This window comes from Staphylococcus sp. LKG3-1, assembly GCF_048568385.1.
In the GTDB taxonomy this organism is placed as follows: domain Bacteria; phylum Bacillota; class Bacilli; order Staphylococcales; family Staphylococcaceae; genus Staphylococcus; species Staphylococcus saprophyticus.
On record NZ_CP183796.1, the window covers coordinates 1,326,444 to 1,384,114 of the forward strand.

A 57,671-nucleotide genomic window follows, 5' to 3' on the forward strand; every position below is an offset into this window, starting at 1 on the left:
ATTATCGTAAACAACCAGAAGCTAAAAAAGTTAAACAGTATGCGCTTTTATTTGATCGTTATAAAGCCTTGCATGATTTGCTTGGTAAAGAATATCCACAATTATCTTACATTAATTAAATTATCGTCTTTTTTAGTAGCGTTCTCATCACTAGTGTTAACTTCTTCACTGAAAGCATTCTCTTCACTATTCACGTGTTTCACATTTGTGTCTTCGTGTATAGGTGCGTCTTGATTTGCATATGTGTTAGTAGATGATTGAATATGATTGCCATATTTATGACTAGCACCATATTTATTCGTTTTTCTTTCACTATCAAGACAACAAATCACTAGCATGTAGATGCCAAGTGCTATATAGACAAGGAAAATAATAGCAAAAAATATGATATATACTGGATTATTATATTCAGGATCTTGAATATTCACTACAAATAGCACCGGATAACTTATAACAATAACACCTAGATATATTAATGGCATGAGCATGGTCCTTCCCATATCATGAAATCTTCTGATTAAAAGTGCCCATCCTGGAATTAATGTTGCCAAACTGTATATTAATGCGTAACAAATCGATAAGAATAATAATATAACTCCTATAGCAACCAATTCTTCAGAACTTGATGCTGCGCCTGATACAGTCATTATTAAACCGATGATATACAAAATCAATGCTGGCATCATAAAGATGATGTTCCATAATGCCATGAACCAGTACTCGCTACGACGTGAACGGCCTTTGAAATTAACATAGTTTTTCCAAAATAATTTGAGTGCCTGACCAAATCCAATGCTTCGTTCCATACTTTCCCCTCATTTCATATTCACTTTGTTTTCAATAAGTTTTGTCATATACTAGACTTTAACCAAAAGCATATGCTAATTCCTATTAATCTTATAATAATTAGTGTAACAAATAATCATGTACATAGTAACACAATTTTAAAAATATTTTAAAAACATCTAAAAAAATTTAATTTCATATAATTAAAAGTGGAGGGCATCTAATGGATTTTTTACAACGCGATACCGTAACAATTGCTAAAGACTTACTCGGCGTAAGAATCATCTACCACGATGAACTACAAACCTTTACAGGTTATATTGTAGAAACAGAGGCATATATAGGAACAAAAGATCGTGCTGCCCATGGTTATAACGGAAAGAGAACACCTAAAGTTGAATCATTGTATAAACAAGGCGGCACTATTTATGCCCATGTCATGCATACACATCTACTCATTAATTTCGTTACCCAATTGGAAGGCCAACCTGAAGGGGTATTAATTAGGGCAATAGAACCCGAAGAAGGTATAGAGTTAATGGCTATTAATCGAGGAAAGAACGGTTTCGAACTGACTAATGGCCCAGGTAAATGGACTAAGGCGTTTAACATACCTAGACATTTAGACGGATCCAAATTGAATGAAGGTCGGCTAAAAATTGATACAAAAAATCGTAAGTATCCTAAAGAAATTGAAGCAAGTGGCCGTATTGGCATACCTAACAAAGGGGAATGGACACACAAGCCATTAAGATTCACTGTAAAAGGAAACCCATATATTTCACGAATGAAGAAATCAGACATGCGACAACCAGAATATACTTGGCGCATATAAAAAAATAAAGGACATTCAGAATACGTTTTTAAAACGCATATTGAATGTCCTTTACTTATATAGTTCTTTTCCAAAACATAAAGTAAGTGTCTAATGAGAGACAGATATATTTATGCTATTTTTGCTTTTTATCTCGATCCAATAGTCCAAATTGAATTGTAATGATTGTACAAATTACAAAAATCACAGGATAAAATGAATATTTTAAAACTTCTAAGTAAGATACATCACCGTATTGTTCTACCATTAACATCCCTGAGTCATGTGGTAATACCATTAATGCACAACACGCGAAAATATCTAGTAAACTTGCCATACGTTTTGGTGGTACTTTATACTCGTCACCGATTTCTTTTGCAATTGGCGCAGAAATAATAATAGCCAATGTATTGTGTGATAAAGCTGCTGAAAGCACCCCAGACATTAAACTGATAACATACTCAGCACTCTTGCGCCCTTTTGCTTTTGCCTTCATAGCTGTAATAATCCAATCTATACCACCATAGTAACGAATTAATGCCACAAGACCTGATACTAAGAAAGCAACGAGGAAAATAGTGAACATACTTTCCATACCATCACCTATTGCTTTTGTAAATTGAAATACGCCCATTTGACCTTGCACCATGCCAAGTACGCCAGCCATAACGATACCAATAATTAATACAAGTATTACATCAAGACCAGCAATTGCTGCTATCAAGACGAAAATATAAGGCAAAATATTGATAAAATTAAAACTTAAATCTCCTTCTACTTTACCTGTTCCTCCTACAACAGCATAAAAAATAGCTGTAATAATAGCTGCCGGTAAAGCAATTAAGACATTCATCTTAAATTTATCTTTCATTTTCGCACCGACACCATTTGTTGCTGCGATCGTCGTATCAGATATAATAGATAAATTATCTCCAAAATATGCACCTGCGATCACCGCTGCACCCGCCGCTGCAACACTTAAATCTGCAGCTTGTGCGACTGCAACACCAACAGGAATGAATGCTGCCTGTGCACCAGTTGAAGTCCCTAATGTTAAGGCCGCAAAACCACTCATGATAAATATGCCGGGGATGAGTAAACTTGGTGGAATAACAGACAGACCCATATTAACCATCGCAGCCTTGCCACCCATTTCTGAAGTCACAGTAGAAAATGCACCAGCGAGTAGTAAGATTAATCCTAAATTTACTATGCCTGAATTGCCAGCATGTTCAGTAAAAATTTGTACTTTTTTTGTGAATGCTGTTTTCCTATCATAGCAAGTCCACGCAATCACAATACCTATCATGATTGCCACATGTCTCGGTAACTGATCGAACGCATCCTCTTTACCCATTATCGTGAAAGTAATCCCTACGCCAATATATAAAATTAAGAATATCAGCAACGGCAATAAGGCTAACGCCCCATATTGTTTTTCACTTCGTAACGACTGTTCCATATATATACTCCTTATAACCTAGTATTTTCATACGATATATAGTAAATCAAAAAAGGAACAATGTCATTGAATTGACATTATCCCTTTAAAATAAGCATATTATTTATTTAATTAACGCATCACCCGTATCTGTCTTAATCATGATCACATGATGGCCGTTACCGACTTTTTTATTTTCAAATTGTTTGTCTTCAATATTTAAATTACCAGTATCACTACTATACTCAATTTGACTGTTTTTAGGTTTATCCTTACCATATATTAACTCTACATTACCAGTATCTGTTTTAATTTGCATAGGTTTATCCGCTGGTGTATCTTTCATTAAAATATCACCGGTATCCGTTTTGAAATCACCGTGTTGAAATTGCGTTTTGTTCAGTTTAATGTCTGATGTATCACCAGACGCAACCAATTGATTGAACTTACTATCATTGATGGTCAAATCCATTACATCTGTATTCAACTGTGCTTTATCCGCATTGATATCATTTAAAGTTGTACTACCATCATCTGAATGTACCTTTAAATTTTCTAAATCTTGAGGAACATATATAGTCATATCATTATATCGCATGTCTAAAAACGAAATATCCACATTTGATTGTCCTTTGTGGTCACTTACCGTTAAGTTGCCATTTTTAACTTTTGCATGAATCTTGATTTTTTCATTAGAACCTTTTGATAATACCTTAAACGTTTTACCTTCTTTTATTTTCACATTACTATGTTTTAAATCTAAATCTAATCCTTTAATACTTTTATTATTATAAGTTTCATTAAAATTCGTTGTAATTTGATTTGCTTTTTTATGTTCAATTTTAAATTGTTGAACTGCCCCTACTGCACAAATCACTGTTATGACTAAACCAATAACAAATATCCATATCAATGATTTTTTCATCTCGTAGCACTTCCTTTCACTACATGGATATTCCATTTTAGATATTTAACACAAAGTACATAAAATCCTTTTGTAATAAGATAAGTAATGACGAATAGTATGAGTCCTAAACCAAACATCGTGCCTGTCACAAAAACATCTAATAAGACAACTGCTTCAAACCCTTCTATAGCACCTTTAATTATAATACCTATCGGTGAGAGTATGAGAGATATCGTCGTAATGATTAATGAAATAACCACACTTAATAATATGATAAAAGGAATCGTTATGACGAAAAAGTTTAATATACTTAAACCCATAACAGCTAATGTAGCATGACCCACATCCCCTAATTCATTACTTTTTTCAGCCTTGACTATCGCAGCATTTGCATTTAATTCTTTCGCTAATTGTCTCGGATTGCCTAATTCATCAGCGATTTATTCTTCGGTTTTTCCTTCTTGTAATCCACTATAAAAATGCGTGTCATATTCATTAATAATATCCTGTCGTTCTGTATCATCTAAATTTTTCAAATGTTTATTTAACTGTTTAAGGTATGCTACTCTATTCATTTGATTCGCTCTCCCTTATAAATTGATTAACAGCACCTGAAAAAGCTTGCCATTCATCTAACAGCAGATTTAATCGTTGTTCACCTTGGTTAGTGATTTGATAGTATTTTCTTGCTGGACCTTCCGTCGATGGTTGATAATAAGTTGCTAGTTCTCCACTTTTCACTAATCTTCTGAGCAATGGATACACGGTGCCCTCAGCTATCGTCATATATCTTGAAATATTTTGTACAAGCGAATAACCGTACTGATCATCTCGTTTAATGATTAATAAGACAATTAGTTCGAGCGCACCTTTTTTGAATTGACTGTTCATTGAAGCCCTCCTCATCGGAAAACCAGTACTATGTATAGTACAGTAGTTTACGCTAAAAATATAACATACACTACTGTACATTGCAAGGTAGTGATCAATGTTTTTTCTCCTTTACTATATAGGTTGTTTAAATTGGCAACTATTGTTTTATTATAGGTCAAACTATCATTATAGTTTTAAAGAATGTATAATGATGCTTGTATATTTTTGTAAACGTTTACTTAATATGAACTCATATTTAAATAATTACATAAAGTTAATGAAATAAAGGGGGTCTATTAATGCTAGAGTTAGATGCAATTACCACTTTAGCACTTGCAAGTATTTTATACTTACTTGGTGTATACATCGTCAATCACGTAAATATTTTGAAAAGATTATGTATACCAGCGCCGGTAATCGGAGGACTATTATTTGCAATTGTTGTCGCAATTTTGAAGTCAGCAAGTTTGTTAACAATCAAATTAGATTCAGAATTTATACAGAATTTCTTTATGCTCGCATTTTTCACAACGATTGGCTTAGGCGCTTCGCTTAAACTACTAAAATTGGGTGGTAAAATACTTATATTTTACTTTATCTTCTGTGGCATATTAGCAATTTGTCAGAATTTAATAAGTGTTTCGTTAGCAAAAGTACTCAATATTTCGCCATTACTTGGCTTAACTGCGGGTTCTATGTCAATGGAAGGCGGTCATGGCAATGCAGCTGCATATGGACAAACGTTACAAGGCATAGGTGTCGATTCAGCATTAACGGCAGCATTAGCCGCAGCAACACTGGGTCTTGTCGCAGGTGGGTTAATTGGTGGCCCTGTAGTGAAATTTTTAATTAATAAATATAACTTAAAGCCTGAACAAGCAGAAGAAACTACGCAAGATTATTCTGAAAGTGATAGAAACGAATACTTACACAATCGAATGGCGCCTACTACCGTATTTTTACTACAATTTACAATTGTAGCTATTTGTATGGCCATTGGATCCTATTTAGGAAACACATTTACCGATTTAACAGGTATCAATATCCCTATTTATGTTGGTGCAATGTTTGTCGCTGTCATAATCAGAAATATCTCAGAATACAATAATCTAAAAATAATTGATATGAAAATCGTTGATCGTATCAGTGATGTATCACTTAGTCTATTCTTATCCATTGCTTTAATGAGTATTCAACTTACTGAAATATATCAATTAGCAATACCGTTAATCATCATCGTACTAGTTCAAGTTTTATTTATTATTCTGTTCTCAGTCATCGTATTATTCCGTGGCTTAGGCAAGAATTACGATGCTGCAGTTATGGTAGGCGGTTTTATTGGTCATGGTTTAGGTGCAACTCCAAATGCTATGGCAAACTTAGATGTTATCACTAAAAAATATGGCGCATCTCCTAAAGCATATCTCGTAGTACCAATTGTCGGTGCATTCTTAATTGACCTACTTGGTGTACCAATAGTGACTATATTTATCAATGCCTTTAAATAGATAACTTACAAATAAATTTTAGTAGCACTTATTAAGCTTTTTTGAAATATTTTTAGAAATGACAATTATTTTGTATTGAGCGCTTTTATTATTTGCTTTATTTAATACAATAAATACCAATCATGTTTATTTTATATACTATTACATTGATAGTGATTTATGCCGAAATTGTGAGTATAGTACTTGTTGAAGATTATATGCTAAGACAGTATCCGTGAAAATTATGGGTAAAAAAACTGCCAACAAAATCAAAGATTTTGTCGACAGTTTGTATCAAGTAATTTAAGTGTTTGTATAAGTACTTGTCATTTATACACCAATCCCTTATCACACATTTAAGCAAGCCGAGCATTTTTGCCGTGGCTTGCTTAATTTCGTTTTATTCTATTATTTTGAACTTTTCAAATTATCTGATGTCTAAACCTCTTTGTTCAATCCATGACTGTAATTTAGGACTAAATACCATTTGCGTTTGTTTTAAATCTTTTATTGTTTTGACATCAAGCATGGTCATAATCTTCTTCATATGATCTGTAAATTGTTCAGTATAATTAAGTGTTTCAGTAATACCATAGTTTTCAACTTGATTTAAAAATGGGCGTGACATCCCGACTGCGCTTGCACCCAATGCCAAACATTTAACTGCATCTAAAGGTGTTCTTACACCACCACTGGCTAAAATATCCATATCTTGTTGATATGAAGCACTTTCCAACAGTGATTCAACTGTTGTTTGTCCCCATAATCCTAAATAATCCATATCTTTGTATGTGCGTCTTTCATTCTCAATATCCACGAAATTTGTGCCACCTCTACCGCTAACATCGACGTAACGTACACCGATTTCATTGAGGCTCTTAATAGTTTCCTTACTCATACCAAATCCTACTTCTTTTACAATCACTGGCACGTCTACGCGTGAAACGATTTGTGCTAAGTTTTCCATCCAAGTAGAAAACGTTCTATTACCTTCTGGCATTACAAGTTCTTGTGGAGCGTTCACATGAACCTGCAGTGCTTGAGCATCGAGTAATTTTACAGATTCAACCGCTTTATCTACAGGGACATCTGCACCAACATTACTGAAAATAATACCATCCGGATTCGTATCTCTGACAATACTGAAAGATGATGCCATTTTACTATTTCTTAATGCAGCATGTGTAGAACCAACTGCCATAGCGATACCAGTTTCACGTGCTATTACAGCCAATTTTTCATTGATTTGCTTCGTCCATTCACTACCACCAGTCATAGCATTGATATATAAAGGTTGATCTAGTGTGAAGTCTTTTAACTGACTTGTTAAATCAATATCATCGACATCGACACTAGGAATTGAATGATGTACAAATCGTATTTCGTCAAAATCAGAAATCGTGGCATCTCCTTGTGCCATCGCAATTTCTACATGTTCATTTTTTCTTTGTTCTCTTTTATTATCGCTCATCTTTTGCTCCTACTTTCAATCATTTTATAATGCTTTGATATATTAAATAATGTCTTAAATTACATACTAAAACCATTTTTCTTTTTTAAAATAATAAATACATCCTGCACTAATCGCCAACATAATACCTAATACAATATAGTAACCATAATGCCACTTTAACTCAGGCATATTGATAAAGTTCATGCCATATATACCTGCAATTAACGTTAATGGTAAGAATATCACAGATACTAGGGTCAGTATTTGCATCACACTATTCATTTTAAATGAGGTATAGGACGAATAATTATCTCTTATTTCAGTTGTCACTTCTTGTGCAGTTTTTAAAATACTTTGTTGTTTAATAATATGATCCTCTATATGTTGAATATACATATGATTTTTACTATCTACAAGTAATAGCTTACTTTCTTTAATATTATCTATTAATTCGTTCATAGGGTATATAATGCGTTTCAATTTAATAATGTCACCACGAATTTTAAATACATCTTCCATGATACCTTTAATGGATTGACTGTTTAAATTTTGGTCTTCGAATTCAAACACTCTATCTTCGATGTCATAAATGTGTTTAAAATAATCATCTACCAATTTATCTAAAATATACAGTGCCACATCAGACGTATCTAAATCTTTATTAAATTGATGTTTAATCATTTGTTCTACATCTTCTAATATTGAAAATGGTTTGTGATGGTATGTAATCAAAATATTATCTTTGATAAACAAATTTAACGCTTTATCCCTATTAAAAGGGGTATCCATACTATGAAAGACGAGATATTGATATGTTTCATAGGCCTTATATTTTGCTCTCGGTGTCCCTTTTATCGTATCTTCAATTTCAAGTTTATTAAATTTAAATTGTGATTGTAATACTTCGTTTTCAGTTTCCGTTGGGTCATTAAAATCATACCAAATCAGCGTAGCTTCTTTTGGTATTTCATTATAGTGAGCTACCTGAACGAAAGGTTGTTCAGAAGTTTGATATTTAATCGTTATACTCATTATTCCCCTCCCGAAATCGTTTCCTTTATTTTACCATGAAATAGTATGTGTGTATGTTTTAGATTTATTTCGTTAAGCATACTTTAAAACATGTTAAACTTTAATTATATATTTTCAAACTTTGAGGAGTTGTATTCATGAAAAATCCTTTCACAGTGATTCAGCAAGTGAACGAAGATATGATTGATCACAATGGTCACATGCATGATGCTCATTATAATATGGTCTTTAGCGATGCCATTAACCAATTCAATTATCAACACGGATTATCCCTGGAAGAGCGTGAAGCCTTAAACTATACACTATTTACAGTTGAAGAACACACGGCCTACCTTTCTGAATTAAAGAAAAACGAACGCTATCACATTACCATCTATTTATATGATTATAATGAAAAAAGCGTCCATTTCTTTTCCATAATGACAAATGAACATGGTTCAAAAGTTGCTACGAATGAAGCACTCATGTTAGGTATTGATCGTGCAACTATTAAAACTGCACCTTTCCCAGAACAATTTGCACAAGCAATTATCAATTATTATGATAATCAACAATTAATTGAATGGCCAAAACAATTAGGCCATCGTATTCGGATTTCAAGAAAAGGAGTTTAGATATTACTATGACAAATCATATACATTCAGCAGTAGCATCACAATTGTATGATTTATTCGATGATACTAAATATGAATTAAGCGAATTAAATCAAAGTAAGCAACTTGTATTAAACGGACCAGACAATAAATTAATTAAACGTGGTTTAGATATCAGTTATTTACAAGGTCAGAAGAAAGCGATTGATGCCATAGATTCAATATTAAAAAATGATTCTGACGATGCAGCTTTCAAGCTTAATTTTACGGAATTTAGCACTCAAGTCATCAAATCATTCGAATCATCTGCAGCTAAGTTTAAAAGCCTTGCGCTACCCACCGAAGACTATGATGTAGTACTTGCACATCATTATTCATTAATGGGTCAAAAATTAATTATCGACACAGTTCACACAACGATATTAAACCAAACATTTTAATGACATGTGCAACAAACCTAATGTAGCGTAAAGCTATAAAACTATAATCACAACCTAATCACAGGTCGTTGTATGACAACCATATATGCATTTTGATTCGCTATTTCTAGCCATATAGCATTTTATTAATGATTATAAAAAAACAAGCTTTGACATCCATGTTTCAGCTTGTTTTAAAATATTTAGTTATCTGTTCATTCATCTTTTAACGTTTCTACGATTTGCTTAACCACTTTATGAGACTCTCTTATAGGTAATAAGGGGAAAGCATGAATCATTCTTTTATATTCATAAAAATGTATTTCTTGTGATTTATCTGCTAAAATATGTGCAAATCTTTGCATGTCTGGGAGGTAAATTTCGTATGCACCGCCAAACATATATATCGGTGGCAAATCTGTCAGTTCTCCATAAATTGGTGACACACGTGCATCGTCTAATGGCAGATTATGAGACCATATGTTTAAAATGCGTTGTACGCCATCTTTATTAACGATGACATCTTTTTTATCTAGTGATTCCGTGATACCTTCATTATCCAATTGGGCATCTAGTAACGGTGAAAACAAATATAATTTACTTGGTAAAGGGTGTTTTTTTTTCTTCAGTTGTTGCACAAAACTTAGTGCTAAAGCAGCACCAGTGCCATCTCCCATAATGACAATAGCATCACTATCCACTTCAGTTAGCAATTTATTGTACATCTCAAATATAGCATTATAAGTATCTTCTATATGAAACTCAGGTGTCTTTGGATAGATTGGCATGACAACTTCACTTAATGTACTTAATGAAAGCTTATCCATAAATCTCCAATGAAAAGCAGATGGCTGCAATGTATTATAACCACCGTGTATATAGAGTATTTTTCTTTCGTGGCTATGTCTAAAACGAAATCTAAAGACTTGCATATCCCCTAGCATTTGTTTATCTAAATCAGATTTAACATTCAATGTTTCAGGTTGTTTATGTTTTTTTTCATTAATTTTCTCGCGATTATTTAAAAATTGCTCAAAAGCTTCATCTGAACTAAAAATAATAGATCTATGAGGTAAGAGGTACTTATTCACAAATTTAGTTGTCAGTCTTGATTTCATTTATAATCCATCCAATCTAAGTTTATTCTCCAAGTATTTAGAATATTTCATTTTACTTACTAATCAAAATTCATAGTATGGTAAAATTAATACAATGACATAAAAATACAGTTATAATATAATTTGAGTTCCCTAATAATCGAATCTATCAATAACTAGTTATCACAGTTATTGCATATTATAACAAAATAGAAACAAAAGTCATAAAATATTTAGATGTAGCATTCTACAGTAATGAAAGGAGTATCCTATGGCAGAACAGAACCATCAATTTAAAGATTTTGAACATACCCTAACAAGTGAACCCATGCAACGTGGGATGCGTTTTGAAAAAAAGAAAAAGTCTTGGGTAAGTATGCTTATCCAGATTATTGTCCTTATTTTAATGGCCATAACGGGTTATAGCATGTTTAAGGAACCTATTTTTAATTTAGTCTTCGCGCAAGAGACAATCAATTTTCATAAACTCACTAATTTCCAAACTACTATAAATGATATTTCTAACTTAAATATTAATGTCGCCTCAATCGATAATTTACAAACGAGTATCGATCGATTAATCCTAGTATTTTACGTGTTCTTTATCGCCTGTATTTTAAGTTTAGTCTTAACTTTCTTTACTTTACTATTTAACAGAACCGTATTAAAAGTAGTAAATATGTTTGTCATCGCGATTATGTTAGTCATTACATTTGGTTTTTCTTATCTAATTAAAAATATTGCTTCTAGAATTTCAGACTCAATGAATCAATATTATATTTCAGTTAAACCTACCCAAATCTTAACTGAAGCTGATGCAATTCATAATGCTTTTACATTGTTAGGATGTAGTATCGCGCTCGTATTAATTAGCATGTTTTTCAGAAATCGTATAGTGCGTAAATAAGCTTATCGTCATCTATTTAAAAACATACTGTAAAAGAAAAAGCCGCTTCCAACATTTAAGTTGGAGGCGGCTTTTATGTTAATCAAAAAATATGATTTAATTTTCTTTAGACATATAGTGATCTTTACCTTTTAAGAATAAACTTAAAATAAATGCAAGTGCACTTAGCGCTGTTGCAATTAAGAATGCACTATTGACACCATTGATAGAAGCTAGTTTTTGAACAAATTCTAGCACTTGTGAAGTTGCCATTTGTTCGCCGCCTAACGCTTGCGCCATTTCTTGTAAACGATCTTTAATAAATGGGTTCGTTTTATCTAAATCTTGTGCGTAACCTGCAGCATATTGCGTTGTTTGTGTAGACATCACTGTCACTAATAACGCCGTACCAATTGAACCTGCAAGTTGTCTTAATGTATTTGATAAGGCATTACCATGTGCAATTAATCTCTGTGGTAATGCATTCATACCAGCTGTCATAATTGGCATCATAATAAAACTCATACCAAAAGAACGAATAATATAAATAAGCATTAAATGACCATAAGTCGTATTCATATTTAATTTCGTTAATTCCCAAGTAGCATAAGTCATGATTGCAGTACCTACTAATGCCAATGGTTTGATACCAATTGTGTCTAATAATTTACCAGCAATTGGACCCATAACACCCATAATCAAGGCACCAGGTAGTAATAACAGACCTGATTGAATTGGGGTAAAGCCTCTTAAGTTTTGCAAGTAAAGTGGTAAAAGAATCATACCACCAAATAAACTCATTGTAACGATCATATTGATGACTGTTGTTAACGTAAATCCTGAGTATTTTAATACTTCCATACTTAACATAGGCACACGCATTGTAAGTTCTCTGATGACAAATGCAATAATAAAGATAACACCTAATATTAAGGAAATGACTACGATAGGTGAACTCCAACTATTGTTACCTGCTTCACTGAATCCGTAAAGTAACGCACCGAAACCAATCGTACTAAAGATAATTCCTGGTACATCGGCTTTTGGATTTGTTGTTACTTGATATACTCTAAACCAAATATAAGCAATGGCTAAAGATACCAAACCAATGATGAACATACCATAGAACATAACATTCCAATGATAATTTTCAACAATATAACCAGATAATGTTGGACCAATCGCTGGTGCTAAAATCATAGCGATACCAAGCGTACCCATCGCTGCCCCACGTCTTTCAGGTGGGAAAATTGTCATAAATACATTTGTACCTAACGGCATTAATATACCGGCACCAATAGCTTGTAATACACGACCTACCATCATGATTGTAAATGATTCAGACAGTCCACAGACTAAAGAACCAATCGTAAATAATGTCATCGCAACTAAGAATAGCTTACGATACGAATATTTATTAAATAAGTAGGCGCTGACTGGAATTAAGATACCATTTACTAGCATAAATCCTGTCATTAGCCATTGACCCGTATTAGCTGAAATATTGAAATCTGTGTTTATCTTCGGTAACGCTACATTAAGTAAAGTTTGGTTTAATATAGCTATAAACATACCAAAGATCATCGCAATTAATACTTTACCTTGGGTCGTACCTTTACCAAACATAAATGTACTATGCTTTTCTTTTAATTTTTCATTTACTTTAGCTTCTTCTGAATTAGGATTGATCGCTTCATGATCTGAATCATCTTGTTGTTCTACTTCTGTATCATTGATATCAGTAGAAAATGTGTTTAATTCATCATTCTCATCATTATTTTCACGATCATCTTCGTTCGTTGCTTTTGACTCCTTGGATGATTCCTGAGAATCTTCCGTATCGTTCACTTTAAATTTAGATTGATAATTTTCATTAGAAACATGACTTTCATGCTTTGTTTGTTCCACTTGTTGATTTACTTTATTATGTTTTCTTTTAGTTAGAAAAACATTAAGTAACCCAACTAAAATGAGCGCTATGACTACGTAAATTATAATGAAGGTCATTGTCATTTAAAGACCCCCTTAATTTTTATGAATTTTAACTTCAGCGTTCATTCCTGGAACAACATTTTTAGATGGTTTTGAATCGAGTGAAATTTTCACAGGTACAACTTGAGATACTTTTGTATAATTACCATCAGTGTTTGATGAAGGCATCATTGAGAAACTTGAAGCTGTAGCTTTACCAACTTCTTCTACTTTACCTTTAAGTTCAGCGTCTTCGCCGTCAAGTTTTACATTTACATCTTTGCCTTCTTCAACATCTGCAATATCTTTTTCATCAACATTTGCAGTAATGTAAGAATCATCTAAATTATAAGCATAAGCAATTGGAGTCCCTGCTTGCGCCATTGAACCTTCCATACCATCTGTTTTTACGATTGTACCATCTTGTGGCATTTTAACGTCCATGTTTTGTGATTGGCCATCTTCACCTTTAGCTGCAATTTCTGCAACTTTATCACCTTTATTTAATTTTTCATTGTTTTTTACATCGAATGATTTGATTTCACCTGATGCTGGTGCAGATATTTTAATTTGTTCTCCATCTACTTTCGCATTATCAGTACTTACAAATCCTGTAGCTTGATTATAAAAATGGAAACCGACTACTCCTATAATCACAAGAACTACAATGGTAACGATGTTGATTAATACCATTTTTTTCATTACTCTTTCCTCCTATTTGCTTTTAAAATTCACTTTATATATTATAGATACATAACATTTAAAAAAACACCGACACTTCTATAAAATGTGTCGGGTAAGTTATTGTATGCAATTTTTGAAGGAGATAAAATGAAACAGAAAGCTAAAGAAAAAATTATTCGAAATATGATTACTTTGCTAGAAGAACATCCTTTTGAAGACATTACTATTAAAATGATCTGTGCTTATAGTGGCATTAATCGAACGACCTTCTACGATTACTTTGTAGATAAGTATGATCTTTTATCTACGATTCAAACATATCATCTTCAAAAATATAAAAAATTATTAAATGCACTATACTTCAGTTTCGATAAAAATGAAATTAATCATTTTAAACTCTATCAATTTTTCAAAGTCATATTAACTTATATTAAACGTCACTATGGATTTTTCCATGCCATATTTGTCTCACACCCTAATCGAGATTTGTTTACGGATTATGTAAAAATCACTAAAGAGACGTATACGAATATGCTTGTCGATTACACGACAATATTGAAGAAAAAACAATTTGTCACATATGCTATTGGCGGACAAATTGGTATTATATACTTTTGGATACGTGAAGAGTGTATCGAAACACCTAATGAACTGGCACAAATTTTACTAGCAAACGCTATAAAACTTAGACGCTAATATCATATGAGTTATTGCGCATAAGCATAACATTTTAAAATAATTAAAGCGGTCGAGACATGATACGTGTCTCGACCGCTTTAATTATTCAATACTATTTTTAGATGGTATATACTTAAACACAAAATAATTGATACATTGCAAAATAATGAGCAAAATACCAGCTATCATAATAATGGTAATATATGGTATATAACTGTCTTCACCCATCATGCCGACTAAAGGCGAAACAAGTCCACCTAATAAGGATTGAACTAATCCTAATAAACTAGATGCACTGCCGTTACCACCAGTGCGTTCATCCATTGCAATTGAAAAGCCTAATGTCGCCACACCAGTAACTGGTGCTACGAGAATAACAAAACCAATAAATAACAACCACATTGATAAATGCATGACTAGCGTCATCGATACGACTGCTACACCAATAATTTGTATTATGGTTAAAATTCTTAACAAAGTTAGTCGATCTATATAATCAACCATTTTACCAGTCAATTGGCTAGAAATAATCAAACTGATACCTATGACTGCAAACATAATACTAAATTGTTGCGCCGACATTTGATAAATACTTTGCGTAATAAATGGCGAAGCAGATATGTAACTAAACAACATAATAAATGTTACACCTTGAATCAACATTGGTAATACAAATCTGGGCGTAATTAATAATTGCTTGAAATTTTTAAATATACTACCAAGATGTGGACTGTCTCGTTCTTCTAATTCCAAAGATTCTGGTACTTTAAATAGTGAGCCAATGACCATTGAAACACCGAACAACGTTAAAATAACAAAGACCATACGCCAAGTAGCGAACGATAATATAACGCCACCTAGAGCAGGTGCTATGACCGGCGCTACACCATTTACTAGCATAAGTAAAGCTAAGAATTTTGTTAATTGCTTTCCACTATATAAATCACTAGATATCGCGCGTGATATAACTGCACCTGCACCGCCACAGAAACCTTGAACAAATCTTAGAGCAATCATGAGCCAAATATTATCGACGAAAATAATACCTATACTTGCCAATGTAAATAATGACATGGCTACAACAAGTGGCGTTTTTCTACCTATCGCATCAGAGATTGGACCAACAAATAAATTACCTAAAGCGAGACCAATCATAAATAGAGATAATGTTAATTGTGAATTTGAAGTTGTTGTACTAAAATCTGATTGTATTTGAGGTAAGCCAGGCAAGAACATATCAATAGATAAAGCGCCGATTGCTGTTAAAGCCCCTAAAATAATGACAAACAGTAATGATTGTTTGTGCTGCGTTTGTTTATTAGTCATTTAAGTTCTCCTAAAAATAATTCTATTCTTATCATTTTATACATATTAACACCATTATAGCTTTAACCTTACCACTTTTAAATACTTGCTTGTATATTCATTTCTCTATACAAAAAGAACGAGGTTAAAAGCACCTCGTTCTTCCTCATTCCAATTATTTAATATTATATGGTCTTACAATAATATAGACCAATTAAATACCTTTATTAATTACTCTGAATATTTAACTACTTTTAAATTATCTGCATCTCCATCACCTTGTAATTGATAGTCAACTTCTCCATATTGACCATTCTCTTTCAAAGCTTGTCCAGTTACATAAAATGTATTACCTTGTTTAATGATTTCTGTTATTTGTGGTTGTTGTATAAAGAATAAACGGTTTGAATTCACATCACTTTTAGTCGACTTATAGTTATCTGTGTTTTTCTTCAAATAAGATGATACTAAAGAAAAATCACTTTGACTATGTGCACTATTCATCGCTGTAGTGAAATTACCGAAAAAATTAGTCACCTTATTTCTAAAGCTATTCTCTTCTTTTTCTTTTTTATCTACATAGGATTGTATTTCATCATCATCAAAATTTAATGTTACTTTTGTTTTATCTTTTAGATTATCTGTTTTCACTGTCGTTTCAGCTGACTTAAATGTTTTCTTCTTAGCTTCGCCTTCAGCAGAAACAGTAATATCATTTGTTTTTGGATATGGACCAATCTCTTTTGCTTTAGCATAATCGTAAGTTTTATCGTTGATTTTTACTTTTACAGTGTCTTTATCTATTTCTGATGCGCCACTTAATTCAACTTGAATATATGCCTCGTTAAAATCTTCGCCGACATCTATCGTTTCATTATTACTATTATTAAAATTAAACTTTAATTGACCATCAAATTGGCCATTAGCCGTTTCTTTTTTAGTTTCTAGTAAGTAATCACCTGGAATAAATTTACCTATTGCTGTCGTTTTATTTTTTTCAGCAGTGACTGTTTTTTGTTTATCATCAGATTTAAATTTATATGTCGCATCATATTTAGGTTTGACGATAGCTTCTTTAGTAGGAGCCGTAAAACTCATGTTATCAAAAATTAAATAACGTCTTCCATTTTTACTAACTCTCAATACATTTTCTCCATTTTTAGCAGTGACAAAATCCGCTTCTTTGGTCTCGCTCTCATTTAACTTCTTGATTTTTTGATTCACATCTTTTACAAAGTTGTCCATCCCAACCTCATTTTTTATATATTTAATATAAGCGGTTGCTTCTGTCTCATCCACACTATTGTTTTGTGTACTTAGGATTGTAGAAAGCTTTTGTGTATCATTATTATCGACTGCATTTATAAGCAACTCTGATTGTGCTTCAGGCGAATTGAAGTTTTTTAATAAGAAGAAAATAATAATAAGTAAGATAATGATAAAGAATGCAATTCCCCAGGGGATAATTTTACGTGCTTTTATATTTGCGCTTTTTTTATTATCTTTTAATGAACGCGTGAGTTGTTCTGAGTGATTGTCAGTGACTTCATAACCACAATGGCCACACTTACTTTGTTTATCTCTCATATTCCCCCCACATTTAGGACATTTTCGCATTTTATCACCTCTTTATCTCTAAATTCATACATCATCACATTATTTTAACACACATTAAAATGAAACCATATGTAAGCTTGCTGTTGCTACTTTAATTAATCCAATATGCAAACATAAATTGCCTATTTTATTCTACTTACCTTATTATATGTAACGCATGCTAAAAATGATATACATCGTTAGTCCAATAACACGATTAAAGTAGCATTGACACAATAACGTCAATAATCAATATTTAAGATTGCTTTTTACTCATCGTATGTTACGTCAACTAAATTTATGCGTGGTTTTTTAAATTAAAATTCTTTAGTCGACGATCAATAATCTCGAGCACATATCTCGCCTGTTCGATTTCTTCATCTGACAAATCATGCAACATGTCACTTACGATATCGTTGATGATAGATTTACTTTCTCGATTAAATTGCTTACCTTTTTCCGTTAACTTAATATATTTTAAACGCTGATCTGTATGTGCTTCGGCTTTATCCCATTCTACAACTTCAGCTTGTATCAATTTTTTTATTCTTCGACTTACTGCTGCTTTATTAACCCCTTGTTTCTCTGTAATTGCTGTCAAAGTCATTGCTTTTTCATTTTCTAACATCAAAATCACGTTAGCTTGTTCTTTTGAAATTTTATATTCTTCTCTCAATGCTTTCAGTAACTTCGCCATCAATGTATTCACATCATCAATGAACTCTCCCATAAACTCAATATGATTACCTAAATTTTTTACCATACCTGCCACCTCAATGTTCCATTAAAAATCATTTAATTTTTGTTTTTTTTATATTATGTTAATGATATCAATATTTTATTATGTATAAAAGTTAAAACTCGCAACTTATACTTATATTAATTCATATTTTTACTTGGTTACCTTAGTATTAATAATTAAATTTGCTTATTTCGAAAGATTACACTACATTTAATATACTATAAAAATCGGAAGTGAGGCATGGGTATGTTAACTTTGGCTTTATGTATTATGATATTATTTACATATTTGTGTATGTTTTTTAACTTCAAATATTCGGCACATCTTTCAATATATATTTCCCAGGTAATATTAGGTTATGTTGTCATTATTATACATATTGGTGAGCATACGCTACCTATAGATATTCTTGTTGTCATGTCCTTAGGCGCTCTATTATTACACATCAAACATAAGCATTTAATGCAAAATCGCATGAGTGCCCTTTTCTTAAAACGTCTCTATTATGTGGCTTTTAAGCTCGTTGTTTTCACGCTTGCATGCTTTTACATTAGTTTGATTCCTATTGGTATTAACGTTATCTTTCTATGGATTTCAGCTATATCTTTTAGCGCGCTTTTCACTTTTATTTGCTACATGATGTGTTCGTCGAACTTTTTAAATCTGAATATTAAACCTGACTTCAATGTCATACTTGTCCTAGGTGCTGGTATATTTACAGAAAATGTAACGCCTATGTTAGCTAGCCGTTTGGATCGTGCTTTAACTTTATATATACAACAACCAAATGCTAAGTTTATTGTGAGCGGCGGACAAGGTCCCGATGAACCCATCTCCGAAGCGCTAGCCATGAAGCGCTATTTAATACATCATGGTGTTGAATCAAATCGTATTATGTTAGAAGATCAATCCACAAGTACGTCAGAGAATATCCAATTCTCTAAATCACTCATTGAGAGCCACTTCGAATGTGTCCCTAAAATTGTCTGTGTCACAAGTCAATTTCATATTATGCGTGCTTTACGCTTTGGACAAAAATTCAATTTAAAATTAACTGGAGTTGGAAGTCATACACCTTATCATTTTTTTGAAATTGCATTAATTCGTGATTTCTTAGCATTAATGTATCAATATAAATTATTATTAACAGTTTATTTTGCAGCTTTGTTTTTCATATGCATAATCGCATATTGGTTTATTCCAAGTATCCCTTTATAACATATTTTAAATATGAACACTGTATCGCTACGCGTCATTGAGTGAATAAAAAATCTGAGACATCACTAAGTGTCTCAGATTTTTATTTATACTATTTGCGGATGTAATAAATTAAATACTTTAAGTATACATTCCGTTTTATCTTAACGCCCTATTGCATTGCATCTAAAATAACACATCTATCATTTAGGCATTGGGAATAACGCCATCATTTAATTCAATGACTTTATCAGCATATTCAAATAAACGTTTATCATGAGTGATCATGATGCCAATCATTTTTTTACTTTTAATTTGATTTTTGATCATTTCAATAACTTCCGTCGCACGTTCCGCATCTAAACTTGCAGTCGGTTCATCAGCTAAGATAATTTTAGGATGATTCATTAGTGCTCTCACAATTGCCACACGTTGTTTCTCCCCACCAGACAGCATATGAGGAAAGGCAGTCAAGCGATGGTTTAGTCCTATTTGTTTTAGTAAAGTTTCTGCCCTTTGATTAGCTTCTTTCATAGTCATTCCTGCCTCTTTACCAATCGTTGCCAATTGTGCTTTTACTTTTAAATATGGTACTAAGTGAGACGATTGAAAGATAAAGCCAATCTCATTTAACCTTAATTCTGAAGCCTTTCTATCTCTAGTAAATAAAGGTTGATTATTATACAAAATATCTCCACTACTTTGTGAAAGTAAACCACCTAAAATAGTTAATAATGTCGTTTTACCAGATCCAGATGCACCATTAAGAATAACAAATTCGCCTTCATTCACATTGAAATTGATACCTTTTAATACAGGAGTTTCTGATTGGCCATTACCAAATGATTTTTTAATATCTTTAACTTGTAAACTCATTATTCTCCACCTCCAATTGCTTCGATAGGATCTACTTTAAATAATTTGATAAATGATAATATTGCTCCAATTATAGCAACAATAATAAATACACCTACAACTAACAGTAGATTTGATGTTGTGACATGGAATGGCATAGATACTGGCATTAAGAATGACAATCCCGTAATAATAGCAACTGATATAATCACGCCTATCATCGTCGTAATTAATATTTGAATAATTAATGCACTTAATAAGTGTTTTGTTTTCATACCAATCGCTTTTAATATTCCAATTTCTGGTATTTTTTGAATTGTCATAACATAGAAGAATGCACTAAGTACAATCGCTGAAATAACAAACAAACTTACAATCATCATATTTAATGGCGCTTGTTCTGCTTGATAACTTGGAATTTCACTTGTTATGTCATTTTCTGTAAATACTTTCACGCCAGAAATATCATTCACTTTCCCTTGCTCTGATTTTGATAAATCTTTAACTGGATAAATAGTGCTAGCTTGTTTATTTAATGTGTTAAATCCATTATCACTCATCATCACAACTGAACTATGTGAATACATCGTATCATTGAGTACACCTGATACTTTTAATACTTTACCATCTTTAAGTTTAATTTTATCTCCTACGTTAATGCCATCAGCAGTAAGTTTATTATTAATTGCCACTTCATTGTCTTTAGTAGGATAATGCCCTGCTTTTAATTCAGGCTTTTCGTTTTTAACCGTATTGATCATTAAGACGTCTTCTTCATTTTTATCAATCTTTAATGTTTGAGGTGCCATTTTTAATGGTTCTTGACCTGTAATATCTTCAATTTTATTTTGTTGTTCTGGTTTAATAATCGACTTCTCAATTTGTGGTTGCTTATTATCTTGTAAAACATACTTTTCGGATTTCATGTTGTCTAACATTGAGATATTTTCTCTTGCTAATCCTTGAGCTAATCCACTTATAAATAACACCATAATACCTAACAATAATATGATGAGCATGATTAAAATATAGCGAAACTTATAATATTTGATTTCTTGCCATGCTAATTTCATTATTTCCAACTCCTTCTTTAAAACTTATATTTGGAGTTTATGCTATCAATGTGAACTCAATATGAACGCATCTAAATTATTTCATTATTATAAATTGTATCGTCGAAGTGTTACATTTATAATAATCATAATACTTAATAAGGAGACCTTGCGTATGACAACCTGTCTAATTGTCGATGATGACCCAAAAATATTAGAATATGTTTCGAAATATATTGAACGAGAGCATTTCGAAACAATTGTCCAATCTAGTGCAGAAAATGCTTTATCTTATCTTGAAACACATCAAGTTGATATTGCAATTGTAGATGTGATGATGGGAAAAATGAGTGGATTTGAATTATGTAAAATACTTAAAGAAGATTTCGATATTCCGGTCATTATGTTAACTGCACGAGATGCTTTAAGTGATAAAGAACAAGCTTATTTAACAGGTACAGACGATTATGTTACAAAACCTTTTGAAGTTAAGGAATTGATGTTCAGAATTAAAGCGGTACTTAAACGTTATAATGTTAATATAAATAACGAAGTTTCAATCGGTAATCTGACATTAAACCAATCCTATTTAGAAATTCAATCTTCATCAAAATCAATGAATTTACCTAATAAAGAATTTCAGTTACTTTTTTTACTTGCTTCTAATCCAAGGCAAGTCTTTAATCGTGATGCATTAATTGAAAAAATATGGGGCTTTGATTATGAAGGTGATGAACGTACAGTGGATGTTCATATTAAGCGTTTGAGAAAACGACTTGAAAAAATAGATGCTTCTGTAACGATTCATACTGTAAGAGGATTGGGCTATAAGGTGGATGATCATGTTTAAATCACTCTATACACGAATAGCCATTTACACTATCACTGTTATGATATTCTCTGCAGTTGCTAGTTTTCTCTGTACTAATATTATTTATCATAACTACTTAAAAGAAAATAACGACGCTAAAATCATGCGCACATTAAAGGATTCAATTCAATATCAAAAAGAATCAAGGATTGAAGCATCTGCACCCTTTTTCAAACACTTGGGAGAGATGAATTATCAAGTGATGACAATTTCTGAAGATGGCCATCGTACATATTATGGCACTGAATTCAGAAAAGATAATATTAGCAAAAAAACAGCTGAATCTGTATTACATGGTAAGGATTATCATGGTATTAAAAATTTACCCTATAATCCTATTATCACTGGTTTTTTTGAGAATACAACGAAAAATACCATTGGTATAGCTTATCAATCTAAAGGACATACATATGCTGTTTTTATGCGTCCTGACATTGGCAAAACATTTAGTGAATTTAGAATATTTCTTGCGATTCTAATCACATTATTACTACTTTTCTCAATTATATTGGTTATTTCATCTACTTATGCGATTATCAAACCGATACAACAGTTGAAACGTGCTACAGAACGATTGATGCATGGTAACTTTGATGAGGTCATTCATGTAACACGTAAAGATGAATTTGGTACATTACAATATCGTTTTGATAAAATGCGCCTATCTCTCAAACAATTAGACGATATGAGACAACATTTTGTTCAAAATGTATCGCATGAAATTAAAACACCGCTAACTCATATTCATCATCTACTTGATTTATTAAAGTTTGCTAAAACGGATAATGCACGTGAGCAATATATTGAAGAAATATATGAAGTCACAACACAACTTAGTGAATTAACAAAAGCATTGTTACTGTTATCAGAGATAGATAATGGCGCGCATTTAGACTTTGATGATGATATTCAATTAAATCAGTTGATTAAAAAAATAATTAGACATGAGCAATTTTCTGCCAATGAAAAAGATTTAATTTTAATGTCAGACTTAGAAACAATTAGTATGAATGGTAACGAACGTTTATTACATCAAGCCTTTCAAAATTTGATTACCAATGCGATAAAATACTCAACAACGGGTGGCATGGTTGACGTCACACTTTCACAAAACTTAGAGACAATTACATGTACAATTACAGATGACGGCCAAGGCATGTCAGCCGAAACACAAGCTCGTATATTTGAACGATTCTACAAGTCAAGTAATCATGATAATAGTAATGGCCTCGGTTTAGCGATAGCAAAAGCAATATTTGAACTGCACCATGGCACAATAACGGTAGATAGTGAAAAAAATGCTGGAACGACCTTTAAAATCACATTCAAAAAGGTGCCTAAGACAATAAGTTAATTCGATAAAACGATGCCCTACATTTACAACCCATACAATGAATTAGGCCGAGACACATTTTGATGTCTCGGCCTAATTTAATATGAATAAAAGATATACAATGCACAATTTCTACTTCATTAGTTCATGGCTTATTTATTTGTCATCCTTAATCACCAATAACTCTAGTTAATTTTAAGATATTTCGTAATCTCTTTGTTTAATTGCGTATAAAGTGCTTCATTCTCAGATAATTTCATACCGAAAGAAGGAACCATTTCTTTAATTTTTTCTTCCCAACCTTCAAATTCATCTCTATAGCAACGTTTCAATAAATCTAACATAATATCTACCGCCGTAGAAGCGCCAGGTGAAGCACCAAGTAATGCAGATAATGAGCCATCTTCAGAAGTGATGACTTCTGTACCGAATTGTAAGGTACCTTTACCTTGATCAGTATCTTTGATTACTTGTACTCTTTGTCCTGCAACAACAACTTCCCAATCCTCACTCTTTGCGTTCGGTACAAATTGACGTAAATCTTCCATACGTTCTTCGTTGGATAAGGTAAGTTGTGAAATAAGATATTTCGTTAAATTCATCTCTTTAATTCCCGCAGAAAGCATGGTAATTATGTTATTAGGTTTAACAGACTTGATTAAATCCATATTTGAACCTGTTTTTAAAAACTTCGGTGAAAAACCAGCAAAAGGTCCAAATAAAATTGTGCGTTTACCATCTATATAGCGTGTATCTAAATGTGGTACAGACATTGGCGGCGCGCCGACTGGTGCCTTACCGTATACTTTAGCTAAATGTTTTTTGGTAATCGCTTCATCTCTACACACTAAGAAGAGCCCACTAACTGGGAATCCTCCTATATGTTTAGATTCTTTGATGCCTGTTTTTTGTAATAATGGTAAACTTGCGCCACCTGCACCGATAAATACAAAGTCGCTTTCTACAATTTCTATAGTGTTTGTATCAAGATTTTTAACTTTCACTTCCCAAACACCGTCTTTACGCTGTTTAATGTCTTCAACTTCGTGTTTATAATTTAATGCTACATCTTTATCTTCTAAATTTTCAAATAATTTTTTAGTCAATGCACTGAAGTTAACATCTGTACCTGTTTTATCATAACTAATCGCCATGGGGATATTAGACGTACGTCCTTCCATAATTAAAGGCGTCCATTCAGTTATCTTATCTTTATCGTCCGTGATTTCCATATTACTAAATAAAATGTTTTTATTTAGTCTTTCTACACGTCTTTTCAAAAAGTCTACATTTTTAATCCCTTGAACAAAGCTCATGTGAGGCACTGGTTTAATAAATGCTTCTGGATAATCGAGTTGCCCTTGTTTCACTAGATAGCTCCAAAACTGTTTGGAAACTTGAAATTGTTCATTGATTTTAACCGCTTTTTTGATATCAATTGTGCCGTCTTTATTTTCGCTCGTATAGTTCAATTCACATAATGCAGAGTGCCCTGTGCCCGCATTATTCCACGCATTCGAACTTTCTTCAGCAGGTGTTGATAACCTTTCATACATCTTAATTTCTTTCTCAGGAGCGATTTCTTTTAAAATCGTCCCTAGTGTTGCGCTCATGATACCGCCACCAATTAAGATGACATCTGTTTTGCTATGTTGTGTACTCATAACAAATACAGTCCCCCTTTTATATGTGTTTAATAGAAACGTTATCTTTACTTTTATAATACGTTCACTAATTTAGTAAAGCGTTTTCTATAACTTAAAAATAAAAAATTCGTCTTATTGCCATTTATGTATTTAACGCAATAACACAATTACTTCATACCTCTCTAATTATATACGTAATTATCGCATGAAAAAAGGGGTTTCAGTAATTTTACACAAATTTTGTTAATAAGTGTTAACTAGAATATATCATATTTTGATGATTATACTTATTAAAACGAGGTATACTTTATTTATCACAACGTTTTATAAACAAAGAAAATAAAGAAATCCACCACACATTTCGTGATATAATGGATTTCAATTTAAGTAAAGTACGCTTGGAGGTTTTTATGAAATCAATCACTTTTTTTATGCATAATATTTATGCGATGGGTGGAACGGTAAAATCGATTTCCCAAATCGCTAATGTTCTAGCTGAAAAAGGACATCACGTGGAAATTATTTCCGTTTTTAAAGGAGACACATCACCTTATTTTGATATCAATCCATCCATTAAAGTTAAGCCCTTAGTTAACTACCAATTACATCCCTTTAATTTTAAAGATATCTTATTTAATCGTATTACTAAATGGACATCCTTATCGAAACCCAAGTATATTTCCCAACACGAACCTGGTCTTAATCAATTTTCACATTATATAGAAAAGAAAATGATTAAAGCAATTAAACACGTTAATACCGATGTCCTAATTGGGACACGCGCAAGTTTTAATATACTTATTGCTCAACATGCGCCTATGAAATGTGAAAAAATTGGTATGGAGCACATGAATTTTGATGCGCATCCAGAAGCATATCAACAAGAAATCATTAATGCCTATAAAAATCTAGACAAATTAACAACATTAACTGAAACTGATAAAGTAAAATATCAAGATTACATACACATCCCTACTTTTGTAATCCCAAATATTATCAATGAAACACGCTTACAAGAACAAAAAGTTAAAAATATTAGTGCCGCCGGACGTTTAGAATACGAAAAAGGCTTTGATTTATTGATTGACAGTATTAATCTAATTCAAGAAAATATGAGGCAATTTGGATATCAGGTCCACATATATGGTGATGGTAAAGAACGAGACAACTTATCCAAGTTGATTCGTAAAAATAACTTAGAGGATATTGTTTTTCTTCAAGGCGCAACACATCAATTAAATGAAAAATTAGCTAAAAGCGAACTGACAGTTATTCCATCCCGCAATGAAGGGTTTGGCATGGTTATATTAGAAGCAATGAATCAAGGCAGTGTCGTAGTAAGCTTTGACGGAAATGCTGGTCCTGAATCAATTATTCAAAATAATGTAAATGGCTATTTAATTGAACATGGCAATGTAGACGCTTTAGCAAACAAACTACGCCGTCTCATTAACCAAGAATTTAAGGATCAAGTTATTATCGAAAATGGTTATCAAACGGTTGAGACTTATGGGCCAAATGCAATCTATCTTTCTTTTAGACATATGCTTGATACTTAGACATTAGATAAACCGACAATCATAGGATTTTCACCTTACACAATGCAAAAACGCCTACAAAGTAGACATACATATGACTACTTTGTAGGCGTTTGTTTTATAATAAGCTATTAAAAATAAATCCATTTGAAATTAATATCTGTTTTTTCTATATAAATATATTTAATAAGAAAGTCCAAATACATACGAAAACCAGTAAAGCCACACTATAACGAAGTGTCATTTTAAGTAATTCTGATTCTTTACCTACTTGTTGTACAGAGGCTGTTGCAATAGCGATTGATTGAGGTGAAATTAATTTTGCTGCAACACCACCCACGGTATTTGCAGAAACAAGTAACGCACCACTTGCACCAATATTGCTTGCTACCGCGGCTTGAATTGGCGCAAATAAAGTATTGTTATTCGTAACTGAACCAGTTAAGAATACACCAATCCAACCTAAAATTGGTGATAATAATGGGAAAATACTACCTGTTTTCGCAATTCCCTCACCTACTGCATTACTCAAACCTGCATAAGTCATTAATTTAGAAATAACTAAAATAAAACAAATCGTAATGATTGGTAACCATAACTCTTTAAATGCGTTCTTGAATAAACGCACACCATCTTTAAAATGTACTTTATTGGACATCAAAATTGTAATAACAATAACGATTAAAATAGCTGTTCCTGTTTGACCTATGATGTTTAACGGTAATGTGATCGCCTTATTAGCGATTTCACTATATGTACCTGGTAGTGCAATGTTGAACACGAATGATTCTAGCGCACCACCTGGAACAAACAACGCTTTAAAGAAAGATGCACTCCAAATCATTACAACTACTGTTAAAATGACGAATGGACTCCATGCATAAATAATCTCTTTAGGTTGATGTTTGCTGATTTTTGGAGGTTCTTCATCTTTATTAATTCTAAAGATATGTTTTGGCTGGAATTTTTTAGAAAATATTGCAAGTGCCATCATTGCACCTAATGGTGGTATGATATCTGCTAATTCTGGGCCTATAAACACCGTAATGATTGCTTGTAAAACAGTGAAAGTAATCGCAACTACAAGTATCGCTGGTAGTGTTTCTTTAATACCTTTAAATCCGTCTATAATCCATATTAATAAAAATGGAATAAGCATATTCATAAGCACAAGTGTTAAAGCAGACATAGAAGAAACTGCCATACCTGTCACACTATCGTGTAAACCTAATGTGTCTATAACTGTAACTGGTAAACCAATGGCACCAAAAGCACCTGCTGAAGCGTTTGCAATCAAACACAACATGGCAGCTTGCAATGGCGCAAATCCTAATTGTGTAAGTAATAAAGCACAAATAGCGATAGGTACACCAAATCCAGCAGCACCTTCTAAAAATCCATTAAATGCGAATCCAATTAATAGCAATTGAATACGTTGGTCCTGAGAAATGCTCGATATACTATCTTGAATCGTATCGAATTGACCAGTTTCATTCGTAATCTTATAAAGTAAAACTGCCATTACAACGATATAACCAATGGGTATAATCCCTTGGAAAAATCCTTCTACAACAGCACCTGATGCAATATTTACAGGTAGTTTAAAGAAGACGATAGCAATAATAACTGTAACAACAACAGTTGTGATTGATGCATAAATGCCTTTCATTTTAAAAATAGTTAAACATAAAAGAAATAAAACAATCGGCACTGCTGCAACAATTGATGATAACAGGACGTTATCAAAGGGGTTAAACGTATCTACAAACATTTTGACTCACTTCTACTTTCTACATATATTTATGATTGTGTATAAAAACGATTCCTTATTGTGATTTTTTTCACAATTAAATTATAGCATTTTTTCTACCAAATTCAATAAAAATTTAAAATATTATTTTTAAATGCTACAACTCATACCCTATAATTACATTTAATTTACATTGCTGTAAAGAATAAATTTAAATATAGTGAGTTTTGCTCGGGGTTTTTTATTCACGGATATCTTTTGTCTCACGTACGCAACATGGTAAAATAAGATTATTAACTATTAAGTAGAGGGATATTCATGATAAAACAAATTGAAATTACTGCAGTTCATGATTTAGAATCTGAGCTGGAGAAAGCTAGACACGAAGACTGTACACACTTTGTCTTAATAAATGACAGCATAGACATATATCAACCCATGCTTGAGGCTGTATCATTAAAACCGTGTACGATTGTAGCGGACTATACAGTGAAAAATCAATATATCAACGATTGCACATACTTCGGTAAATCAGACATTACATTTAATGATTGGATAGAAAATATTAATCATTTTCCAAATGTGATATATCATATAGAAACAACACAATCTATCTTAAATAATTACGATATTAATAATATATTCGATTTGGCTTTGATATCTTTAATGCAAGATGATGTCATAACAGATAGTCATGTCGTTTTTAACTTTAATTCTGAATTTATAACAAGTAAGCGCATTTGGCATGATATTAAAAATCTAACGCCATTAAATACTACAAAATTCAATTTAAACAAATTAGCTTATACGCATAATCACCCGTTGCCCTTTAAAAACAACGAAATATTGGCTCCTGATCAAATGCGTTTTACTGACAAATGTTTAAATCGCACGCATTTTAAATTACCACATTGGTTATTTAAAATGATTCAAAATCACTTTGTAAAGAAACACCAAAATATGAGCTATATATATGAAAAAGATAAATCAAACATTAAAGACCATATTGTATTCTTAGGTTTTGATTATGGTTTCAGAGGTAATTCTCGCTATTTGTTCAATCACTTTGCAAAACATTTTTCTAAGTTACCCATATATTTCATTACGAATGATGTAAATGGACCCAATTTTATAAAACCAGATGACCCTAAAACCAAGTCTCTCATAGAAAGTGCCCAGGTTGTTATTTTGGAAAGCTATATTCCAGACAATTTAAAACCAAATGGTACCATTATCCAACTATGGCATGGCACACCTATAAAAAAATTGTTTTTAGACAGTATGGAACCGACGCAAAATCTTAACATTTACAATTATCGAGCACGTAAATATAATAAATGGTTACAGCAAGATTATTTTATCAGTGACTGTGCCCCAATTATTGAACACTTTAAATCTGCTTTTCCACAACAACAAACTCATATTTTAAATTGTGGCTATCCAAGAGTTAGATATTTAATGGACAAACAATCTGATAAACATTATATTTCTTTCATCAAACAAGAACTTAAATTGAATCCTGACAAAGAAACACTATTATATGTTCCAACTTGGCACTCACATTTTGATGAAGTTGATTTATTGCCTATAAGTGACGGGTTACTTAACAAATATAATGTGATATTCAAAGGACATATTGAAGATCAATCAGATTATATGCCTGAAAATGCAATCATTGCACCTACGCATATTGAAGTTCAAGATTTATTGTTAGTATCTGATATTGTATTGACTGATTATTCATCGATTATATTTGATGCCCTATCGATAGATAAAGTTGTATGTCAATATACACCAGATCATGAAAAATATGTAACAGAACGTGGTGTATATGATGACGTGATGCACGCATTATCAACTGTACGTTATAGTGATTCAAAAGCATTGTTAAATGATTTAATCAGTCATCAAATGAAAGATGTTCATCATACTGAATTTATTAATAAAGATAATCATGCCTTTGAAACAATTTCTCACATCATTCATAAATGTATTAAATCTAAGTAATTGAGACTATGTCATAACTAAATAACAAACAAAAAAGTGAGCCAGACTTCATTAAAAGACTGGCTCACTTTTTCTAAACCTAAATTCAATATTATTGTTGATAAGCAGGGTCCACTACTCTAACAGTACCTTGTTGATCAACTGTAGCTATTGTATATGTTCCAGGTTGCGCTTGATTTTGGAAACTGAAGATATAGCTATAATTTCCTTCGCTACCTTCAATTGCATAATCATTATATGGATTAGATTGTCCATTTAAACCATTCACTTCAGTTGTAGCATTATCTAAAGCATTTTGGAAATTCGGTAAGTTTTGTAATGCAGCTTGTGAATCAGGTGTACCAGATGTAATATTTTGTGCTACTGGCACTGCATTTTGACCTTGATACGGCGCTACGTATTGCGATGTGTTGGCACTAGAAGCACCATTATTTGCATCTGCACTTGCATTATCATTTGAATTACTACCATTAGTATCATTCATAGTACCATTCTCGTTGCCATTACTTTCTGAAGATGTGGCATTGTTAGCATTGTCATTGTTTCCTGATGCATTATCTCCATCAGCATTTGAACTTGAGCCATCACTATTTGCGTTACTGTCATTGTTACTTGATGAACTATCTGAAACTGACGCATTATCCGAGCTGTTTTCATCATCTCCATTATTGCGATCACTTGAACTACTGTCATCAGATTTACTATCTGAATTTTTGTCTGAATCTGAATTGTTATCTTTGTCTTTATCAGAATCATTGTTCTTTTTGTCATCGTTCTTAGAATCTTTGGACTTATCCTCAGAAGATTGATTGTCTTTTGAACTATCATCCTTTTTACTGCTGTCATCATCACTACCATTTGAACAAGCAACTAGTGCTAATGATAATGTCAAAAACCCTGCTAATAATTTTTTCATATATGAAAACCTCCTTGAATTTATAATACTCATGACCCAAAGGTTACTTAGTATGTATCACGCTACCATTTAGGGTTGATGAGAATTATTATGTTATTCACTATAAATTCAAAAATGAACATCTTTCATCAAAATTCTTTCAAAAGAAAATATAAATTTAACAAAATCAAAAGAATTTTTAAGTTTATATTGATAGATTACACATCTTCGACAATTTAAATCGTTACACATGTCAAATTAACATACCTAGGTCAGATGTCTCTCTCCATTATCAAGTCGGTATCTACAACATTCCCTGTATAAAATTGATGTTCACCTGTCACCGACAATCCTTGCTTTTTATAAAAATTAAAAGCCTGTGCATTATGTTCCCACACGCCTAACCATATTTTCTTTTTATTTAATTCACGCGCTTTCGCAGTGGCAAACTCAATTACTTGTTTGCCCCGCCCACCACCTTGGGCATGTGGTAAAAAGTAGATACGTTGAATCTCAAGATACGCATCCCCCTTTGGTTCAGTTTGTGCTTCATTAATGTTTAATTTAAAATATCCAACAATGTCGCGATTTTCCTTATAGAAATAAGTGAATGAATTGTCATCTTTTAACTCTTGTAGTAATTGATCTTCTGCATAAGCCTCATCAAAGTATGCGTCGAAATCTTCATCTGTATATTCACCATGCTTAAACGTCGTCCTAAACGTAGTGATACTTAATTCTCTTAATACTTTAACTTCATCTAGTTTAACCATTTCTATAGATTGATCCATTCCGCTTTCACCCCACATTATATTTTATTGTCATTATACTAAAGTCGAAGACAGGTTACTATTTTAAAAAGCACCTGACTCAGTTCTAACTTATTCACTTTGTATAGAATAAATCTACGAATTTTATGTAATTTAAAAGTTTTTTTAAATTAAAACGCTTTCTTATAAATACTCTAGGTTTGGCTTATTGTGTAATATTCAATTACATGATAAAGTAGGTCTTGTTTTTTAATTCTTCGTAATTTTTATACATAAGGGAGTGCCATTCAGTAATGACTAACACATTCAAAGCCTTTGTAGTCGATGAACAAGACGGCAAAGTCGTGAATCAATATAAAGATATTTCAGTAGATGATCTACCAGAAGGCGATGTACTTATTAAAGTAAAATATTCTGGAATCAATTATAAAGATGCGCTTGCTACAGTAGAAAATTCAAAAATTGTTTCTTCTTATCCAATGATTCCAGGTATTGATTTAGCTGGTGTTGTAGAACATTCAGATACACATGCTTTCGAAAAAGGCGATGAAGTCATCGTTACGGGTTATGACTTAGGGACTAGCCATTTTGGTGGTTTTAGTGAATATGCACGTGTTAAAGAAGAATGGATTGTACCATTACCAAAGGATTTAACATTAGAAGAAGCAATGATTTATGGTACAGCTGGATATACAGCTGGATTAGCTATTGAAAAGTTAGAACATAACGGCCTTTCTATCGAAAAGAAAGATATACTCGTACGTGGTGCTACCGGAGGTGTTGGTACATTAGCGATTATGATGTTAGATTCAATTGGATTTGATGTTATTGCTAGTACTGGCAAAAAAGGTGCAGAGGACAAACTAAAAGCGCTTGGTGCTAAAGAAGTTATTTCCCGCATTGCTAATAGCGATCAAAAAGCACTTGGCAAACGAACTTGGCAAGGTGTCATTGACCCAGTTGGCGGAGAGAGTTTATCACAAATCGTGAAACAATTGGATTACAATGGTATGGTTGCTGTTATTGGTATGACAGCAGGTGCAAAATTTGATAGCTCAGTATTTCCATTTATCTTGAGAGGCGTAAGTATTATAGGTATTGATTCAGTTTATACTGAAACGAGACAACGCAAACATATCTGGCGCCGTTTAGCTAAAGATTTAAAACCAGATAACTTACATGATATTAAAAAAGTAATCCACTTTAATGATATTGAAGATAATATTAAACAAGTACTTGAAGATAATAATTCAGGTAGAATCGTCATTGATTTTAATGCTTAATCCTTAACATAAACCTTAATTTTCTTTTAAAAAGGAAATTAAGGTTTATTTTTTTATTGATTTAAACGCGTCCCTTTTTTATTCGTATATGAATAAAATGATATCTAATATAAATAGATATGAATAAATAAAAATCTTATATTTTAATATTTACAACCAAAATATGAAAGCGTATACTTATTGATATCGAAACTTATCAGGAGGGTTTTTATGGAAATTAAAGTAGATAAAAAACTCATCTTTTTCCTTGGTGCATTGGGAGGTTTACTCTATGGTTACGACATGGGAGTAATATCGGGTGCTCTATTATTTATAAAAGATGATATACCATTGAATAGTGTTACAGAAGGATTGGTTGTTGCATCTATGCTTGTCGGTGCCATCTTTGGTTCTGGTGCAAGTGGGCCATTATCTGACAGACTTGGCCGTAGACGTGTGGTATTTGTGATAGCTATTGTTTATATTGTTGGTGCACTTATCTTAGCATTAGCACCTTCAATGCCCGTATTAGTTATAGGTCGTTTAGTTATCGGATTGGCTGTTGGTGGCTCTACTGCCATTGTTCCAGTTTATTTATCTGAAATGGCACCTACGGAACAACGTGGTTCTTTAAGTTCTTTAAACCAATTAATGATTACGATTGGTATCTTATCTTCATATTTAATCAACTATGCTTTCACACCTATCGAAGGTTGGAGATGGATGTTAGGTCTTGCAGTTGTACCGTCACTTATTTTATTAATTGGTGTCGCATTTATGCCTGAAAGTCCTAGATGGTTACTTGAACATAGAAGTGAAAAAGCAGCACGTGATGTTATGAAATTAACATTTAAGGACAGCGAAATCGATAAAGAAATCGCAGATATGAAAGAAATTAATAGTATCTCTGAAAGTACATGGAATGTTTTAAAATCACCATGGTTACGTCCAACACTGATTATTGGTTGTATATTTGCTTTGCTACAACAGATTATCGGTATTAACGCCATTATATATTATGCACCTTCTATCTTTAGTAAAGCAGGATTAGGCGATGCTACTTCTATTTTAGGTACTGTTGGTATTGGTACTGTGAACGTTATCATTACGATTGTTGCAATTATGATTATTGATAAAATTGATCGTAAACGCTTATTAGTCATTGGTAATATTGGCATGGTTGCTTCATTACTTATTATGGCCGTATTAATTTGGACAATTGGTATTCAATCTTCTGCTTGGATTATCGTGGCTTGTTTAACGTTATTCATTATATTCTTTGGTTTTACTTGGGGACCTGTATTATGGGTAATGTTACCAGAGTTATTCCCTATGCGTGCACGTGGTGCCGCAACGGGTGCCGCAGCATTAGTATTGTCAATCGGAAGTTTATTAGTTGCTCAATTCTTCCCAATATTGACTGAAGTCTTACCTGTAGAACAAGTATTTTTAATTTTTGCAGTGATCGGGATTTGTGCACTAATATTTGTCATCAAATACTTACCTGAAACACGTGGTCGTAGTTTAGAAGAAATTGAAGCTGATTTACGTTCTAGAACAAATGCCACAGATGCAAATATTCATGAATCAAAATAATTTATAAACTGACACACATAAGGGTGAATCGCCATAATGCGACTCACCCTTTTTTATTTTTTATTGCCATACTATGCTTAAAATTTGATATACATACCACAAGAATGAGGTTCTGTAGTGATAAATCCATATTGTGCGTAAAATTGATCTGCTGGATAATCAGCCATTAAACTAACATAAGTACCTTCTTCAGCTTCATTTTCTACATATGACATGATATGCGACATAATCGTTTTACCATAACCTTGTCCTTGAAACTCAGGGTTTACAGCAATATCAATAATTTGAAATGCTGTACCACCATCACCGATGACACGTCCCATACCTATCAAGTCTGTTCCATGATATATGGTCACATTAAAACATGCATTGCTAATGCCCTTTTCCGCAGCTTTTTGTGATTTCTCACTTAACCCTGCTACTTTTCGCAAATTTCTATAATCAACTACACTAGGTGCTTCATGCTTTATCTCTATCATCGTGCCACATCTCCTATAACTTATGTTTTCTATATTATGATATAGTCTGTAATAATTCTCAAACTATCCTTCATATAAATAATGCTTTTTGTATAAAAAAATCGACAACGGTTTTTCCGCTGTCGTTTAAAAAGCATCATGTGCTGTAAGCTATAAATATTTTTTCATAACTACCTTATTAGATTCTTTGAAAATCTCATTATGGCTAGAAACATAGCCTTCTGCTTTTGCTTTTGGTTCTATATAAAGTTTAGCTAGGTTAGCTGCATTCGCAGCGTCACTAAATGCACTTGCAATTAAATGTGCTTTAGCTTCATGATAAATAATGTCACCACATGCATATAGACCATCGATGCTTGTAGCAGTATTACCAAAGCCCTTAATGCTATATTCATTAAACATATCCACTTTAGCAGAAGATTGTTCAAGTAATGTGTTCTCTCTATCAAAGCCATGACTAATGATGACATCATCAAATGATTTTACAGTATGTTCCCCAGTTTCAATATTCTCTAAGATGACTTGCTCAATCTGCGTTTGCGTTTCATCACCAATTAATTGATGTATATGTGTATTCGGTAATTTTTTAACGTTTAATTGTTCCAATTTTTCTTTCATGACTTCATAACCTTTAATATCAGCTTTTCTATATATTAGCGTTACACTTTTAGCATAGCCACTTAAATCATTTGCCCAATCCAATGCTGAATTGCCAGCTCCTGAAATCAATACATGTTTGTCTTTGAATTTTTTTAATGACTGAACGACGTAATGTAAATTTGTCAATTTGTATCTCTCTGCATCCTTAATATCGAGTTGCTTCGGATTAATGATGCCGCCACCAATCGCAATAATAACTGATTTACTAGAAAATACATTACCTTTATCAGTTTCAACTTCAAAGTGTTGTTGTTCTATTTTCCTGATATCAATCACACGTTCTTCTAAATTTACTTCTGGTTCAAAATGCAAACCTTGCTTAACTGTATCTTGAATTACTTCAAAACAAGGTTTTGGAGCTAATCCACCAATATCCCAAATAATCTTTTCTGGATATACATGCATTTTACCACCAAGTTTATCCTGGATATCTATAATACGCACACGCATACCCCTTAAGCCTGAATAGAAACTAGCAAATAATCCTGCAGGACCTCCGCCAATTATAATAACATCATCCATAAAGCATCCTCCCAAAATTCAGCTTGTGTCTTTCCTACATTATGCTATAATTGATAACGATTATCAATGAAAACCTTTTAATTTTCAAAATTCTTAAAATTTACGAGCTGTTAATCTGTGAAGAAATTGTTATTAATTTTAATTTGTTTGACATTATTTGTAGGCGCTTGCAGCACACAAGATTCAAGTAAAAAGAACGATAGTGAAAATAAATCCACTGAAAAATCTTTTAAGGATGATACAGGTAAAGAAGTTAAAATTCCTAAAAACCCTAAAAGAATTGCTGTTTTACACCCAACTTATATCGGCGCATTGGTAAAATTTGGCCATAAGCCGATTGCCGTACCAGAATTTGTAGAGAAAAACAAAGTATTAAATGATGTTACAAAAGGCATTAAGCGTATTGATAATACCAGTGTTGAACAAGTTACTAAACAAAAACCGGACCTTATCGTAACGACAATACAAGATAAAAATATTAAAAAATTACAGAAAATTGCTCCAACCGTAGCTTTTGATTCAGAAAAATCTACTTATAAAGACCATGCAAAAAAACTTGCCGCTTTAGTCAATGAAGAGTCGAAAGCTAAACAATGGATTAAAGACTGGGATAAACAAATGGCCGACGATAAAAAAGAATTGTCACCATTAATTAAAGGCAAGACTGTGTCAGTATTGCAACAAACTCCAAAAGGTACTATGGCATTTAGTGATCATTTAGGTAGAGGCACAGAAATCTTATATGATGGTTATGGTATGAAGCAACCTAAAGCGCTAGAAAAAGCAACTCAAGACAAATTTGCCACACCTATTAATCCTGAAAATTTCAAAGATTATATAGGCGATTTTGCAGTTATTGCGACAAATGGTGATCAACCTGCACCGTTCGAAAATACTAATTATTGGAATAATCTACCAGCAGTTAAAGATAATCAGGTGATTAAATTTGATGTTACAGAAACACAGTATAATGACCCTATTTCTTTAGAAAAACAACGTGATATTTTTTATAAAGCATTAAAATCAAAAAAATAATATAGTACCATCTCGTTTCATTTTTACTAATACTGTAGATAAAAATTATTTATAAAAAAGCAAAAGCTGCCAACAATGGTTTACGCATTGTTAGCAGCTTTTTAATTAATCCCTTGGGTCTTTCACTATTGCATTTCTTAATAAGAAGAATAATAGTATAAAGCCAGCAGTTAAAATCGTATGACCTATACCTGCATATCCCGCAAAAGATTCAGGCACAGTCATTCCAATGACTTGGTATGTACCTTTGGTAAACATCATACCTATTGTCGTTAATACGCCAATATTATAAACAATAAAGAACCAATTAAATAAATAATAACTACTTAGTTTAAATACTTTTACAACAGGCAATAAAATCAAATGCATAAACATCCCTAATATAAGGGTATGAGTATGTACTACAACGAGTTGTGTATCACCAGTGAAATGATGTGCAAGCGTCAATTCACGATAATAGAAACCACTGAGTAAGCCTAAAACTGTATAAATTAAAAAAGCATATAATACTCTACGCATAGATAATCCTCCTCAAGCATATTATATGACAATTATCTTAAAATTACAGTGACAATTCTTCAAACATATAGAAATACTACGACGTCTTTGCTTTACCTTATATATAACCACGTCTTGTTTATCACATAACTACAAATTAAAAAACTAAGCATCCTATTTTTAGCGCTAGTATAGGATGCTTAGCCTTTATATTATTAATCCAGTTATGTTTTACTTATTTTCACTTTCTTCCACTTTATCGATCTTATCAACTTTGCGCTGTGAACCACCTTCCCAACTCACATTAAGATAAGCTTCAACATTTTTTTTAGCAACTTCAACACCTATAATTTGTGCCCCCATAGTTAAAATCTGTGCATTATTGCTTAATTGTGCACGTTCCGCAGAATAATAATCGTGTGCTAATGCTGCACGTATGCCTTTTATTTTGTTTGCAGTAATTGCTACACCAATACCCGTACCACAAATCAAAATACCGCGTTCGTTTTCACCTTGTTGAATGCTTTTTCCAACTTCAGCCGCTACATCAGGGTAGTCCGTTTCAGCACATTGATGACAACCAAAATCTTCAACTACATGTCCTAAATGCTCAACATGCGCTTTGACCGCTTCTTTTAAATCATATCCATTATGGTCTGCACCAATTGCTATTTTCATTAAAATTCCTCCTTAAATTTTCTTCATACCTTATATAAATGGTTTAAATGTATCTAGCATCAAATAGGCAGACATTGCGCCAGGATCTACATGTCCTTGGGAACGATATCCTAAACGTTTTGATCTTCCTTTATTCGATACAATATCTTTAGTACTTTCCATACCATGTTTTGCTTCACCTAACGCTACTTGAAATGCATCAGCAAACGATTCACCTGATTGTTGTGCATGTTCTAATGATTTGTAAAAAGGTTCAAGTGTATCTATCATCGTTTTATCGCCTATTTTAGCTTTACCTCTATCCTGGATTCCTTTACAAAAAGCAATCAAATATTGATAGAGACCTTCATCATCTAAAGATGTCTCATTTTTAACAGCAACGGCACCTTTTAAATAGCCTGAAGCGTACAATGGTCCGACAGATGAACCGACAGCATCTAAGAAACGCTTACCAACTGCTACACTAATTTTTGAAATATCATCTTGGTCTGCCAATTCATTTTGAATTGTTTCTTTAACAGCTTGATAACCGATATCCATCGTTACGCCATGGTCACCGTCACCAATTTTTCTATCCAATTCGCAAAGTTCGTCTTTTTTATTTTCAAAAAGTTCGGTTAAAGCTAAAATATACGCTTTAAATGATTCATTTGTTAATGTCATAATGCGCTCCTCCTAAATGACTTTGAAATTTGGACAATCTATAGGATGATCTATACAGCGCTTCAATGTATCATCAACTTTCATCAATGTAATTGAAAAGCCACCCATTTCCATTGAAGTAATGAAATTCCCTATAAATGTTAGGTATGTGTTGATATGATTATCTTTTAAAATTGCATCTACTTCTTTATTGATAATATAAAGTTCCATTTGTGAAGTGGCGCCCAAACCATTGATTAAGACAACAACATCATCTTCAGCGTGATAGATGTCTTCTTTTAAAATATTTTGCATAATAACTTGAACCGTTTCTTTAGCTGTGCGAATTGTTGTTTTTTCAATACCAGGTTCACCGTGATGACCTAAACCGATTTCCATCTCATTATCTTTTAAATCAAAGCTTGGTTTACCTGTTTGCGGCAAATAACATGGACTCAAACCAATACCCATTGAACGCGTTTGATCGTTTGCCAATTGCGCAATACGTCTAACTTCTTCTAAATCATAACCAAAGTCTGCAGCCGCACCAGCCGCTTTATAAACTAATAATTCTCCTGCAATCCCCCTGCGATCATCTATATCTTTGGAAGAAGCGACGTCATCATTACCAATCACTGCCTTAGTCACAATATCATCTTCAATTTCCGTCATTTCACTCGCCATTTCAAAATTCATTAAATCTCCTGCGTAGTTTCCATAGATATAAAGTACGCCATGGTCACGATTTATTTCTCTTGTAACTGCCTGTATAGGTATTGGCGAAGGTGAAGCAAAAATATTTCCAACGGCTACACCATCTGCCATACCTTTACCAACATATCCTAAGAATGCTGGTTCATGACCCGAACCGCCACCTATCAATATGCTAACTTTTCTTTTGTCATTTCTCTTTTTGCCTATTAAAGCTCTCTTATGGAGTTCAGAACGTCTAATATATTCTGGATAAGCAATTAGATAACCAGACATTAGTTCCTCAATCACATTATCTGGGTTATTAATCATTTTTTTCATTTTAAAACGCTCCTTTTACGACGTTGTGTTTGACAATATTAATTTATGGTACTAGAACCACTTTTAGCGATTGATCTCCTTTTTTCATCAATTCAAATCCTTCTTCAAAATTTTTTAAAGGTAGTTGATGTGTGACAACGCCATCTGTAGGGAAGTCGTCTTTTTGAATACCATCTATAACCAATGGATAACAATAAGGTCCTAAGTGACTACCCATTAAATCTAATTCTTTACGGTCAGAGATAATACTCCAATCCACCGTGACTGGATCTCCAAAAACAGAAAATTCTACAAAACGACCTAATTTTCTAATTGCACTTAAACCTTGTTCTACAGACTTAGGATGGCCAGTTGCTTCAATATACGTATCACAACCATATCCTTCCGTCATATCTTTAATTTCTTTTACTACATCCACTTTTGATGGGTTCATAACAATATCAGCACCAAATGCTTTAGCTAATTCTAATCGATCATCTTTCATATCTAAGACGACTAATGTTTCCGCACCCGCTTTTTTAGCTGCGCCAACCATACCTAAACCTAGTGTACCGGCACCAGATAAGACAACAAAGTCACCTAATTTAATATTGGCACGTTGAACGGCATGCAAGCTACATGCATATGGTTCAATTAAAATGGCTTTTTCAATAGGCATATCTTCTGGTACTTTGTAATTAATAGCCTCTTTAGTAAATTTCATATATTCCGCCATACCACCGTTAACATTGCTTTGGAATCCATAAAGATCATGTTTTTCACACATCCAATATTCGCCGCGGTTACAGAATCTACAATTCCAACAAGGTACGATTTGTTCTGAAATCACACGATCTCCAATTTCAAAATCTGTAACATCTTCTCCTTTTTCTACAATGCGTGCTATAAATTCATGTCCCGGAATCATAGGTGCTTTAATGTATGAAGGTTGCTTTTCATCACCCCAAAAACTTGGTGCACCGCCATAAGCCTTTATATCACCAGCACATATACCACATGCTTCAACTTTCACAACAATTTCTTTAGGATGTTCTATCGTTGGCGTTTCAACTGTTTCATATTTATATTCTCCAGGCGCGTATGCGACTACTGCGTTCATTGTTTCAGGATAATTTTTCTTACTCATCATTAACAGCTCCCTTATCATTTTTAGAAAACGCTTTCATCTATATGTGTAATTCTAATATACTTTTTTATTTATCACAAATATTTTTTCATTTATTTTCGTTTTGTTTTCTTTTTATTTTCTTATATCGAATTTATGTTAATATAAAAGTAATACTAAAGAGGATGTGAAGCACATGAAAATGTATGCAGATGAACGCAGAGAACATATATATTCGTATATTAAATCTCATAAACGCGCAACAGTAAAACAACTATCTGATTACTTAAGTGTTACTGAAGCAACAGTAAGAAGTGATTTACGGAGACTAGAAAGTGAAAATAAATTAACACGTACACATGGTGGCGCTAAAGTCACAGAAAATATAGGCTCTAAATTTAACTTTTCTTATCGTTTAACACAAAAACACGGTGAAAAATATAAAATAAGTAAGTCCGCCTTAAAAAAAATCAAACCGCAACAATGTATTATGATTGATGCAAGTTCGACTACTTATGAACTCGCCAAATTACTTGCAGAAACTACGATGGAACTGACAATTATTACAAATGGTCTAGAAAATGCCGTACTATTAAAAGAAAATCCACATTTAACCGTTCTCGTAGTTGGTGGTTTTGTTTCACAAGATTCAAACGCGATAACTGGCAATATCGATTCTCAAATTCTAGAAATGTATCACATTGACTATTTCTTTTTATCTGCAAATGGTTTTACGTTAGAAAATGGATTAACTGATTTTTCATTACCTGAAGTACAATTAAAAAAACAAATGGTACAAGAAAGTGAAAACGTCATCGCTCTCATTGATAAAAGTAAATTTGGTGTTTCTTCAACACTTTCCTTTGCGAAAATATCTGATATTAATGAAGTCATTACGGATGAAAAGCCAGAACATAAATGGCTTAAACATGTTCCGTTTTCAGTAACCGTTGCACAATAACAATAATGAAGTTTCACTGAATCGCACATGCATATGGTATATTTTTAATTTCAACATCTTACAAACGTGATCACTAAATAATTCGCGACATATAAAACGCCCTACAAAGTAGACATGCATAAATGCAAACTTTGTAGGGCGCTTTTCATTTCTATAATCCATATGATTCAATTTTCAGTTATACGCCACCTGACCAACCAACAGCTGTAAATATATAAAGTACGATGGAACCAACTACTAGCCATACGATGAATAGTGGTATCATAAATTTGAACCATGAGCCAAAGTTTGCTTTAGCAATCGCAATGGCACCTATCGTAGCACCTAAAGTAGGCGTAATTAAGTTTCCTAGCCCACCACCAAAAGATAAAGAAGTTAATAAAATTTGATCATTAACACCTAATGTGTCTGTTACCGGTTGTAATATCGGTACCATGACACTCATAAGACCTGAACCTGATGGAACTAAGAAGTTAAAGACCGTTGCCACTAAAAATACGATTACAGAAACAATACCTGAAGATGCACCATCAAGTTGTGTTGTAAGTGTGTGAACAATCGTGCTAAGAATTTGTCCTTTTTCCAAAATAACACTTATCGTATTCGCCATGATAATAGCAAACGCAACGACCAACATTGGCTTTGCACCTTCTAAAAATCCGTCGACCATTTCGCTAGGCGTTTTGCTTTTTACAATATAAGCCAATACAAAACTTATTCCGAATATAGTAATAAATACACCATTTCCGTACTTTTCTGGCCAGCTAAACAAACCATTTCCTAAAGCTAAGACAATTGGCGTTAAGACAACTAATGCAACGACGATACTGTCTCTCCAATTGACTTGTCTATCCTCGGTAGCCATTTCATGATGCGCTGTTTGAGTTATATCTTGTCGCCATTCACTTGTGTTCATCACACTTTTACTGGGATCTTTTATTACTCTTCTTGCATACCAAATAACATACAATAAAGTAACAATTAAGAATACGCCATACATAATTGCTCTTCCACCATAACCCGAATATAATGCAACCTCAGGATATACAATTTGTCCTATCTTTGCCATACCGGATGGAGATACTGAAAAAGCCATGTACAATGGTAAAAAGGTAATCGCTAATGCCATGATTGGATCTAGTTTCAATCGATTCACTAAAATGACACCTAATGTTACAAATACAATCATTTGATCTCCGCCAATAAAGAAACCAATAAATGCCATTAATGAAAATAAGCCAATAATAAGTGGCAATGCGCCGGCATGTTCAAAGCGATAAATCATATAATTCGTTAATTTTTTTACAGAATCAAGATATAATATACCTCCCATTGCACCACCGATAAACAGTAATAAGGTTACTGTTTGTGCTGATTGAATACCGCCGTTTAAAATGAGTGTTATAGCATAAATTGGATTCACTGGATTTTGATCAATAGCATGATATGTGCCTTGAATAATTGAACCATCTTTATTAGTATCAAATGCACCTGCAGGAATAATATAGGTCAAGAAACAAGCAAACATCATCATGATTAACATGATTAATAAAACGTGAGGTAATTCGAATTTTTTCTTAGTCTTTACTGCTATATGATCAGAAGTCTGATTTACATTTTGATTACTGCCATTTTGATATGATGTTGTGCTTGATTCTGACATACGGATTCACTCCTTTTATAATAAAAAATAGACACAACTGTATATAACATAGATGTGTCTATCTATATAAGTACGTATATTTAATTATTGCGTTACATGTGACTGACTATATCTATTTTCTTTAAATGGAATACCTATGTGATCACGTAATGTATCACCTTGATACTCCTGAGTATAATAACCTTTTTGTTCTAATATCGGTAAGACATGATTGATAAATTCATCATAAACCGCACCATAAATATGTGGTCCAAATATAAAGCCATCTGCTGCACCATCTTCAAACCATTCAATAATTAAATCGGCAACCTTTTCATATGTGCCCATGAATGGAGAACGGCGGACAGTTTCTTCTAAGGCAACTTCTCGTAAAGTAAGCTGATGTTCCTTAGCGCGAGCTGCGATCGCATCTGCAGTAGCACGGAAACTATTTTGTCCAACTTCGCCAAGCTCTGGGAATGGCGCGTCTAAATCATATTGACTAAAATCATGATGATCATAATATCTTCCTAAATAATCTAACGCCTCATCAATATTAGCTAATGATTTTATTTCCTCAAATCGAGATTCAACTTCATTTTCAGTTTCACCAATAATCGGTGCTAATATAGGGTATACTTTCACTTCATTAGGATTACGTCCAAATGCTTTTGCTTGCGCTTTGATACTATCATAATTGCTTTGAGCGATTTCTTTGGATTCACCTAACGTAAATACTGCATCCGCATATTTAGCTGCGTAAGCCTGACCTTTCGGAGATGCACCAGCTTGGAAAATGACCGGTTGACCTTGTTCAGAACGGCTTGCATTTAGTGGACCTTTGACCTGAAAATACTTACCTTTGTAATCTAAAGTATGCATTTTATCTTTATCAAAATACTCACCTTTTTCCACATCAAAAGTAAATGCATCGTCCTCATATGAATCCCATAAGCCTTGAACTACTTGAATATGCTCTTCGGCAATATCATATCTAATATCGTGTTCCGGATGGTCACCTTTACTATAATTATCTGCACTACCTGCAAGTGGTGATGTAACTACATTCCAACCTGCACGTCCATGGCTAATTCTATCTATTGTTGCTAACTGACGTGCTACTGTAAATGGTTCACTATAAGACGTTGAAATTGTCCCTACTAAACCGATATTTTTTGTAACTGGTGCAAGGGCAGCCAGCAATGTAAGTGGTTCATGTCGATCTAAAAAATGAGGTATCGATTTCTCATGTATATATAACCCATCGGCAACAAATACAAAGCTAAAACCTGCTGCTTCTGCTCTCTTAGCAATTTCCAACTGAAAATCAAAATTTGTACTCGCATCATCAGGCACTTCATTCGATTTCCAAGCATGCATATGACTACCTGGCCCGTTAAGCATAATTCCAAAATCTATTTTCCCTTTAGTCATACTATCCCTTCTTTCTCGTTAATCACATGCTTTGCAGGTGACATTTGTTTAACTGTTTTCATTCGTAATTCATGATTTCGAACCGGTATGTGTAACATAAATTCATCTATCAATCCATCGACATTTAATTGTTGCAATTGTTGTTTTACTTCGCTTGCTGAACCATCTAATACTTCAATTTTTTTAGTTTCAACTTCAAATGTTTCCGTACTTTGTTCTGTAAATGTGTCTAATTGTTGTTTCGTATTGACTGTAATTTTCCGACCGTCTTTGAAATGAAGTGCATAATTTGTGCGCCCTTCTTCTACCAAAGCCTTATCTGATTCACTTTCAGTCACTACTGTAGCTACACCCACGATAACTCTTCCCTCAGGATATTGTGCTTTATATGCTTTAATCGACTGATGTAACACGTCAATATTAGAATTAATAAAAAATGCATATACAAAACCTACTTTTTCGTCAGCAGCAAATTGTGCTGAATTTTCACTTCCTCCAAGTAAGTAAAGTTCTGGTGACGGAATTTCATTATTACGTATAGATGTTTGTAGCTGACTATATGCTTCTTCATCTGTGAAATCATTTTTATTAAAACGATTTAATAAGTGAAATTTTTCGTTAAAAGTTGTTTGCGGAGATTTTAATTCAGATTGTAATGCTTGAGTTGCTAAAGGAAAACCACCCGGCGCTTTTCCTATACCTAAATCCACTCTTCCAGGTGCAATATTGCTAATCAAATGAAATTGCTCAATCACTTTAAACGGACTATAGTGTTGTAACATAACGCCGCCCGATCCCACTCGAATACGTTTCGTTTGATTTAGTAAATGTGTCACTAATATTTCTGGACTCGTTCCAGCGACTTCAGGTATATTGTGATGCTCTGCAACAAAGTATCTTGTGTAATTTTCTGTATCGGCAAGTTGAGCTAATTCAACTGTACGTGCGATACCATCCCTAACAGTTTCATCAGTATCTATTGGACTTTGATCTAAAATACTCATTGATGTCATACATGAACCCTCCCAATCAATTTTCTGAATATTATATTAATAGTAATACTATGCCTGTCTCGCATATTTGTCAAGTATTCCTATCGTTTTAATAAGGATTTAAAATAACAATAATGACAGGTCATTAATTCACGTTCATATCTGATTAATGACCTGTCTTATATAGTTTCATTTATTTATAAATATTGTTGGTTGGTATATTGAATAGACCTTACCAACACTCGCATATATGAATTTAAATAATCTATACTATAACGCTGTATAACCGCCGTCGATTGTAACAACACTTCCAGTCACAAACGATGAAGCATCAGACGCTAAATATAATGCAGCACCTTGTAATTCTTCTGGAACACCTGGTCTACCAAGTGGTGTGAATTTCATCCATGTATCAATCATATCTCCGCCTTGTGCGAAATAATCTTTTGTAAGTTCTGTCTTCATGTATCCTGGTGCAATAGAATTTACACGAATACCATGTTCAGCCCATTCACTTGCTAAACTTTTCGTAAACATAATGACAGCACCTTTCGATGTATTATAGGCAGCTTGAGGTTGTGGCGTATTCACTATAATACCTGACATTGAAGATGTATTAATAATTGATCCTTTTTTCTGTTCTATCATCACTTTACCAACTACTTGTGAGACTAATACCATACTGTTAATATTTACATCCATATTTTTTACCCAACGATCGTATGGCATATCTTCAAATTTAACATGTTCATTAATACCTGCATTATTAAATAAAATATCAATACGGCCAAATGTATCCACGACATCTGTAACCATTTGTTCAACATCCGATATGCTTGTAACGTCTACTTTACATGCGATTGCTTTGTTACCTGTTTCATTTTCAAATTCAGCAGCTGTCTCCTTGGCCAATTCTAAATTTATGTCAGCAATGACTAAGTTTGCGCCCGCTTCGGCTAACCCTTTACCCATAGCTTTACCTAATCCAGAAGCACCACCCGTAACAATTGCCACTTGGTTATCTAATTTAAACTTATCGAAAACACTCATATTGTAACCTCCATTATTTCCTTATGTTATTACTAATTGTAGGATAAAATAATTAATTAAGATAGTGCAAACGCTTACTAAATTTAAAAATAATAAAGTGAGACCGGCATCACAGTTTCTAAAAGTGATTCCAGTCCCACATTCACCTCATTAAACGTAATTTAATGTGACCATTCTAATGCATGTTCCGTCTCTTCATTTGTCTCAATTTCATCGATGTCTATCATTGATTCTGAAATATTTCTCGAATGATAACCGATACGTTCTAATATACCTATCATATCAAGATATAATAAACCACCTTCTGGTGTACACTCACCTGAACTTAGTCTCTTAATATGTTTTTTCCTTAAATCATGCTCTAAACGATAAGACTCATTACTTATTTTCACAATTTCATCTCGTTTGACCCTGTCATAGACATCAAACATATCGATTGTTTTGTCAAAAGATGTCGTTACATGATCATACAATCGATTGATACTCGCTTCTGCTTTTTCAGAAATTTGAACTTGATTCGTTTGTTCTTTTTTCTTATCTAATAAATAAGCTTCAGATAATCCTGCCACTTTCAATATTGTTCGGTTTACATCTTGAAGTACCGTCATTCTTTCCGCATCTTTTTTAGATAATTTCTTTTCAGATATCTTAGTTAAATATTGACGTACATTATCATTCATATTATCTATAGCCGCGTGTTTATGCATGATGTCTCTTTCTTTTTTATCATCATATTCATTTACATTCTTAAGCATAGAAAATGTCATGTGCCCAATATTTTGAATTTCTTCTTGAGCCTCTTGGAGAGCAATGCTCGGTGCTCTATTAATAAGATTTCTGTCTAAATTTCTAGGTTTATATTTTTCATTTAAATCTTCACCTGGAACAATTTTAGTCACTACCCATGCGAGTACAAAAATAAACGGTAATTGTATTAATGTATTGGTAACGTTGAATGTACCATGTGCAAAAGCAATAACCATTTCCGGTTTTAAGTTGAGCAGACTTTGCATCCATTCAATAGCCATTTGATATAGTGGCAGTATAATTAAGAATATAGATGCGCCTATAACATTAAACATGACGTGCACCGCTGCAACACGTTTAGCTGCCAGTGAGCCAGCAAGACTCGCTAATACTGCAGTGATCGTCGTACCTATATTATCACCAAGTAAAACTGGTAATGCGCCATGTAAACTAATCAAGTCATTTGCAAAAAAGCCTTGTAAAATACCGATTGTTGCACTTGAACTCTGAATAACTACAGTCAATATTGTTCCTGCGATAAGGCCATAAATTGGATTAGAAGACATATCCAACATCAATTGTTTAAAACCTTCTAAATCAGCTAAAGGTTTAACTGCCCCACTCATCAGTTCTAAGCCATAAAACAATGCACCAAAACCAAATAGGATCATCCCTATATTTTTCACTTTACGTTTTTGAATAAAGAACATTAAAAATGCACCAATAGCTAAAATAGGAAGCGCATAAGCACCAATGTCTATACCTATAATAAATGCTGTAACCGTCGTACCTATATTGGCACCCATGATTACTCCTATTGCTTGACGCATGGTCATAAACCCTGCACTTACTAGCCCAATTGTAATTACAGTAGTTCCCGAGCTACTTTGAATTAAAATCGTTACAATCATACCGGCAAGTACACCCATGATTGGATTACTTGTAAATGTATTTAAAATGTTTCTAAGACGATCACCCGCAGCTGCCTGTAGACCATCACCCATTTGTTTAATTCCGTATAAAAATATACCTAAACCACCTATAAAAGTAAAAATAATCTCCATTACTGAAGAATCCATCATTACACCTCTTTGAATTATTTGTAAACCATGTTAATTGTATCTAATTTTTGTTAAGTCAATGTTAAACAAATATTAAAATATAAGGTAAGTTAGTCAATAAATTTGTAATCATATTGCAAGGAGATAATAAATTTCCTTAAAAGACTGGCGCAATCGAACTTTACCTTATTGATTATTTTAATTAATATTAAAAATCCGAATCGATTTTTTAGTATCGACTCAAATTTAAAACTTGCTTATTTTTATTGATGCCGCTTTACGTTTATGACTGTCATCATGTTATCAATTGAAGTGACACATAATGATAAGTGCTTTCTCCAATTTTTTACGTAAACAAAAAAAAGAGCCTGGGCATCAATAGATGTCTCAGACTCAAAAATTTATTATATTTATTTTTATGACGGAATTTCAGTACGTTTACCACTATGTTTTCTTATCATAGCAGCACTAATAGAAGATACAATACCAAAGATGATAAATCCTACAAACATCCACATTGTAGCATTCATTTCTAACGGTTGATTCATATAAAGTAATTCTCTTAAGTACTCACCATAGTGTGTAAATGGATTCCAACTTACAATATAATCTTGATAGAACTTAGGTAGCATTTGTTTAGGGAACATAACTAATTGCATACTAAAGAACATTGCAATAAAGAATATTGGTATAGATTTCATACCTAACCAAGTCATTACACCTAAAATAAGTCCAATAAATCCTAACAGTGCAATTGAGACAAATACGGCTATTTTATTAATGTCAGGGAAATCAAACCCTTGTACGGCGGACATAAAGTAAACATAGCCAAAGCCACCAATAAATGCTGTAAGTACACCCACACCTAATTGACCTAAAGATGCAATTAAACGGTGAGAAATTTTAATATTGTCAGATGTTCTAAAGGCAAAGAATAACAAGATTGATGCCACAATTGAACTGATCCACACTGGCATAAACATTAAGAAAGAAGCATTACCATTACCTTGATGATCTTTCACTTTGTGCACTTGTTTATCAGCTACTTTTACAGGATTTGTCAGTGCTTCAATTTCATTAGCACTCACTTTTACATCTTGCTTTTCTAAAGTATCTAAACTTTGTTGCGTGATTTGTTTATTTAAATTGTCACCAATACCTTTTAGTACATTAGATGAAATTTGAGATGCCTGCATATTTGCACCCTTATTAGTTATCGTTTTAAACTCTGCACGTTTAACTTTAATATCTTGAGAAGCACCTGATTTAGCCATTTGACTTTGCATTTGTTTGGCTTGTTCTGGTGGTATTTCACCTGATTTAACTTTATCTTGCATTTCTTGTTTTTTGCTATCCATCACTACTTTTTGAGTTTGACTCATAGCATGTTTTGAAAAATCTTTTTCGAAAATCGCTGCGCCATAATATTTTTGTTCGTCTAGTCCTTTTCGAACGTCTTTTTCATTATCAACCTTCACCCATTTTACTGTATCAGAATCACTATCTAAGAGTTTATCCTCTAAATTTTTCCCGATATTAATATCTTTATTTTGTATAGAAGTACCTTCATCATGATTAACGATTGCTATTGGTAATTACTTAGGTTTTGGATTATATGCTGGATAAAATGCAATTGAAAAAATTGCAAGTATGATTAGAATTGCTATAGGTGCAATCCATAATAATTTACTTTTAAAAATATTCATATTAACTTATCTCCTTCTTAAACACCTTGTTGATTAATAACTGCTTTGTTTATTATAATGAGATTGTTTCAATGAACAATATGCAATGATAACCATTATGTCCGTTTTTGAACATTTTTACTTAAATTGTCTATTAACGTACAAGGAGTTGACAATATATGATTGAAGATCGACGTGTTCGTAAAACGAAACAAGCAATTAAAAATGCATTCATTCAATTATTAAATAAAAAAGATTTAGAAAAAATCACGATACAAGATATCACAGAATTAGCAGATATTAACCGTGGCACTTTTTATTTACATTATGAAGATAAATATATTTTACTTTCAGATATGGAAGATGAGTATATCAGTGATTTAGCAGATGATATGCTTTTCTACAAAGATATGACAAAAGGGCTCAACATTGAAGCTTTCGCTAAAGTCTTTTCAGAGAAAGTGCTAAAAAATATCATGATTTATATCAATAAAAATATCGAATTTTATCAAATTATTTTTAAATTAGAGCGAAAGAGTCATATAGAAGAAAAAATATCAGAACTCATGTTTGAGAATATGTTTAAGAATGTTAATGATGACCATAGCATTTCTGGTATACCGTTAGATTACTTTCATAGTTATGTTTTTGGTGCTACGATTTCTTTTATTAAACACTGGGTTCAAGATACAAATAGAAAGGAACCTGACATTGTCGTTGGCTACTTATTTAAAATTATTTTTAATGGTCCATTGCGCTTAATGGCAAACGGACAATTAAAATAATGAATTGTATGCTTGTCAATATCATGTTTCTTCGCTAACATTAAAAAGAATTTCAAAGAAAGGACATCATTGTCTTATGATAACTGCTTACAAGCATTCACAAACCCAAGAAATTGTTCATACTGAATTAGATCAAACCGCTTCATGGATAAATGTTGTTGATCCAAATTGGGAAGAAATAGAAACTTTAATCAATCGTTATGATATTCCTGAAGATTTCATTCGAGATCCACTAGATTCAGAAGAAAGCGCCCGTGTAGATTACGATGAGGATACACGCTACTCGCTTATCATACTAGATTTACCTGTTGTTAATGACACAAACTTGAAAGTATTGTCATTTATTACGATTCCTTTAGGTATTATTATCGGTAATAAAAAGATTATTACTGTTTGTAATGTAGAAAATGAATTTCTTGATAATTTTGCACGCCAAAATATTAACTTACATTTTCACAGTCGTTTTGCATTAAATATATTATTGACCATTTCAAATCACTATAACAGAAACTTGAGATTACTTAATAAAACGCGTCTACGTATAGAACGTGACCTAAAAAATAACGTCACAAACAAACAGTTATATAATTTAATGGAAGTAGAAAAAAGTTTAGTCTATTTTTTAGCCGCGCTAAAAGGAAACGAAAGCATAATCAAAAAATTATTTAGGTTGCCAGCCATTAAACGTTTTGATGAAGACGAGGATATATTAGAAGATTTAGTTATAGAAAATAACCAAGCATTAGAAACAACAAGACTTTATACAGATATCTTAGAAAGTATTACAACATCATATGCTTCCTTACTTTCAAATGAAATGAACAATACCATGAAGACGTTAACGCTTTTCACAGTATTTTTAACTTTACCAACATTAGTATTTAGCTTTTTTGGGATGAACGTCCCCTTACCAATCAATGATCACAGTTACATCTCATGGATTATTGTGATCGGCATTTCACTTATCATTGTATCAATTGTCGGCGCATTTTTATGGCGAAAACAAAAGTTATGATTCTTAATTAAAATGTAGTAATTAAATACACAATCCTCATTTTCAAATATGATTTCATATGAATATTTAAGTACTTATATGATCAAAAAGGTTCGTTCATTTTTAGAGTAATAAAGAAAACGGTAGTTTCTATTTTATTTCAATAGAAATTACCGTTTTCTTAGTTTATGTTGTCAGTTTTGGAGTTATATGGCACAAATTTTGTGCTTTAAATGGCGCAAAGCAGGTAGACAATTATATAACTGTTTACCTGCTTTCTTTTATAACATTTCTTTAATTATTCTATAAATGGAACTCCTACTTAATCCCGTCATTTGAGCAATTTCTTCACCTGTATATTTATCACTATCATATAGTTGTTTAATATAATACCTTTGGCTTTTTTCAACTTTTTGAGGTCGTCCTCCTTTTCGACCTTTTTCTCTAGCGGCTTTCAAACCATTTGACGTTCTCTCTTGCACTAGAACTTTTTCGGATTCTAGCAACATTTGGAATACTCTAATAAAGTATTGCCCATATTCATTTTGAGTATTTATATTCAGATTAAGTACTTCTAAATGGAGGTTTTTCGATATTATTTCGTTATCTATGAAGTCCATAAACTGTTTTGGCGTTAATCCCAAAGTTTTTAAGTCATTTATAACTAAAATATCATTCTCTTTTAATTCTTCTAAACAACTTTTAAGTTCTATTTGGTTTTTACTATAAATATTTACTTTCTCAGAAAAAACTAAATCAAATCCATTGATTAACAAATGAGTTATCTCAACATCTAAATTTTGGTCAGTATAAGGTACACGTGCATATCCTATTTTTCTCATATACTACAGCCCTTTCAAATTACTCATTTTCTCCTATTAGTAAGCCATCTCTAGCAGTTTCTATCACTTCAACATTTATTTTATTCAATTCGTTAATCTCCATAATTCGTATAATTTGAGAAAATAATCTTTGTACTAATCTAAAATTACCATTCGTAATTTTTATTACCGTATTAATAGATTCATAATCTTCAAAATCCTCATAACTTAAAGGTAAGGAAAGCTCCTCCCACCTATATTCTAAAACGTGTTTTAATTCATCGTTGCTTAATTTTTCAAATTGATGACTAAAACCAATACGGGAATATAATTGAGGATACCTTGACAATCGTTTTTCTATACCTGGCATACCGATTAAAACAACACCAATATCAAGTTGATCATAAATATCTCTAATAATCTCTAGTGTTTTATAATTTAGTCTATCAACTTCATCAATAATAATTAAATCAATTTCATAATTACTTGGTTGTAATCTAACAAGTTCTTCTAATCCGTTAAATTCCTCTTGTCTTTTTAATGATCGATATCCAATTTTCCCTAATGTTAATTCACTAGCCAAGTTTAATAATTCTTTATAAATTCTTGAAGGTCTAACAGGAGGGGCAGTATAAAAAATGGTTTTGCAATTTAGAAATTGATCATCATGTACATTACTTCCTTTATCATCAGCTTTTTGATAATTAGTAATGATTGGGTTTACATAGTCCCAATTTGCATAATATTGTGCAGAAAATGTTTTACCTACACCGGGATTTCCGTAACAAACCCCCATATATTTATACTTAGCGCAATTATCACAAAATTCTTCAAATCGACGGTACTGCTTTGTTTCAACAAAAGTTTTATTAGTCATTTTTATACCTCTTTAGTTTTGACTTTTTAACTTGTTTTGCGTTATTACTTAATTCTTCATTTGATAGTTTGGGACGATTAAGATTTTGAACGAGGTGACGTGTACGAGTAATACTTTTTCCTAACTCTCTTTTTTTATTTGCTCTTAGTCTTTCGATTTCTTTTATACTTATACTTTGGTTTTCTAAATCACTGCAATATGCAATACTTAAAAATTGATTGTTTAAATAGACTCGAATTTCTGAAATATCTTGAGGATCATATCTTATAAAAACTTCTTCTGTTATATAAGCAATGAGGTTAGTAGAAAAATACCTTAGTCCTTTAAAATAGATACCATCTTTGTGTATTTTTCTAGGTTTGCTTGTAGTTAATAATAGTAAATCTAATAATTCTCTAGATTCAGGTAATTGTGGGAGAAAGTCTGGTTGATTCCATTTCTGCATCGGTTTTTCTTTTGTTGTTCCATGTTTACGATAATGATATTCGTTTATTATAAAGTGCTCAAACTTATTATTAAACTCTTCCAAAGTAAGATGTTTTCTTGACTTTTTACTTTTTGTATAACCAGGAAGTAATTGAAGAAACATTAAATTAACTGTTTGAAAAAAACGTTCTATTTTTCCTCTGCCTTTTGGTATACCTATTTTGGAATATATCAGTTCTATTTTGAGGTTAGCTGATACTTGTTGCATATGTTCTGAGGTATAATCTTTGCCATGATCAGTATAGAATTTTTCTGGTATGCCACAAATTGGCCAATTTGAATTTCCTTTTTTCCATATTGCTTGTCTTAGAACAAGTGCTGTTCTTTCAGTGTCTGGTGATCCAAATTCTATTCTGAAACCTGCAATTGCTCTGCTATAATCATCTAAAACAATTGTTAACCAAGGTCTTTCAATTTCATTCTTTTCATTTAATACTTCTATATCCAACATAGTATGATCAGCTTGCCAAATTTCATTGGGACGTTGGCACTCACGTAAAAATATACCATCGTATTTTTCAGCATACTTTTTTGAGTTCATATTTGAATAAGCTTTTAAGTTTTCAGGTATTCGCTTAATAATATTATAAACTTGGTAATAACTAGGTTCAGGAATCCTCTTATTGTTACACCACTGCTTTGTTTTGCGATATATAGAAGCTATAGAAATTCCTCTGTTACTGAAATACTCGTTCTGAACAAAATTGATAATATCTCCATCTATCTTTATTCGATGTTTATCTTTTCTCGTTTTATCTGTAAGGCCAGCTAATCCATCATTTTTGTATCTATTAATCCAATTATAAAGCGTACGCTTTGGTATTTTTGCTGATTTGCTAACTGTTCTAACTGATTTTAAGTTTTTTAAATAAGGTTCAAGGACACGATATCTTTCCATAGCTTTTTTACGTTCTTCTTCTGTAAAGTCAGCTAAATTTTGAATCATTTCAGCACCTCCATTAAAAAAAGGAAGCATACTGTTATGCTCCCTAATTTAATTGTTAATGATACGCCATTAACAACAGCCTTTATTATTCTGTTGATCTTTACTTGTATTCTCTTTTTTACTCTCTTTATTTTCTTCAATTTCAACGGAACAACAAGCTTGCTCTTTAGGTTTTAATTTAGAAATAGCTTTTTTAAATGCGTTTTTTTCCATTTTAACACCTCCTTTAATTGTTATTTAGCAACCACATGATGTGTCGCAACATTCTTCTATATCAATAGCTTCTTCATTTTCATTGATAAATTCAAAAACATCTTTATAAGGCGACTGTTTTAATATATTAAATGTTTTTTCACATACAAAAGTTCTTTCTCCACGCTCAAATATATGATCATCATCTTCAATATGTTTAAATGGACCTTTATATATAACAGATTGTCCTTTATCAATACAAGGACCTTCTTTACCTTTATGAGCTATAATCGTCATGCTTCTAAAATCAATACCTTCTATAGTAGTCCATGTACTTTCACGTTTATCTATTTCTACACCGTAAAATCCTACATTTTCGAAAGCTTCAATAAAAGATTTTTCTTCAATAGCGCCTGAATAACAACCACTCCACAAGTCTTCATCTTGTCTCAATTGTTCTGGTACTTCTACGCTAGAAACAATATCTGAGATAACGGCTTTTCCACCATCTTTTAAAACACGATAAATTTCCTTGAAAAGTTCCTCTTTTTCTTCAGTTGAAACTAAGTTTAGAACACAGTTAGATATAACCACGTCTATGCTATTATCTTTTATCATAGTCATTTCGTTTTCTAAGTAATTAATATATTGATTGATAGATTGATAAGTACCTAAATCTCTAGCAGGGTGCTCTTGTAAATATTTATCTAATACTTCTAAATCTAATTTTAAATTTTGAATCTTTCATTTATAAAAACTTACATTGTCATAACCAATTTTTTCAATCATTTGATTTTGATATTTTTTAGCA

The 57,671-nt window shown here is 32.5% G+C and carries 54 protein-coding genes and 2 pseudogenes (2 of these 56 cut by a window edge); 18 read left to right on the forward strand and 38 right to left on the reverse strand.

What is annotated here, in order from left to right:
- Positions 1-119, forward strand: partial view of a ribulokinase gene (locus ACM595_RS06685; protein WP_041079163.1) — the final stretch only. It extends 1,498 nt beyond the left edge of the window; only the last 119 of its 1,617 coding nucleotides appear in the window; its start codon lies off the left edge, out of view; it ends in the stop codon at positions 117-119.
- On the opposite strand, the gene ACM595_RS06690 is transcribed toward ACM595_RS06685, so the two are convergent.
- On the reverse strand, positions 102-806 hold the full coding sequence (locus ACM595_RS06690) for a DUF805 domain-containing protein (protein ID WP_419744482.1): 705 nt from the start codon (positions 804-806) through the stop codon (positions 102-104). The genes ACM595_RS06685 and ACM595_RS06690 overlap by 18 nt on opposite strands.
- A gap of 203 nt (positions 807-1,009) precedes the next feature.
- Between ACM595_RS06690 and ACM595_RS06695 the strand changes: the two genes are divergently transcribed.
- A complete protein-coding gene (locus tag ACM595_RS06695) occupies positions 1,010-1,621 on the forward strand; it encodes a DNA-3-methyladenine glycosylase (RefSeq protein WP_002482515.1) in 612 nt (203 codons plus the stop codon).
- A 115-nt stretch (positions 1,622-1,736) separates the two neighbouring features.
- On the opposite strand, the gene ACM595_RS06700 is transcribed toward ACM595_RS06695, so the two are convergent.
- From ACM595_RS06700 to ACM595_RS06720, 5 genes are all read right to left on the reverse strand, one after another.
- A complete protein-coding gene (locus ACM595_RS06700; RefSeq protein ID WP_037537845.1) occupies positions 1,737-3,062 on the reverse strand; it encodes a Na+/H+ antiporter NhaC family protein in 1,326 nt (441 codons plus the stop codon).
- Positions 3,063-3,165: 103 nt separating this feature from the next.
- Positions 3,166-3,966 carry a DUF4097 family beta strand repeat-containing protein gene (locus ACM595_RS06705; RefSeq protein ID WP_069838159.1) on the reverse strand — a complete coding sequence of 267 codons (801 nt, stop codon included), beginning with the start codon at positions 3,964-3,966 and terminating at the stop codon, positions 3,166-3,168.
- The gene (locus ACM595_RS06710) at positions 3,963-4,268 is read right to left on the reverse strand and encodes a hypothetical protein (protein WP_371806945.1); all 306 of its coding nucleotides are present in this window, start codon (positions 4,266-4,268) and stop codon (positions 3,963-3,965) included. The genes ACM595_RS06705 and ACM595_RS06710 overlap by 4 nt, the downstream gene beginning before the upstream one ends.
- A gap of 120 nt (positions 4,269-4,388) precedes the next feature.
- Positions 4,389-4,523 (reverse strand): HAAS signaling domain-containing protein, encoded by a 135-nt coding sequence (locus tag ACM595_RS06715; RefSeq protein ID WP_002482511.1) that lies wholly within the window; start codon positions 4,521-4,523, stop codon positions 4,389-4,391.
- Positions 4,516-4,839 (reverse strand): PadR family transcriptional regulator, encoded by a 324-nt coding sequence (locus ACM595_RS06720; RefSeq protein ID WP_002482510.1) that lies wholly within the window; start codon positions 4,837-4,839, stop codon positions 4,516-4,518. Before ACM595_RS06720 ends, ACM595_RS06715 begins: the two co-directional genes overlap by 8 nt.
- 281 nt (positions 4,840-5,120) lie before the next feature.
- On the opposite strand from ACM595_RS06720, the gene gltS reads away from it, so the two are divergent.
- Entirely contained in the window at positions 5,121-6,329 is a 1,209-nt protein-coding gene (gene gltS, locus ACM595_RS06725; RefSeq protein WP_041079166.1) for a sodium/glutamate symporter, read from the forward strand.
- 406 nt (positions 6,330-6,735) lie between these two features.
- On the opposite strand, the gene fni is transcribed toward gltS, so the two are convergent.
- Positions 6,736-7,779, reverse strand: coding sequence for a type 2 isopentenyl-diphosphate Delta-isomerase (gene fni / locus ACM595_RS06730; protein WP_048787062.1), 1,044 nt, complete (start codon positions 7,777-7,779; stop codon positions 6,736-6,738).
- A gap of 66 nt (positions 7,780-7,845) precedes the next feature.
- Positions 7,846-8,793 carry a magnesium/cobalt transporter CorA gene (gene corA, locus ACM595_RS06735; RefSeq protein ID WP_069838160.1) on the reverse strand — a complete coding sequence of 316 codons (948 nt, stop codon included), beginning with the start codon at positions 8,791-8,793 and terminating at the stop codon, positions 7,846-7,848.
- 137 nt (positions 8,794-8,930) lie between these two features.
- On the opposite strand from corA, the gene ACM595_RS06740 reads away from it, so the two are divergent.
- On the forward strand, positions 8,931-9,407 hold the full coding sequence (locus ACM595_RS06740; RefSeq protein WP_069838161.1) for a thioesterase family protein: 477 nt from the start codon (positions 8,931-8,933) through the stop codon (positions 9,405-9,407).
- 8 nt (positions 9,408-9,415) lie between these two features.
- Positions 9,416-9,826, forward strand: a complete 411-nt coding sequence (locus ACM595_RS06745) for a hypothetical protein (protein WP_002482505.1) — start codon at positions 9,416-9,418, stop codon at positions 9,824-9,826.
- Between the two features lie 194 nt (positions 9,827-10,020).
- On the opposite strand, the gene ACM595_RS06750 is transcribed toward ACM595_RS06745, so the two are convergent.
- The gene (locus ACM595_RS06750) at positions 10,021-10,923 is read right to left on the reverse strand and encodes an alpha/beta hydrolase fold domain-containing protein (RefSeq protein ID WP_041079174.1); all 903 of its coding nucleotides are present in this window, start codon (positions 10,921-10,923) and stop codon (positions 10,021-10,023) included.
- A gap of 250 nt (positions 10,924-11,173) precedes the next feature.
- Between ACM595_RS06750 and ACM595_RS06755 the strand changes: the two genes are divergently transcribed.
- Positions 11,174-11,809: a hypothetical protein gene (locus tag ACM595_RS06755; protein ID WP_002482503.1), complete on the forward strand. Its 636-nt coding sequence runs from the start codon at positions 11,174-11,176 to the stop codon at positions 11,807-11,809.
- Between the two features lie 96 nt (positions 11,810-11,905).
- Here ACM595_RS06755 and ACM595_RS06760 read toward each other — a convergent pair whose 3' ends face one another.
- Both ACM595_RS06760 and ACM595_RS06765 read right to left on the reverse strand, forming a co-directional pair.
- A complete protein-coding gene (locus tag ACM595_RS06760; RefSeq protein WP_069838162.1) occupies positions 11,906-13,801 on the reverse strand; it encodes a DHA2 family efflux MFS transporter permease subunit in 1,896 nt (631 codons plus the stop codon).
- A 12-nt stretch (positions 13,802-13,813) separates the two neighbouring features.
- On the reverse strand, positions 13,814-14,461 hold the full coding sequence (locus ACM595_RS06765) for an HlyD family secretion protein (protein ID WP_011302500.1): 648 nt from the start codon (positions 14,459-14,461) through the stop codon (positions 13,814-13,816).
- 129 nt (positions 14,462-14,590) lie between these two features.
- On the opposite strand from ACM595_RS06765, the gene ACM595_RS06770 reads away from it, so the two are divergent.
- A complete protein-coding gene (locus ACM595_RS06770; RefSeq protein ID WP_037537839.1) occupies positions 14,591-15,139 on the forward strand; it encodes a TetR/AcrR family transcriptional regulator in 549 nt (182 codons plus the stop codon).
- Between the two features lie 84 nt (positions 15,140-15,223).
- Here ACM595_RS06770 and ACM595_RS06775 read toward each other — a convergent pair whose 3' ends face one another.
- From ACM595_RS06775 to ACM595_RS06785, 3 genes are all read right to left on the reverse strand, one after another.
- On the reverse strand, positions 15,224-16,447 hold the full coding sequence (locus ACM595_RS06775; protein ID WP_041079179.1) for a multidrug effflux MFS transporter: 1,224 nt from the start codon (positions 16,445-16,447) through the stop codon (positions 15,224-15,226).
- Between the two features lie 210 nt (positions 16,448-16,657).
- Positions 16,658-18,043, reverse strand: a complete 1,386-nt coding sequence (locus tag ACM595_RS06780) for a TcaA NTF2-like domain-containing protein (RefSeq protein WP_419744483.1) — start codon at positions 18,041-18,043, stop codon at positions 16,658-16,660.
- A gap of 277 nt (positions 18,044-18,320) precedes the next feature.
- Positions 18,321-18,785, reverse strand: a complete 465-nt coding sequence (locus ACM595_RS06785; RefSeq protein WP_041079181.1) for a MarR family winged helix-turn-helix transcriptional regulator — start codon at positions 18,783-18,785, stop codon at positions 18,321-18,323.
- 219 nt (positions 18,786-19,004) lie between these two features.
- Here ACM595_RS06785 and ACM595_RS06790 point away from each other — a divergent pair, with 219 nt between their 5' ends.
- Complete coding sequence (locus tag ACM595_RS06790) at positions 19,005-19,982, forward strand: YdcF family protein (RefSeq protein WP_081324743.1); 978 nt, start codon at positions 19,005-19,007, stop codon at positions 19,980-19,982.
- A gap of 186 nt (positions 19,983-20,168) precedes the next feature.
- Here ACM595_RS06790 and ACM595_RS06795 read toward each other — a convergent pair whose 3' ends face one another.
- Positions 20,169-20,837 carry an ABC transporter ATP-binding protein gene (locus ACM595_RS06795; protein WP_069838165.1) on the reverse strand — a complete coding sequence of 223 codons (669 nt, stop codon included), beginning with the start codon at positions 20,835-20,837 and terminating at the stop codon, positions 20,169-20,171.
- Positions 20,837-21,889 (reverse strand): ABC transporter permease, encoded by a 1,053-nt coding sequence (locus ACM595_RS06800; protein ID WP_041079185.1) that lies wholly within the window; start codon positions 21,887-21,889, stop codon positions 20,837-20,839. Before ACM595_RS06800 ends, ACM595_RS06795 begins: the two co-directional genes overlap by 1 nt.
- Before the next feature lie 154 nt (positions 21,890-22,043).
- On the opposite strand from ACM595_RS06800, the gene ACM595_RS06805 reads away from it, so the two are divergent.
- Together ACM595_RS06805 and ACM595_RS06810 are read left to right on the forward strand one after the other, a co-directional pair.
- Positions 22,044-22,718: a response regulator transcription factor gene (locus ACM595_RS06805; protein ID WP_002482492.1), complete on the forward strand. Its 675-nt coding sequence runs from the start codon at positions 22,044-22,046 to the stop codon at positions 22,716-22,718.
- Positions 22,711-24,093, forward strand: a complete 1,383-nt coding sequence (locus ACM595_RS06810; protein ID WP_069838166.1) for a HAMP domain-containing sensor histidine kinase — start codon at positions 22,711-22,713, stop codon at positions 24,091-24,093. Before ACM595_RS06805 ends, ACM595_RS06810 begins: the two co-directional genes overlap by 8 nt.
- Positions 24,094-24,257: 164 nt before the next feature.
- Here the strand turns inward: ACM595_RS06810 and mqo are convergent, their stop codons facing one another.
- Entirely contained in the window at positions 24,258-25,736 is a 1,479-nt protein-coding gene (mqo, locus tag ACM595_RS06815) for a malate dehydrogenase (quinone) (RefSeq protein WP_069838167.1), read from the reverse strand.
- A 392-nt stretch (positions 25,737-26,128) separates the two neighbouring features.
- On the opposite strand from mqo, the gene ACM595_RS06820 reads away from it, so the two are divergent.
- A complete protein-coding gene (locus ACM595_RS06820) occupies positions 26,129-27,277 on the forward strand; it encodes a glycosyltransferase family 4 protein (protein WP_037537812.1) in 1,149 nt (382 codons plus the stop codon).
- Between the two features lie 148 nt (positions 27,278-27,425).
- Here ACM595_RS06820 and ACM595_RS06825 read toward each other — a convergent pair whose 3' ends face one another.
- On the reverse strand, positions 27,426-29,027 hold the full coding sequence (locus tag ACM595_RS06825; protein ID WP_011302489.1) for an L-lactate permease: 1,602 nt from the start codon (positions 29,025-29,027) through the stop codon (positions 27,426-27,428).
- A gap of 297 nt (positions 29,028-29,324) precedes the next feature.
- Here ACM595_RS06825 and ACM595_RS06830 point away from each other — a divergent pair, with 297 nt between their 5' ends.
- Entirely contained in the window at positions 29,325-31,013 is a 1,689-nt protein-coding gene (locus tag ACM595_RS06830; RefSeq protein ID WP_115338409.1) for a CDP-glycerol glycerophosphotransferase family protein, read from the forward strand.
- Between the two features lie 91 nt (positions 31,014-31,104).
- Here the strand turns inward: ACM595_RS06830 and ACM595_RS06835 are convergent, their stop codons facing one another.
- Positions 31,105-31,929, reverse strand: coding sequence for a hypothetical protein (locus ACM595_RS06835; RefSeq protein WP_069821551.1), 825 nt, complete (start codon positions 31,927-31,929; stop codon positions 31,105-31,107).
- A 251-nt stretch (positions 31,930-32,180) separates the two neighbouring features.
- Entirely contained in the window at positions 32,181-32,699 is a 519-nt protein-coding gene (locus ACM595_RS06840; protein WP_115338408.1) for a GNAT family N-acetyltransferase, read from the reverse strand.
- A gap of 272 nt (positions 32,700-32,971) precedes the next feature.
- On the opposite strand from ACM595_RS06840, the gene ACM595_RS06845 reads away from it, so the two are divergent.
- Positions 32,972-33,961 (forward strand): acryloyl-CoA reductase, encoded by a 990-nt coding sequence (locus ACM595_RS06845; protein ID WP_419744235.1) that lies wholly within the window; start codon positions 32,972-32,974, stop codon positions 33,959-33,961.
- Between the two features lie 210 nt (positions 33,962-34,171).
- Positions 34,172-35,536, forward strand: a complete 1,365-nt coding sequence (locus tag ACM595_RS06850) for a sugar porter family MFS transporter (RefSeq protein WP_002482483.1) — start codon at positions 34,172-34,174, stop codon at positions 35,534-35,536.
- Between the two features lie 77 nt (positions 35,537-35,613).
- Here the strand turns inward: ACM595_RS06850 and ACM595_RS06855 are convergent, their stop codons facing one another.
- Positions 35,614-36,015 carry a GNAT family N-acetyltransferase gene (locus ACM595_RS06855; RefSeq protein ID WP_037537807.1) on the reverse strand — a complete coding sequence of 134 codons (402 nt, stop codon included), beginning with the start codon at positions 36,013-36,015 and terminating at the stop codon, positions 35,614-35,616.
- 150 nt (positions 36,016-36,165) lie between these two features.
- On the reverse strand, positions 36,166-37,197 hold the full coding sequence (locus ACM595_RS06860; protein ID WP_002482481.1) for an NAD(P)/FAD-dependent oxidoreductase: 1,032 nt from the start codon (positions 37,195-37,197) through the stop codon (positions 36,166-36,168).
- 117 nt (positions 37,198-37,314) lie between these two features.
- Here ACM595_RS06860 and ACM595_RS06865 point away from each other — a divergent pair, with 117 nt between their 5' ends.
- On the forward strand, positions 37,315-38,232 hold the full coding sequence (locus tag ACM595_RS06865) for an ABC transporter substrate-binding protein (protein ID WP_069821553.1): 918 nt from the start codon (positions 37,315-37,317) through the stop codon (positions 38,230-38,232).
- 105 nt (positions 38,233-38,337) lie between these two features.
- Here ACM595_RS06865 and ACM595_RS06870 read toward each other — a convergent pair whose 3' ends face one another.
- The 5 genes from ACM595_RS06870 to ACM595_RS06890 form a co-directional block, all read right to left on the reverse strand.
- A complete protein-coding gene (locus ACM595_RS06870) occupies positions 38,338-38,751 on the reverse strand; it encodes a DUF2871 domain-containing protein (RefSeq protein WP_002482478.1) in 414 nt (137 codons plus the stop codon).
- A 210-nt stretch (positions 38,752-38,961) separates the two neighbouring features.
- Positions 38,962-39,408, reverse strand: coding sequence for a ribose 5-phosphate isomerase B (rpiB, locus tag ACM595_RS06875; RefSeq protein ID WP_002482477.1), 447 nt, complete (start codon positions 39,406-39,408; stop codon positions 38,962-38,964).
- Between the two features lie 30 nt (positions 39,409-39,438).
- Positions 39,439-40,071, reverse strand: a complete 633-nt coding sequence (gene dhaL / locus ACM595_RS06880; protein ID WP_115338407.1) for a dihydroxyacetone kinase subunit DhaL — start codon at positions 40,069-40,071, stop codon at positions 39,439-39,441.
- 12 nt (positions 40,072-40,083) lie between these two features.
- Positions 40,084-41,082 (reverse strand): dihydroxyacetone kinase subunit DhaK, encoded by a 999-nt coding sequence (locus ACM595_RS06885; RefSeq protein WP_419744236.1) that lies wholly within the window; start codon positions 41,080-41,082, stop codon positions 40,084-40,086.
- A gap of 43 nt (positions 41,083-41,125) precedes the next feature.
- Entirely contained in the window at positions 41,126-42,208 is a 1,083-nt protein-coding gene (locus ACM595_RS06890; RefSeq protein WP_037537804.1) for an MDR/zinc-dependent alcohol dehydrogenase-like family protein, read from the reverse strand.
- Between the two features lie 175 nt (positions 42,209-42,383).
- Here ACM595_RS06890 and ACM595_RS06895 point away from each other — a divergent pair, with 175 nt between their 5' ends.
- The gene (locus ACM595_RS06895) at positions 42,384-43,148 is read left to right on the forward strand and encodes a DeoR/GlpR family DNA-binding transcription regulator (RefSeq protein ID WP_002482473.1); all 765 of its coding nucleotides are present in this window, start codon (positions 42,384-42,386) and stop codon (positions 43,146-43,148) included.
- Positions 43,149-43,326: 178 nt separating this feature from the next.
- Here the strand turns inward: ACM595_RS06895 and ACM595_RS06900 are convergent, their stop codons facing one another.
- The 6 genes and pseudogenes from ACM595_RS06900 to ACM595_RS06925 all read right to left on the reverse strand — a co-directional run bounded on the left by ACM595_RS06900 (position 43,327) and on the right by ACM595_RS06925 (position 51,780).
- Positions 43,327-44,811: a Na+/H+ antiporter NhaC family protein gene (locus ACM595_RS06900; RefSeq protein ID WP_115338406.1), complete on the reverse strand. Its 1,485-nt coding sequence runs from the start codon at positions 44,809-44,811 to the stop codon at positions 43,327-43,329.
- 84 nt (positions 44,812-44,895) lie between these two features.
- Positions 44,896-46,224, reverse strand: a complete 1,329-nt coding sequence (locus ACM595_RS06905; protein ID WP_002482471.1) for an LLM class flavin-dependent oxidoreductase — start codon at positions 46,222-46,224, stop codon at positions 44,896-44,898.
- A complete protein-coding gene (locus ACM595_RS06910) occupies positions 46,221-47,237 on the reverse strand; it encodes an LLM class flavin-dependent oxidoreductase (protein WP_002482470.1) in 1,017 nt (338 codons plus the stop codon). Before ACM595_RS06910 ends, ACM595_RS06905 begins: the two co-directional genes overlap by 4 nt.
- Before the next feature lie 249 nt (positions 47,238-47,486).
- The gene (locus tag ACM595_RS06915) at positions 47,487-48,266 is read right to left on the reverse strand and encodes an SDR family NAD(P)-dependent oxidoreductase (RefSeq protein ID WP_002482469.1); all 780 of its coding nucleotides are present in this window, start codon (positions 48,264-48,266) and stop codon (positions 47,487-47,489) included.
- A gap of 161 nt (positions 48,267-48,427) precedes the next feature.
- The gene (locus ACM595_RS06920; protein WP_041079207.1) at positions 48,428-50,092 is read right to left on the reverse strand and encodes a Na/Pi cotransporter family protein; all 1,665 of its coding nucleotides are present in this window, start codon (positions 50,090-50,092) and stop codon (positions 48,428-48,430) included.
- Between the two features lie 398 nt (positions 50,093-50,490).
- Positions 50,491-51,780, reverse strand: a pseudogene (locus ACM595_RS06925) (YhgE/Pip domain-containing protein).
- A 158-nt stretch (positions 51,781-51,938) separates the two neighbouring features.
- Here ACM595_RS06925 and ACM595_RS06930 point away from each other — a divergent pair.
- A complete protein-coding gene (locus ACM595_RS06930) occupies positions 51,939-52,544 on the forward strand; it encodes a TetR/AcrR family transcriptional regulator C-terminal domain-containing protein (RefSeq protein WP_002482466.1) in 606 nt (201 codons plus the stop codon).
- A 76-nt stretch (positions 52,545-52,620) separates the two neighbouring features.
- A complete protein-coding gene (locus tag ACM595_RS06935; RefSeq protein ID WP_037537798.1) occupies positions 52,621-53,559 on the forward strand; it encodes a magnesium transporter CorA family protein in 939 nt (312 codons plus the stop codon).
- 260 nt (positions 53,560-53,819) lie between these two features.
- Here the strand turns inward: ACM595_RS06935 and ACM595_RS06940 are convergent, their stop codons facing one another.
- The 5 genes and pseudogenes from ACM595_RS06940 to ACM595_RS06960 all read right to left on the reverse strand — a co-directional run.
- Positions 53,820-54,380, reverse strand: coding sequence for a recombinase family protein (locus tag ACM595_RS06940; protein WP_419744237.1), 561 nt, complete (start codon positions 54,378-54,380; stop codon positions 53,820-53,822).
- A gap of 19 nt (positions 54,381-54,399) precedes the next feature.
- On the reverse strand, positions 54,400-55,236 hold the full coding sequence (locus ACM595_RS06945; protein WP_031588352.1) for an AAA family ATPase: 837 nt from the start codon (positions 55,234-55,236) through the stop codon (positions 54,400-54,402).
- Positions 55,229-56,668, reverse strand: coding sequence for a Mu transposase C-terminal domain-containing protein (locus ACM595_RS06950; RefSeq protein ID WP_069826111.1), 1,440 nt, complete (start codon positions 56,666-56,668; stop codon positions 55,229-55,231). Before ACM595_RS06950 ends, ACM595_RS06945 begins: the two co-directional genes overlap by 8 nt.
- A gap of 69 nt (positions 56,669-56,737) precedes the next feature.
- Complete coding sequence (locus tag ACM595_RS06955) at positions 56,738-56,881, reverse strand: hypothetical protein (protein WP_088401729.1); 144 nt, start codon at positions 56,879-56,881, stop codon at positions 56,738-56,740.
- Between the two features lie 24 nt (positions 56,882-56,905).
- Positions 56,906-57,671 (reverse strand): annotated as a pseudogene (locus tag ACM595_RS06960) (methyltransferase domain-containing protein); it runs 287 nt beyond the window's last position.

Coding starts and splice junctions, on each gene's coding strand:
- ACM595_RS06690 (WP_419744482.1), bottom strand. CDS start 806: ATGGAACGAAGCATTGGATTTGGTCAGGCACTCAAATTATTTTGGAAA.
- ACM595_RS06695 (WP_002482515.1), top strand. CDS start 1,010: ATGGATTTTTTACAACGCGATACCGTAACAATTGCTAAAGACTTACTC.
- ACM595_RS06700 (WP_037537845.1), bottom strand. CDS start 3,062: ATGGAACAGTCGTTACGAAGTGAAAAACAATATGGGGCGTTAGCCTTA.
- ACM595_RS06705 (WP_069838159.1), bottom strand. CDS start 3,966: ATGAAAAAATCATTGATATGGATATTTGTTATTGGTTTAGTCATAACA.
- ACM595_RS06710 (WP_371806945.1), bottom strand. CDS start 4,268: ATGGGTTTAAGTATATTAAACTTTTTCGTCATAACGATTCCTTTTATC.
- ACM595_RS06715 (WP_002482511.1), bottom strand. CDS start 4,523: ATGAATAGAGTAGCATACCTTAAACAGTTAAATAAACATTTGAAAAAT.
- ACM595_RS06720 (WP_002482510.1), bottom strand. CDS start 4,839: ATGAACAGTCAATTCAAAAAAGGTGCGCTCGAACTAATTGTCTTATTA.
- gltS (WP_041079166.1), top strand. CDS start 5,121: ATGCTAGAGTTAGATGCAATTACCACTTTAGCACTTGCAAGTATTTTA.
- fni (WP_048787062.1), bottom strand. CDS start 7,779: ATGAGCGATAATAAAAGAGAACAAAGAAAAAATGAACATGTAGAAATT.
- corA (WP_069838160.1), bottom strand. CDS start 8,793: ATGAGTATAACGATTAAATATCAAACTTCTGAACAACCTTTCGTTCAG.
- ACM595_RS06740 (WP_069838161.1), top strand. CDS start 8,931: ATGAAAAATCCTTTCACAGTGATTCAGCAAGTGAACGAAGATATGATT.
- ACM595_RS06745 (WP_002482505.1), top strand. CDS start 9,416: ATGACAAATCATATACATTCAGCAGTAGCATCACAATTGTATGATTTA.
- ACM595_RS06750 (WP_041079174.1), bottom strand. CDS start 10,923: ATGAAATCAAGACTGACAACTAAATTTGTGAATAAGTACCTCTTACCT.
- ACM595_RS06755 (WP_002482503.1), top strand. CDS start 11,174: ATGGCAGAACAGAACCATCAATTTAAAGATTTTGAACATACCCTAACA.
- ACM595_RS06760 (WP_069838162.1), bottom strand. CDS start 13,801: ATGACAATGACCTTCATTATAATTTACGTAGTCATAGCGCTCATTTTA.
- ACM595_RS06765 (WP_011302500.1), bottom strand. CDS start 14,461: ATGAAAAAAATGGTATTAATCAACATCGTTACCATTGTAGTTCTTGTG.
- ACM595_RS06770 (WP_037537839.1), top strand. CDS start 14,591: ATGAAACAGAAAGCTAAAGAAAAAATTATTCGAAATATGATTACTTTG.
- ACM595_RS06775 (WP_041079179.1), bottom strand. CDS start 16,447: ATGACTAATAAACAAACGCAGCACAAACAATCATTACTGTTTGTCATT.
- ACM595_RS06780 (WP_419744483.1), bottom strand. CDS start 18,043: ATGCGAAAATGTCCTAAATGTGGGGGGAATATGAGAGATAAACAAAGT.
- ACM595_RS06785 (WP_041079181.1), bottom strand. CDS start 18,785: ATGGTAAAAAATTTAGGTAATCATATTGAGTTTATGGGAGAGTTCATT.
- ACM595_RS06790 (WP_081324743.1), top strand. CDS start 19,005: ATGGGTATGTTAACTTTGGCTTTATGTATTATGATATTATTTACATAT.
- ACM595_RS06795 (WP_069838165.1), bottom strand. CDS start 20,837: ATGAGTTTACAAGTTAAAGATATTAAAAAATCATTTGGTAATGGCCAA.
- ACM595_RS06800 (WP_041079185.1), bottom strand. CDS start 21,889: ATGAAATTAGCATGGCAAGAAATCAAATATTATAAGTTTCGCTATATT.
- ACM595_RS06805 (WP_002482492.1), top strand. CDS start 22,044: ATGACAACCTGTCTAATTGTCGATGATGACCCAAAAATATTAGAATAT.
- ACM595_RS06810 (WP_069838166.1), top strand. CDS start 22,711: ATGTTTAAATCACTCTATACACGAATAGCCATTTACACTATCACTGTT.
- mqo (WP_069838167.1), bottom strand. CDS start 25,736: ATGAGTACACAACATAGCAAAACAGATGTCATCTTAATTGGTGGCGGT.
- ACM595_RS06820 (WP_037537812.1), top strand. CDS start 26,129: ATGAAATCAATCACTTTTTTTATGCATAATATTTATGCGATGGGTGGA.
- ACM595_RS06825 (WP_011302489.1), bottom strand. CDS start 29,027: ATGTTTGTAGATACGTTTAACCCCTTTGATAACGTCCTGTTATCATCA.
- ACM595_RS06830 (WP_115338409.1), top strand. CDS start 29,325: ATGATAAAACAAATTGAAATTACTGCAGTTCATGATTTAGAATCTGAG.
- ACM595_RS06835 (WP_069821551.1), bottom strand. CDS start 31,929: ATGAAAAAATTATTAGCAGGGTTTTTGACATTATCATTAGCACTAGTT.
- ACM595_RS06840 (WP_115338408.1), bottom strand. CDS start 32,699: ATGGATCAATCTATAGAAATGGTTAAACTAGATGAAGTTAAAGTATTA.
- ACM595_RS06845 (WP_419744235.1), top strand. CDS start 32,972: ATGACTAACACATTCAAAGCCTTTGTAGTCGATGAACAAGACGGCAAA.
- ACM595_RS06850 (WP_002482483.1), top strand. CDS start 34,172: ATGGAAATTAAAGTAGATAAAAAACTCATCTTTTTCCTTGGTGCATTG.
- ACM595_RS06855 (WP_037537807.1), bottom strand. CDS start 36,015: ATGATAGAGATAAAGCATGAAGCACCTAGTGTAGTTGATTATAGAAAT.
- ACM595_RS06860 (WP_002482481.1), bottom strand. CDS start 37,197: ATGGATGATGTTATTATAATTGGCGGAGGTCCTGCAGGATTATTTGCT.
- ACM595_RS06870 (WP_002482478.1), bottom strand. CDS start 38,751: ATGCGTAGAGTATTATATGCTTTTTTAATTTATACAGTTTTAGGCTTA.
- rpiB (WP_002482477.1), bottom strand. CDS start 39,408: ATGAAAATAGCAATTGGTGCAGACCATAATGGATATGATTTAAAAGAA.
- dhaL (WP_115338407.1), bottom strand. CDS start 40,071: ATGACATTAACAAATGAATCATTTAAAGCGTATATTTTAGCTTTAACC.
- ACM595_RS06885 (WP_419744236.1), bottom strand. CDS start 41,082: ATGAAAAAAATGATTAATAACCCAGATAATGTGATTGAGGAACTAATG.
- ACM595_RS06890 (WP_037537804.1), bottom strand. CDS start 42,208: ATGAGTAAGAAAAATTATCCTGAAACAATGAACGCAGTAGTCGCATAC.
- ACM595_RS06895 (WP_002482473.1), top strand. CDS start 42,384: ATGAAAATGTATGCAGATGAACGCAGAGAACATATATATTCGTATATT.
- ACM595_RS06900 (WP_115338406.1), bottom strand. CDS start 44,811: ATGTCAGAATCAAGCACAACATCATATCAAAATGGCAGTAATCAAAAT.
- ACM595_RS06905 (WP_002482471.1), bottom strand. CDS start 46,224: ATGACTAAAGGGAAAATAGATTTTGGAATTATGCTTAACGGGCCAGGT.
- ACM595_RS06910 (WP_002482470.1), bottom strand. CDS start 47,237: ATGACATCAATGAGTATTTTAGATCAAAGTCCAATAGATACTGATGAA.
- ACM595_RS06915 (WP_002482469.1), bottom strand. CDS start 48,266: ATGAGTGTTTTCGATAAGTTTAAATTAGATAACCAAGTGGCAATTGTT.
- ACM595_RS06920 (WP_041079207.1), bottom strand. CDS start 50,092: ATGGATTCTTCAGTAATGGAGATTATTTTTACTTTTATAGGTGGTTTA.
- ACM595_RS06930 (WP_002482466.1), top strand. CDS start 51,939: ATGATTGAAGATCGACGTGTTCGTAAAACGAAACAAGCAATTAAAAAT.
- ACM595_RS06935 (WP_037537798.1), top strand. CDS start 52,621: ATGATAACTGCTTACAAGCATTCACAAACCCAAGAAATTGTTCATACT.
- ACM595_RS06940 (WP_419744237.1), bottom strand. CDS start 54,380: ATGAGAAAAATAGGATATGCACGTGTACCTTATACTGACCAAAATTTA.
- ACM595_RS06945 (WP_031588352.1), bottom strand. CDS start 55,236: ATGACTAATAAAACTTTTGTTGAAACAAAGCAGTACCGTCGATTTGAA.
- ACM595_RS06950 (WP_069826111.1), bottom strand. CDS start 56,668: ATGATTCAAAATTTAGCTGACTTTACAGAAGAAGAACGTAAAAAAGCT.
- ACM595_RS06955 (WP_088401729.1), bottom strand. CDS start 56,881: ATGGAAAAAAACGCATTTAAAAAAGCTATTTCTAAATTAAAACCTAAA.